Genomic DNA, 57,531 nt, shown 5'->3' on the forward strand with positions numbered 1-57,531 from the left:
TAATAGACCGAGGGCTTGACCTCTCTTTCTACATGGTGATGATGATGACTTAATTCTCTGCAGTCTTCAGGGTTTTTTACCCTTATTTTTTTTCCGTCTCTACAAAGACGCAGTGGGATCACTGGGATACTATTCCTTTTTCCGTTGTTAAAACTCCGGGTTGCTAATCTGAGGGAATAGGAGCTGATTGCGTCTAATTTTCATCAATTCCGCAATAGGTGCATGGCAAAGCTCCCTCCCTACTCCCTCCGCTTCGCTGCGCCCACGATTTACCGTATAATCATTCAAAAGCTACTATGACGGCGTTGCGATCGCCTCGACGACCGTAAGGCTACCGATCTATTTCGGAATTCCCATAAGCTTGAGCTTGTGTCCTTGTAAAATCGCACAACTATCAGCAACTCTAAGCTAAAGCTATTAAAAATATTAAAGTTTTATAATATTAAAGTTTTGAGAAAGTTTTGAGGCGGTCGTCACAAGGGTAACTTTTTTCAAGATTATAGCCTCCTGTTTTACAGTCCTTAAACATTGCTTCGATACCACTGCGACATTTAAACGCTGTTACAGCTTGTTTCAATTTGGCGATATTGGTGAGTCAATACCAGTCTTCATCTTCGCCACTATTTCGATATTTTCGTTGCCCATAACCAGCGACATCAAAACAGCCCAATCCTTGCTGCTGATTTTAACTCCTGTCACATAAAAGCTCGTACCTGCGACTAAACCACCCTCACTCAACCGCTTAAATTCTTCTCCTTCTTCTTGAATATAGCGTCCCTGTTTTACTCTCAAAACACACCTTATGTTCTTTTCACACAGCCCACTTGCCAGCTTAACGATCGCAAATTCAGGCGTTTCCTAAAAGGACCATTTTATATTTTTTTAGCAGACCAAGAATGCTGCAGATTAAGCTTTGTTGTTCTCGGATGTTGCTACAGCCACAGCGAAGGCAATATCTGCTAGTACAACGGTCAAGCTCTCTTGTTCCCAATCAGGCTAATCATCAACAGATTTTTATCTCGCCACGGCGTTCTATCAATGGCGACCTTCAACTCTTGTTTCTTTTTAAATTGACTTCTCCAGATATATTTAAGCACAGGAAACCAAAGCTTTTCAATCTTGAGCAGAGGTAGCTTGAGAAATCGTTGAATAGAACGTCGTCCGCTCTCAAACATGATTGGGTATCGCATCAATTTCGCCAATAACTCAATACTCACTTGTTTATGGGTTGGGAGCAGAAAAACTAAAATAGTCACAGTCAAGTATTCGGTGTTTTTGAGCTGCTGTTGGAAACAAATTTGGTATGATTGAGGTAACATTTTTAACTGATGGGGCTTCTTAACAAGACTGACCCCATATTTTTTTACCAAAAATCGGTTCTAGCCCCGTCATCTGTATTGGTTGATATATTTTACCATAAGCTCAGGAGAGCTAGAAACGTTATATATTCCTGCGTCTCGGATTGATATAAAAAAAGAAAATTAATAGTGTAGGTTTTGTTTCTCAACCTAACCTACACTATTAATAATTTGTGTAAGGGGAATGTTTATTCCTAACTCTCATTCTTCACGACACGGAAGTTACGGAAATACGGATAACTGTTGTTTTCCTGATTCCTTCTTCTTTTTTGCTTATTCCTTCTTCTTTCAACCTCCCAATTCCTCGTTACTAATTCCCAAATGACTCGCTTAGCCACAACAATAGAAGCCATACTTTACCTAAAAGGTCAGCCAGTGTCGATCGCAGAAATTGCCGAGATTGCCAAGTGCGATCGAGCCGAAGCCGAAGACGCCATCATCGAACTCATGTCTGACTCGTCCCACCGCGACAGTGCATTAGAAGTCGTCGAAACCCCCACAGGATACAGCCTGCAACTCAGAGAAGAGTTTGCCAGTTTAATGCAAACTTTAATACCTCCAGAATTAGGTGTGGGAGCTTTGCGAACGCTGGCTGCGATCGCCCTCAAAGGCGGCATCGCTCAGCCAGACTTAGTTAACTTGCGAGGTTCAGGCGCTTACCAACAAGTGCAGGAACTTGTAGAGATGGGTTTCGTCCGCAAACGGCGACCGAGTGAGGGGCGGTCATATTGGTTACAAGTTACCGAGAAATTTCATCGGTACTTTCAAGTAGACCAACTGCCAAAACAATTGCAACTTGACTTTCAGGCAAATTTGTACCCAAGCAATGACGAGTAGTTTGAAGTAGAATGTAACCAGCCAGAAATTAAGAATCGCCAAATGGTTTTTCACCCTGACTTTGACACATCCAATGCCCAACAAACCGCAGTCAATCCACTGCTGAAGTACCTCCAACACCAATCCCCGGAGGTTCTAGCCCGCGTCGCCAAGTCTGTGAGCCCCGACATCAGAGAAATAATCTCTCATAACGTTCAAGGACTTGTCGGCGTTTTGCCTTCCGAAAATTTTAACGTCGAAATTACCACGGATCGCGAAAACTTAGCAGGTTTGCTAGCTTCAGCGATGATGACAGGCTATTTTTTGAGGCAAATGGAGCAAAGGATGCACCTAGAAGAAAATTTAGCAAGCACCAGCTCGATTAAACCAAACTCACCCAAAGACAAGTAAAAAAATCAACGGGTTGGGGAAGCAAGAAAGATGAAAGTTGTTCAGAAAAATCCATAATCCTGAATCATGGAGGCACAGGGAATTAAGAAACCGGGCTGTTAACCGGCTATCCCTCGCGCTACACCGAGGATTTTGGTAAAAAAACCCGGTTACTGCTTCTAGGACTATAAAGCATCAGATTCATCTTCCATCCTCCACCCTTGCAACTAATACCAATTTAAAAAAAGAATGCAACTGCTGATAAGCTCCAAATCCTTATGCAGTAAGTCATTCTTAATTATTTAATCGAAAATCGAAAATCGAAAATCGAAAATCGAAAATGGTATTACCCACCGGCGGAGCTACCCGATAGGGGAAAAGCACCCGGACGTACTTTAATATTCTGAACTTGACCCAAACGGTTAATTTCCAGTTCGAGTTCTTTGCCCACAACCGTGTTTTCCACCCGTTCTTGCACGTCACCGGGAGTGTTAACCGCAATTCCGTCAACTTTTTGAATGACATCTCCGGGACGCAAGTCTGCTTTTTGAGCGGGGGAATTTTCCACGACTCGCGCCACGGCTACGCCTTGATCGAGGGTAATTTTATTATTATCGAGCTGTTTGTTGAGTTCTGCCTTGGTGGCGGCAGTCAAGCTGACCATTTGAATGCCGAGATAGGGATGTTCGGCTTTACCTTTGGCGAATAGCTGATCGGAAACTCGTTTGGCGGTTTCGATCGGAATTGCAAATCCCAAGCCTTGAGCGTCCGCGCGGATAGCGGTATTGATGCCAATTACTTCGCCTTGGTCATTCAGCAGCGGGCCACCAGAATTGCCGGGGTTGATGGCAGCATCGGTTTGGATGAAGCGGACTCGCTTGTCGGGGATGCCGACTTGGGAACTCGATCGACCCGTAGCGCTGATAATGCCCACAGTCACGGTATTGTCGAGACCTAAAGGATTGCCGATCGCGATCGCCCACTGTCCCGGTACAATATTGTCCGATCGACCCAAAGCCACCTGCGGCAGTTCCTTAGCATTAATCTTAACCACAGCCACATCCGTCAGCGGATCGACTCCCTGCACCTTACCCTCAAACTCGCGGCCGTCTTTGAGCGTCACCTTAACAGTATCAGTCCCGGAGACAACGTGAGCATTAGTAACGATGCGGCCGTCAGAAGTGAGAATAAACCCGGAACCGGTACCTCTCTTGACTCGTTCTTCCGGCTGTGGCAAATTCTCCCCAAAAAACCGACGAAACAAAGGATTTTTGAATGCTTCCGGCACTTGATTCGCCACCTTGCTTGATGCGTCAATCCGCACTACAGCCGGGCCGACTTTTTCGGCTGCTTCAGCAATAAAATTGGGATTGCTGCGATCGACTGCCCGATTTTCCAGAACTGGAGGAGACGAATAGGGGGGGATTTGCTGGCGTACTACTGGCAAAACCAATCCGGTTTCCAGATTGTTTGAGCCTTGCAGATAGCGATTTCCCAACCATCCCATACCTCCGCCGATTGACAGCAGAGTCACATAAAGGGTCGCTTGCTTAAAAGATAAACTCATTTAATAACTCCCGCTAAATACCTCATCCCCGCAGACAGGTTCCGAATCAAGCATTTTTGTCTTGGCGACGGGAAGGAAGCGGGGCGGGGCGTACCGCTTCCTCAAGAACATAGCTGTTAACAGGCCGGCGCCCATCGGCATTACAGGCAATTTTGCCGGATTTGCCTAGAGCGAATCAAACTAATAATTCTCATCCTAACTTGGCTTAGCCTGGGATTTACACTCTGGGGGGTGGCTAGAGCTTTCAAATATGCAATTTTACAGGATTTTAAAATTGTCAACTGTCCGAAAGGAATACTTTTTTATGTACATAATGACTTTTAAACGCTTATTTCCGCTGATTTTTGCACTAATTTGGTCGATCGCACCCGTTGAGAAAACGGCGGCAAATACCGAAATCCCACCTGCAAATCTTCCTTTAGGTACACCTGTAGAAAACCCCGACCCCGCCCGCGATTGCCCGAGTCCGGCTATGTCTCGGTTGCGTCGCCACACTGTGGCCCAGGGCGAGACAATAGAAAGCATCGCGCGGCAGTACAATGTGATTCCTGCGGCGCTGATCGGGATAAATCCGACGTTGCGGGGCGGTGGAGTATCTGCTGGAAGTGCGATCATCATTCCTCCGTACAGTGGCATCGAGGTAGAAGTGCCTGCAGGCTCGAATTGGCAAAAACTGGCAGAAGCTTACAAAGTGCCCGCAGATTTGCTATTTGAGGCGAACGGGTGCAGGCCGTTGGGGAAAACGGTGTTTGTGCCTGCGGTGAATAGGTCGATCGGGCCTTCTATCAATCCCGATGCAACGCCATCGGTGCAAGGATTTCCGCTGCCTGCCCCAGCAGTAGCAGCTTTGCGTTACGGGCGGCAATTGCATCCGGCGCGGCGCGAATTTTTTTTCCACAGCGGCGTAGATTTTTTGGCGTCGGAGGGTACGCAGGTTTTGGCTGCAGGCGAGGGGACTGTCGCCTTTGCCGGGCCGCAGGGGGATTACGGGAATTTAGTGGTGGTGAACCATGAAGCGGGGAAGCAAACGCGCTACGCTCATTTGAAAGATATTGCGGTCAAAGTCGGTCAAAAAGTGGAGTCTGGAGAAGTTTTGGGAACTGTCGGGACGACGGGAAAACGGGACATTCCGCCATCTCATTTGCATTTTGAAGTTCGGTACAATTCGGGTTTGGGTTGGGTTGCTGAAGACCCGCTGCTTTATTTGCAAGCGACTATTAAAAAATAGGATTGTTAGTGTGCTGGGGGGTGACAACCCGCCCCAAATCCAGACTGGATAAGGATTGATTTGTGTTGTGGTTAAAAAAGATAGGCAGCAGAATTATTACACGATTGCCTATCCCAAAAAATATTTTACCAACATTTTACCAGGCTCAATTACAAAAACAACTGACGCAAACCCCGTTTATTTTACTCACAATCTTTTTGAACCTGATACAATCTGAGAAACAAGTAACGATCGCACTAATCGGGTTTCCATTAATCACTTATTGGTGAACAACTTATTGCCCGATCGCACATTTCTCTCAAATTCGATCGCCCATCAACCAAAAACTCGATCGCCCGTTTCCCAAAAAGTCGATCGCCCATAAACCAAAAATCCGATCGCACATTTCTCTCAAATTCGATCGCCCTGAAACCGAGTGAAAATTTGTCTGCTTTGTGACACAGCCCGCCGGGGGTTGAAACCCCCGTCTCATAGCTAAAGTCGGTTGAAACCGACTGAAAATTCGCATGAAACCGATACACATCAACTAACTCTTCAGTCCTCTTTCAGAGGACTTTCGCTATGAGACAGGGGTTTCAACCCCTGGCGGACTCGGCAACGAACCAACTAGCCCGGACTGCGCGGAAAAACTAAGGGACTAACAAATCAAATTCGATCGCCCATCCACAAAAAACCCGATCGCCCATCAACCAAAAATCTGATCGCCCATCAACCAAAAATCCGATCGCCCTTAAACCAACTCCACATCACACTGAAATTCCAAATGATGACTGTAGGGGCGGTGCCCCCGTGCCCGCCCGACTATATCCATTATCGCCGCCGTGTCAAACCCTCTACAGAACTAACCGTATAGACATTAGGTAAAAAGTCAACATTTGGACCTGAAGCTCCTAGAAGATCGAATGATTGTGGACGATAATTAACAGTATCAAATAGTTCTCCTCCCGCTCCATTCCCAATCGAAACTTCTAATAAATCCTCCCGGCTTGCACTACCCGGCCCTCCTAGCTCTGTGCCGATATTGGTTAAAATGAAATTAAACTCGCCTTGACCTTTTTTATCTTCTGGAATTAGAAAACTGTTAAGTCCAAGACCTTTTTGAGCAGCACCCGTGATATCTATATTTCTGCTATTGTTGTCTGGATTCGAGTATTTGACATTCAGGTTAGCAGTCCCCTGATAAGGGATAGCAGAAGGTTTTACCTCTATTTTTAAGAAGGGAGTGGATGGTGTTGGTGGAGGCGTTACAGGAGTAGTCGAAGGTTCATCGCAGAAGTCTAGCCCCAGATTCTTTCTGAACGTCTTCATTATTTCGCCACTCTTAGCTCCAGTTATATTAGCAACATTGTTGTAAAGCCCAGAGGTAAAGTTATAAGCAGTATCTTTTGCGAAATCCTCTACTTTGCCGAATAGCTCGTTGACATATCCTTCTCCTATTTTTTGGGTTATCCGACGACCCACCGTGCTATTGATTGCAGACCGAACTGCTTGTCGTGTTACCTTTAATGCACCTGCTTGCAGAGGACGAAGAGCGTTAAGTGGTTTAAGTAGTTTGTTGAAAGGAATCTGACCATAGACTGCTTCTGCTAGATCTTTGTCTTCACCATACAGGGCGACGCAAGCAAGGTCTAACACTTTCACACCAAGGGCAAGCGCTCCTAAAACACCACCTACCGATCCTCCTATTAGTGCACTAGCACCTAATGACACTGGAGCTATTGCGAAACCAACTCCTGTAGAGATCGTAGCTGCTAGAGCAAGTCTGTCAGAGACATCATTTTTTTCCAGAATGTTACAGAATTCCTCACCACGTTCACAGGGTGTTTTTTGATTTGATGTGGTTGTCGGCGTGGTTGGTATTTGATTGGGCGTGCCACTTGGGTTGACTACGGTATCGATTGTTTCCTCACGACCGCTGGCATCTTGCTGCTTGAGAATAATCGAGCCGTCATCTTGCCGATCGAAAATTGATTTGCTGGTCGATCCTTGAATTTGACTCTCAATGCGCTTACCGTCAGCACTCATGGTAAGGGTGTGAGCGGGCATACTGCTTTGAGGACCTGGTTGGTAGCGCAACTCACGAGCGCTGATTTCATCACTTGATCGCTTAATATTGACAACATATTGACTGCCATCGCTGCCGTTCAAAATGAAATCATAGGTATTCGGCCCGGTACTGCGGACAACTGGTGCTTCATAGGTAACAGTCTCTCCTGGGAGGGCGGGATTAGCATCCAGATTAACGAAGCGACCGCGTAAATCGTCAGGTGCCGCTCCCTGAACAACTCCCAATACTGAATTGGTGGCAGCAACACGAATAATCGTACTCGATCGATTGTTGGCGACCGTTGGTTGGAGAACTAAATCTGCCTCGGTGAGATCGAGATCGATACCAATGAAATCTTCGCTTTTATTAAAGTCTGTCAGAATGTCTGCCTCGCTCACGACAGACGTAGCCGTATTAGAGCGCAGCACGAAGGCATCGTTTCCAGAGCCACCCGTTAGTGTATCAATGCCAAAATCGCCTATGAGCAGATCGTTACCAGTTTCACCGTTGAGAAGGTCATTCCCAAGACCGCCCCGCAAAACATCGTTACCTTCGTCGCCAAATAGCGTGTCGTCTCCCTGATTGCCATTTAGAGCGTCTACGCCCGTTCCACCGCGCAATATGTCGTTGCCCTCGCTACCGCTAATAGCGTCATCGCCTTCGTCGCCCGCGATCGTATCCGCACCGACACCGCCGGAGAGCAAATCGTCACCAGCACGACCGGAGATGAAGTCGTTTCCTGCGTTACCATTCAAAAAGTCTTGTGCGGCAGAGCCTTCTAGGGTATCGTTACCCCCCAGGCCGAGGATACCTTGGATATACTGACCTGACAGATCGGGTGTCGCCGTAAACAGGTCGCCACTCTCAGATAAGCGAAAAGCCCGACCATCGCTGACTTGAGAAGCCGATCGCCCGATATCCCCATCAACACTACCGGAGATAAAGTCCTTTCCCGTGTTACCATTCAAAAAGTCTGGCGCGATCGAACTTTCTAGCGTATCGTTGCTTCCCAAGCTAAAGATATTCTGGATATTCTGAGCATTCGATACCGTCTCTTGAGTGGTGGCTTTTTTCGAGCCACAGCCGCAATCCGCTTGATTCTTGGCGCTGCTACCGTTCAATATGTCATCGTTCTTGTCCAGCAAAGCTAAATTGTCAGGCATATACTGTTGCTTTGTGTTGGTGATTTAAGAAATCTACCTCACCTGTCTCATCTATGTCATGGCTGAAAAAGCCCGAAAAAGACTGAAAAAGCCCGAAGTTTCCTTAACTTTATATTTCTTCACTTAACCCATGCAGCCCAACGACGATCGCCCGTTGCAAGCCGTCCCTGACGATAACGAATTGCTGAAATTGGTCGATGGTCTAATATTTGAAAAAACAGGTAAACATCTCAACACGCTACAGCAGTTAGTGTTGCAGGGAATGTATGATGGCAAAACCTACGAAGCGATCGCCCGCGACACCCGCTACACTACAAAATATGTCCGAGAAGTCGGCTACAAGCTACTCAAAAGTCTCTCCGCAGTGATGAATGAAGAGATGCAAAAAGGCAATCTCAAAGCTGCGATCGATCGCAGAAATATTAGCAATACCTCAAACTTCGGCAGAGATTATATTCAATACGTCGAATACGTCCACACCCTCAATCTCAACCCCTGTCCTTCTTTGCCTAGCAAATCTAACAACGAATACGCCACTGAATCCAGCAGATTCACAACTCAGATCGAACGGCTCGAAATTGATGTAGCTGATGTCGTTTGTAAGTTGCACAGTCAAGGTATCGAACCCTGCAAAATCGCTCAGTTGCTTGGTCTGCCAGATGTGACGATAGAAACAATATTGCGTGAATTATCATAGCTAAGATGCGAGATATTTGTAGGGTGCGTCGCTGGGAGATTTTCTAGTTGATTTAGAGATTGTCGATCGCGACTAACCCTAGGATATAAAGTAAAATATAATTAATTATCTCGAAGTTCTTTTTCTTGCAAAAGTTGGGTAGCCCAAACCCGATCTTCTTCCGATAGAGACGGTACGGGTTCTCGCTCGTAATCGATCCGATAATCATAGCCAGCGCGATCGTAAACACCTGCAAATAATTCTGGTAAGTTAACAATAGGTTCTACATCTTCCTCGCGCAAGGGAAGCGGAAATATAGGTAGAGAATCGCGAAGATTAAAAGCATAAAGTTCGGCAAACGGACGGCGATTACTGGGACTGACCAAAACCCGATAATCGCTTTGAATAGAATTATTAAGAATGGGCATAGATTCCCATTTTCGTAGTAAATCGATTTCGACTAAATTGGTTAAACTACCTAAAATACTCTGGCGTTTTTTCAGATAAGTAATTCTTCCTTCTCCACTACGTTTGTTGACAGGAGAAAGAATCTCAATTGCAGTGACAACTTGTTTCGTTGCCATTTCTCGCACTTCCAAGTAAGTCTGTTTAATTTTTTCAGGAGCAGGCACTTTAACAGTAGTCGGAAGTGTTATACTTACAGTGGCAACTGAACCTGTAGGAATATTCGGGTTATTAGATTGACGCTTAATCGCGACATCGGGGATACCTACTAAAAGGGAGTCGCTGTTACTGTCATTTGGATCGGTAATTTCATAGATTCGTTTGTCGATTGCAACCTCATATTTAGGCCGAATTTGAGGCATGATGGTATCAGCGATCGCGATAATCAATCGATTGTGAGTTTCCTGCCAGAAATCGGGGTGTTCTAAGTAGGGGTCCATTCCAGGAAAAGGTGAAGGCATAGGACTGTTCTCCGATGTATTGACTCTCAAATCATTTTAGCATTTTAAATTTTGTAGGGTGCGTCGCTGCGAGATTTTCGAGTGTCCCTCAAAAGTAGGGACACGGCAATGCCGTGTCCCTCCAAAAGCAATGCCGTGTCCCTACAAGAGCGACGCACCCTACGGTATCTACAACAATGTCGTAAATATCAACTACAAAACAGCCGCCACAGTAGCCATCAGCAACCCTTGAAACAATTTGACCCCATCAGTTTCGCCCAACATCGGATCGGAAGCCCTCTCAGGATGCGGCATCATTCCTAATACATTGCCTTGGCGATTGCAAATACCGGCAATATTATTTAACGAACCGTTGGGATTCCCAGCATCGCTAATTTTGCCCGCCTCTGTGCAGTAGCGAAACAGCACTTGCTCGTGCTCTTCTAGTTCTGCTAATGTATCCGCATCAGCATAATAATTGCCTTCACCGTGGGCGATCGGCAAATCGATGATTTCACCCGTAGTATAAGCCGCAGTCCAACGAGTATTACCGCGTTCGACTTTCAAAGAAGCGCGATCGCAAATAAAATTCAATCCCGCATTCCGCACCAGAGCACCGGGCAACAAACCAGCTTCAGTCAACACCTGAAAACCGTTGCAGATGCCTAATACAAGCTTTCCTTGTTTAGCGTGTTCCGCCGTAGCCCGCATCGCCGGAGAAAAACGGGCGATCGCGCCGCACCGCAAATAATCTCCGTAACTGAAACCACCGGGAATTACAATGATATCAATATCCGAAATATCGGTATCTTCGTGCCAAATCATGCGAGTTGGTTGGTGCAGTAACCCTTGAGTCACCCACACCACATCGCGATCGCAATTTGAACCCGGAAAAACAATAACTCCAAATTTCATAAGCTCAAGGAAGAAGGAAGAAGGAAGAAGGAAGAGGGAAGAAGGAAGAAGGAAGAAGGAAGAAGGAAGAGGGAAGAAGGAAGAGGGAAGAGGTGTAAACTTAAGACTGAAATCTTATGTTTCTCTCGCTTGTATCTAAGTCTCGATCCCCCTAAATCCCCCTTAAGAAGGGGGACTTTGAGTGTTCCGAATCCCCGCTTTTTAACGAAGACTGTGAATGCTCTTGTCCCCGCTTTTTAGCAAAGACTTTCAGAACCCTCTTGTCCCCCCCTTATTAAGGGGGGTTAGGGGGGATCGAAGAGCTACGGGCGATCGAATTTAGGCCGCCGCTGTCTCCACAGCAACAGGAATTTCAGTCAAATCAAAGCGATAATTTTCAATCACTGGATTGGCCAAAAGTTGGTCGCAAACGCGATCGAGTTGTTCGCGGGCCTGGGACTCACCAGCAGCAGTCAGCGTCAATTCAACGTATTTCCCGATTCGCACACGCTCAACATTGTCGTATCCCATGTGTTGCAAACCAGACTGTACGGCAGTGCCGGCGGGATCTAAAACAGAAGGGCGGAGGGTAACATAGATTTGGGCAAGATATTTCTGAGTCACGGGAATGTTGCGGTAGGTGATGTGAAAGTTAGCCCCATTGTATTCTACAACCGAGCTGCGCGCCGATCGCCATTTGGTTCGCCCAAGTAAGATAGCCTAGAAACAGGGACAGATGTGATTCCAGCAGATTACACAAAAAAATTATGAGAACCAACCGCACCCGCAGTCAGGAGCGTATTTTACACTTGCTCAAGCACTTGAATCGATCGCTCTCAGCGCAAGATATCTACTTAGAACTGCGTAACAGCGACCAAAGCATGGGCCTAGCAACCGTTTACCGTTCCCTCGACGGTTTAAAGCGAGAGGGGTTCGTTCACGTCAGAACTCTCGCTAGTGGCGAGTCTCTCTACGGTGCCGCCCACCAAGACCAACACCACCTAACTTGTCTGGAATGTGGCGCGTCCATTACGATCGACGAATGCCCCGTCCACCACTTAGAAAGCCAACTACAACAATCTCATTCTTTCAAGATTTATTATCACACTTTGGAGTTTTTTGGATTGTGCGATCGATGTACTTTGGCTCAAGAATCTTAGGATCGCGAATTAAATAACTTACAATTTTAATTGTTATTGTGGGATGGGCGTCCCGCCCGTCCACTCATGACGGGCGGGACGCCCATCCCACTTTCAAGAGTGGAAGTTATTTAATTCTCATTCCTTAGAGAAGTTATTAGTCATGAGTGATATCAATTCCGGTTGCACGAGCGAAATGATTGTTGACTGTTGATTGCTGAGTGTTGACCGAAAGCATCCAGGATACCCGCCACGTGATTCATTCCGAAAGCAGACTCAGGACCGGTGAAATAAAAAACCTGTATCCGATAAAGGAGCCCCCGAATTTATCGGTGGGGTCAATGCTTCAATTCTTTAATCTAAAATCTAAAATCTAAAATCGATTGACTGGGTGTTAAACCGCCGAGGCTGGTTTTGTTTGTGTAGGGACAGATTTCAACCTGTTGTTTTATTAACTAGCTCAAGGATGCAAAAACTCTAAATGGTCTCCTGGAATCGATCGCAATTTTGCAGCCGAGCCTTGCATTTTCAACCTACCCCGTTCTAACATGATAATCCAATCGGCGCGATCGATCACTCGCGGCCTGTGACTGATAAAAATCGTCGTTTTCCCGTGCCGATACATCAACAACTGTTCTAAAACTTCCGCTTCGCTTGCGGGGTCAAGCCCTGCGGTAGATTCGTCTAAAATCAATACGGGTGGGTTGTTGAGAATGGCGCGGGCGATCGCCAATCTCTGTCTTTGTCCGCCAGAAATATTCGCTCCAAACTCCCCTAAAACAGTTTGATATTTATCCGGCAATTGGCTAATAAATTCATCCGCGCCCGCAATTTTACACGCTTTCACAATCTGTTCAAAGCTGATATCTGGACTGCCCAATCGAAAATTTTCTAGAATCGAACGGCTCCAAAAATGCGCTTCTTGGGGAACCAATACTACCTGCTGTCTGAGACTGTCAAGAGACAAATCCTGCAAGTTGTAACCGCCTATTCTAATATTACCAGCTTGCAGCGGGTACAGACCAGCAATTACTTTGGCTAGCGTACTTTTTCCGCAGCCGGAATGGCCGATTAAAGCAATTGCTTGACCGCCGGGAAATGTGACAGAAAAATTTTCCAGCAAATCAAGTCTGCCGGGGTAGTGAAAATTAACACTCTTGCAAACAATACCGTCGCGGTCTTGAATAGTTACAAAAGGTTTATTCGTATTGTCTTTAGTTTCCGGTTCAGCATCGATCACTTCCGACAGCCTTTGAGTTGCTGTCTGCACGCGAGTCATTTCATCAGTAAATCCTACTAGCGAATTTACCCAATTAGTAACGTTTTGATTCATACTAATAAACGCTAGCAACTGACCGATACTCAATACCTTGTCAATCACTAAACCGCTACCAAGCCACAGCAGAGTAATGCTGCCAGCAGAGGCAACAAAACTCGAAAATATATTGTTGAGAATGCCAATTTGTGTAGTGCGGAAAGTCAGCTTTGCTAAGCGACCGAAGCGGGTTTGAAATTCTTCCCAAAGTTGCTGGCCGCTGCTAGTAGTTTTGACCGTCAGCGCGCCTTTAAAAGTTTCTACTAAAACGCCTTGAGTTTCGGCTTCCAACACCAATAAACTGCGCGTTTTTTGCTGCAATGCGGGCAGAAATACCACTGTAGAGGCAGTCATTAACAGAGCTATAGCTGTAGCGGCTAACGTCAGCTCCTTGCTGTAAAATAACATAAAAATAAAAGAAACTACAGCTATAAAAAATTGACTAGGCAAGCTGATAGCGACTTGAGAAACTAATTTATTGATTTCTTGGATATCTTGTAATCTACTGACAATTTCGCCACTGCGTCTAGTTTCGTAAAAACTCAAAGGCAATCGCAGGAATTTGCGCGCGAATTCCATCACCAATCCCAATTCTAAACGCTGGGAAAACTGAGCAATTAAGTTCGATTGTACCAATCCTAAACTGCTGCTAAAAAGGTTCATAACTATAACTGCGATCGCCACGCTTGCCAGGAGTTGTCTGTCTCCCCGCACCAGGATGTCGTCGGTGAGCATTTGAACTAGAAAAGGCGAAGAAATTGACAGCAAACCCAACACTGCATTTAGCAAAAATGCTTCCATTAAAAGCGGGCGATAAATCCCAATCCGGCGCATCCATTTTTCTAAAGAATTGGCGGGCGGTTGACCCTCTGCTGCTGCAAAAAACCGCTCAGCATCGGGTTCTACTAGCAAGCACAGCCAATCTGTCCAAGCTGCTGCTAATTCTGCTTTAGAAACATAGCGCATACCGACGGCTGGATCGCCGATCGCATATTGGTTGCCCTGTTTTCCGTACAAAACAACCCAGTGAGAGCCGCTCCAGTGAATAATCATCGGTAGAGGGGCATCATCGAGCTTGTCTAAAATTGCAGCGGCTGCTCGCACCGATCGAGCATTAAAGCCGATCGCCTCAGCACCTTGTTTCAAGCCAAGTAAACTCGTCCCTTTTTGGTCGGTGCCCGCACATTCTCGCAAGCGGCTAATAGTAAAATTTTGTCCGTAAAATTTCGCGATCGAAGCCAAACAAGCCGCCCCGCAATCTTCTTCGCTCTGCTGGAGAACAACCTGATATTTCTTAAACCTGTTAACTTGTCCGAATAATGGCACTTTGCCGATCAAAGGGATGTTCTTTAACATTTTGCAAAATGAATAATGGTAGAGCATAAAGAAGATTACTCATCACCAACTACCCAATCAGCAAAAAGCACCCATAAAGTTATGGGTGCTTTCTCGATTCCACAGTTATAAATCTGAATTGACTAGCACTAAACTTTAGTAGTAGGCGTAGCGGACTACTCTTCTGTATGAACCGTCGTAATTCCGGCGGTACACGACCCAACTGCGCCGCTGCCGGTGACAATTGTATCGATTGGCATAATAGTGACCGCCGTTGACGCTAGCTGATTCTTCAGATGTAAGTTCAGCAAACAGTGAATTGTCCTTTGTTTCTTTCATGATTGGACTCCGTTTAACTTAATAAAATTGAAGGAAAACTAGAAATATTATTTAATTTCTAGACCCTAGTGTAAATACTGAGTAATACTTCTTGTGGTTCTGTACGACCTCCGGAATACTACTGATAAAATTTCAAAATTTACTCGATCGCACAACTTGACTCAGCTATCTAAACCACTAGGGTTGGGTAAGGGCGATCGCGGCTCGGATCGTACAGATAAAACTGCCTAGGCGGTGGCAGGAAAAACAGCATATTCAGGCCATAGCTGCTGCTGTTATCCGTCTCGCTGTTGTTATTAGCGCTACTAACACCGCTGGTAATGCAGCCACCGTTGACAGTAGCAGATTCTCCATCGGTTAGTTCGATGAAGAGTGAACCTTGTTGGTTTTCTGGCATAAATAACTCCTATTGATACCTATGTACTTACTTACTACCTACGCATACAGTAAAAACCCGGTAACAGCGCCAAAAGTTATGGCGGAAACGCCGTATTTTCATGACCGCGAATTTCTTCATGTGATACCCGCCACGTGATTTATCCGTGCAATCAATCCCAAATCGAAAATCCTCAAGAAAGAGCATTTATCTCGCGCAAGTCAATCCAAAATCTAAAATCTAAAATCTAAAATCGAATGACAGTAGCCCGCTGGCTTCACTCCTCTTGATATTTGGCGAACTTTGTGGGTGGGAACGGCAAAGCTGTGCGGATTTTTACCTTTACCCTGTGAATTTTGATTTAGACTTCTAAACCTATTCTTGGTTTCCGGAAAGGTGAGAGTAAAAGTGACAAAAGAAATCAGCGATCTCTCCCTCTTCCCCAACTCAAAACTCCAAACTCCAAACTATTCCCCTCTCCCCCTTGCCGCCATGTCTCTGACTCCCGAAGCCACACCCGCTGAAACCTTTGATAACGACCAGTTTTTGCCCCCTGTCAGCCGCTGGACGACTTTGGGGGGCATTTTGATGGTGGCGACCTTTGGCGGGGCGATCGCCCTTGCTAGCGTCACCAAATACAGCGCTACAGTCAAAGCAGACGCGATCGTCCGTCCAGCCGGAGAAGTGCGCGTCGTGCAAGCCGCCACCGAAGGAACCGTCGAAAGCATTGCTGTCAGCGAGAATCAGAGAGTACAAGAAGGAGATGCGATCGCAGTTGTAGATGCTTCGCGTTTGGGCGCTCAACAACAGCAGTTACAAGAAATAATTAATCAGTCTCAAACCACAGCACAGCAAATCAACCAGCAACTTCGCGACTTAGAAAATCAAATTTTGGCCAGCGCCCAATTTAAAAGCATCCAAAGTGAAACTTCCGCCCAACAGGAATTAATCGAATCCGCTTTAGTAAAAATCGCCACACCGCTGCCGGATGTCGCCGAGAGACTGGGCCGAAGTCGGCGGGTTTTGCTCGTCAAGCGATCGTCCATTCAACAACAATTAATTCAAGCTAAAAAAGAACTAAATCAAATTGAGTTAAAACTCGAAAATAGCGTGATCCGCACGCCCACGGATGGTACAATTCTCAGATTGGAAGTACGAAATACTGGTCAAACCGTACAAGCCGGCAGTGCGATCGCCCAAATCGTCCCCAGCGACGTACCCCTGGTAGTCAAAGCCAAGGTGACATCCCAAGACATCGCCCGCATCCAAATCGGCCAACCCGTACAGATCAGGATTTCGGCTTTGCCTTTCCCCGATTACGGCACATTAAAAGGAACTGTCAGCGAAATCGCCCCAGATGCGATCGCCCCTCAAAATCCCACTAATAATTTAGGTACAGCTTATTACGAAGTGGCAATTAAGCCCGAACAAACTTATTTAACAAAACTCAAATCCGCCAAGGGCCAATTCTTCGGCAACCCCCAGGCTAATGTCCCCCGCCAGTATTCGATTCAATCGGGAATGGAAGGCAGAGCCGATATTATTACCGGCGAAGAAACTATTCTGACATTTGTTTTGCGGAAAGCAAGGTTGCTGACAGATTGGTAATTAGTCAGTTGTCAGTTGTCAGTCGTCAGTTGTTAGTTGTCAGTCAACAGTCAGCAGTCAGCAGTCAGCAGTCAACCGCCAGAAAATTAGTGGCTCTGAAATTGAAATAACGTGTCAATATAGAAATGTGAGTTCAATTCTATTCTTTCCTCATGGGCAAACAGCGCGTTCTTTCAGGAGTTCAGCCAACCGGCAATCTTCACCTCGGCAATTATCTCGGTGCCATTCGCAACTGGGTAGAAAATCAAAGTCAGTACGAAAATTACTTCTGCGTAGTCGATTTGCACGCCATTACCGCACCGCACAATCCAGCAACTCTAGCCTCCGACACTTACACGATCGCCGCACTCTATTTAGCTTGCGGCATCGATTTAGAATATTCTACTATTTTCGTGCAATCCCACGTCACGGCGCACACAGAACTAGCATGGCTGCTCAACTGTATTACGCCGATTAACTGGCTCGAAGATATGATTCAGTTTAAAGAAAAAGCAGTTAAACAAGGCGAAAATGTCAACGCTGGTTTGCTAAATTATCCGGTGTTAATGGCAGCAGACATTTTGCTTTACGATGCCGACAAAGTGCCAGTGGGAGAAGACCAAAAACAGCATTTGGAACTCACCCGCGATATTGTCATCAGATTAAATCACCAATTCGGCACACCCGAAAAGCCCGTATTGAAACTTCCCGAACCCTTAATTCGGACTGACGGTGCGAGGGTGATGAGTTTGACAGATGGCACGCGCAAAATGTCGAAATCTGACCCTTCCGAACAAAGTCGAATTAATTTATTGGATTCGCCAGATGCGATCGCCAAAAAAATCAAGCGCTGCAAAACCGATGCCGTGCGCGGTTTGACTTTTGACGACCCCGATCGCCCCGAAGCTAGAAATTTGCTGACACTTTATCTCCTGCTTTCCGGCAAATCTAAAGAAGAAGTAGCAGCGGAGTGTGAAAACATGGGTTGGGGAGATTTTAAACCCTTGCTGACAGAGACGACAATTAATGCCCTCAAACCAATTCAGGATAAATACAAGGAAATAATGGACGATCGGGGATATTTAGAGTCTGTACTACGTCGTGGAAGAGAACAAGCAGAAGCTATTGCTAATCAAACTCTAACTAAGGTTAAGACAGCTTTCGGTTATTCTTTACCTGTTTAGTGGTTTGTGGTTAGTTGTTATTGGTTACTGGTTAAGAATAACAACTGCCAACTGTCAACTAACAACTGTCAACTGTCAAATAACAAATAACCAATAACAGAAAAATAATCATGAACCGTTTTCGCACAGCCTGCACCACCCCCGGAGAATTTATAATTACCGCCGAAGTGGCCCCGCCAAAAGGTGGCGACATGACTCACACAATTCAAATGGCCCAACGCCTCAAAAACAGAGTGCACGCCATTAATATCACCGACGGGAGTCGCGCAGTGATGCGAATGTGCCCCCTAGCAGTTTCGGCAATTTTAGTGCAGCACGGAATTGAGCCAATTTGTCAAGTTGCTTGTCGCGATCGCAATCAAATTGGTCTGCAAGCCGATCTCATGGGAGCCCACGCTTTAGGCATCCGCAATGTATTAGCACTTACAGGCGATCCCGTCAAAGCGGGCGACCATCCTAAAGCAAAAAGTGTATTCGACTTGGAATCAGTACGACTGTTGCAAGTCATTCAAAAAATGAATGGCGGCAAAGACTGGAATGACAAACCTTTAACAGACGGATTTACCGATTTATTTGTCGGTGCTGCCGTCGATCCGCAATGCCCCAGTTGGTCTGGTTTACAAAGTAGATTTGAGAAAAAAGTAGAGGCTGGAGCACAGTTTTTTCAGAGTCAATTAATAACAGATTTTGAACTTTTAGATAAGTTTATGCACAATATTGCTGCGGGCTGCAACAAGCCAGTTTTAGCAGGAATATTTTTGTTTAAATCAGCTAAAAATGCTGAATTTATTAAAAAATACGTGCCGGGAGTTCACATCCCACAAGAGACGATCGATCGTTTAGCAAAAGCTCCAGAACCCTTGCAGGAAGGCATAAAAATTGCTGCCGAACAAGTCAAGCTAGCGCGGCAGATTTGTCAAGGAGTTCACATGATGGCCGTCAAACGAGAAGATTTAATTCCTCAAATTTTGGATTTGGCGGGAATCGAGCCACTAAGCTAAAATTAACCCACGGGGCGGGTTTGAGCAACCATCAATGTTCTAAAACTAACGATCTCGTAAACCCGCCCACCCCGCTACCATTTTGAACATCAATAAAAAAATCATGCTTCAAACTGTAGACAATCCAACAATTTCTCCTGCGGCCGAACAGCGTTTTACTTGGCGCGGTTTGACATGGCATCAATTCAAAGCAATTCAAGCTAGTTTTGAAGACGTGCCGAATGTACGCTTATTTTATTGTGATGGAGTTCTAGAAATTGTGGGAATCAGTAAACCTCACGAGGCAACTCGATGTCTGATTGCAGCGCTACTGAGCAATTTTTTTCAATTTAATAGAATACAATTTTTTCCGAGTGGCAGTTACAGTCAAATTGTTGAGGGGAAAGTCGAGTATCAGGCAGATTTGTCTTATTGTTTCGGAACAGATAAAGATGTTCCCGATTTGTGTATTGAGGTAGTCATTACTAGCGGTAGTCCGATTAAACTTCAGAAATATCGACTGATGGGAGTCCCGGAAGTCTGGTTTTGGGAAGATGGCACTCTAGAGCTTTACCATCTGCGAGAGGAAGGTTACGATCGCATTGCTAGCAGCGAAATACTGCCGGAGTTAGAGTTGTCTTTGCTGAAGCGCTGTATTTTGTTTGCTTCGCCTTTGGATGCGCTTGAGGAATTTTCTAGAGGAATGGGCGATCGGGAAAATTAATCGACCAACTACTTTTGAAATAGCTCGATCGACTAAACGGTTATTAAATAGGAGCAACTGGCAATGACTGACTCAGAAATACTTAATTCTGATACCATTAAAACACTAAATACTAGCATATCCGAAGTTACAGTTTACACCGATCGCGCTTTGGTGACGCGCCGCGGTACGGTATCTCTGACGGGAAACGAGCGAGAATTGGCGATCGCCTCTGTACCCGCAACCCTCGACACAGAGTCAGTCAGGGCCACGGGTGCGGGTACAGTTGCAGTGCGATTGCTGGGAGTGCGAACCGAAACAGTGTTTAGCAGCGAACCAGTGGGCGATCGCACCGCCGAATTAACCCAACAAATTCAGGAGTTACAAACCCAAAGACGGGGAATTAACGACAAAATAACCGCCAGAAAAATTCAGCTCAAATTTGTGGAAGGTTTGAGCGAAAAAAGCGTCGGATTCTTTTCCAGCAGCATCGCCAAACAGCAGGTAGGTTTAAACGAAACTGGCGAATTGCTCAACTTTTTAGGAACTAATTACCTAAAATACATAAGTGCGATCGCCCAACACGAAAAACAGCAGCGCGAATTAGACAAGCAAATAGAAGCTTTGCAGCAACAGTTGCGCCAAGTACAAACTCCCCATTCTCAGCAAAGCTTTAACATCATTGTTGCCATTGAACCCAGCGGCATCGGCAATTTTGAACTAGAAGTTTCCTATGTAGTCATGCGAGCCCGTTGGACTCCCCTTTACGACTTGCGAGTCAACACTAACAACAACCAAATTAATCTCAATTACCTAGCCGAAGTCAATCAAAATACAGGCGAAGATTGGACGGGAGTAGCGCTGACTTTATCTACAGCAAAACCCGGAATGGGAATGCTACCCCCCAAATTAGAATCCTGGTATATCGATATTCTTCGCTCAAAATCGCCTCCAGCAGAATTTCACAGAGCGGGAATGACAAGAAGTATGGCATCATACGATTCTAAATCAGGTGCAAACGAAGTAGCATTAGCCATGATGACTGAGCCTAGTGTTTCTGCAGCACCCGAACCCATAGAAGCTCAAACCGCCACAGCCCAAATATCGAAAGAAGGCGGCACCGTCTCATTTCAAGTAGGCGGAAATACCAAGATTCCCAGCGACGGCACACCGCACAAAGTTACTATTTTCGGCGAAAATTATCCGTTTAAACCTGAATATATAGCCGTCCCGCGATTAGTCAGTTTTGCCTATTTGCAAGCAGTTGTTGTGAATCCGCTGACAGGTGCAACTCTGCTTCCCGGTAAAGCAAATATCTTTCGCGATAACACTTTTGTCGGCAGTTTGCAGTTAGAAAATGTTTCCCCCGGCCAAGAATATAAACTGAATTTAGGAATAGATGAACGGTTAAAAATAGAGCGGGAATTAGTAGAAAGACAAGTAGATAAAAAACTGATCGGTCAGCAGAGGCGCACGAGTTACGCTTATCGCTTAAATGTGACAAACTTGCAGCAGGTGCAGGTACACCTGACACTACAAGAGCAATTGCCAGTCAGCCGCAATGAACAAATTAAAGTGCGATCGACTCTCACTAATCCGAAGATAGTAGCAGGTGAAATGGGACTGCTAGAATGGATAATGTCTCTGCCGCCGCAAGCAAAGCAAGAGTTATATTACCAGTTTGTTGTCGAACATCCTCCCGACTTAACTGTCACGGGTTTAGATATTTAATATTAAGTAGGTAAAAAGTTGTTTCTAATCAGGACTAAAGTCCTGATTCGTCACCACGTATGAGGACTGAAGTCCCGATAAACTATCAAATTTACCTGTAATTGGTAAACTGCAAAGCCATCGGATAGTCTTCTTGCTTCAAGCGTTGAATCACCAACTGCAACTCATCCTTATCCTTAGCCGAAACCCGCACTGCATCACCTTGAATCGAGCCTTGAATCTTTTTAAACTCATCTCGAATTAATTTAGTGATTTTCTTGGCAATTTCCTGGTCAATCCCTTTTTTCAGTTTGATTTCTTGGCGTACTCTAGTACCACTAGCAGCTTCAATTTTCCCATAATCAAAAATTTTCAGAGACAAATTGCGCTTGGCGGCTTTAGTTTGCAAAACAGTGTGAATTGCGTCGAGAGTAAATTCGCTGTCCGTATTGACAGTAATTGCTTCAGCGCCCAATTCTAGAGTGGTTTTTGTATCTTTCAAATCGTAGCGGCTTTGAATTTCCCGCACAGTTTGGTCAACAGCATTGACTAATTCTTGCCGATCGAACTCGCTGACAATATCAAAGGAATAACTAGCAGCCATAAATTAGTAATTGGTAATGGGGCATTGGGCATTGGGCATTGGGCATTGGGCATTGGCCAAACAGGGCATTGGGCATTAACAACTAACCAATAACCAATAACCAATAACCAATAACCAATAACCAATGACTACTGAAAATTAGCCGTTAACAGCCATTAAACTGAAATAGAATAAAGAAACAGTGCAAGAAGAACTAATCGCAAACATGAGCGATCGCCCCAGTGGCACATTGAGAATATAGAAAACCGAAAACAACAACCGGGCGATCGTAAAAGCGATCGCAGCCCAACCCGCCGGTTCCGAATCTACCCCCGTCACAAAAGCCATCAAAGCCGCCGCTGAAAACAGCATAAACGTCTCAAACGAATTTTGGTGAGCCCAAGTTGCCCGCTGAGCGTAAGCAGGCAACCTCTCAAACATAGCGCGGGGGGCTGCTTGGTCATAGCCTAGCTGCAAGCGGGCGAACGCCACCACCAAAAACGGTGCGTACACCAGCGCAGCCGCAGCAGCAATACAATCAAGCAGAATAACCGACACAGGTAATCCCAACAGCATCATCCGCCTCGCAGTTCAATCAAAATAGAACAGAGTAACCACCTTGCGCTGTTCCTCCGCATCCTGGCAAGTTTTCAGCAAAGTGTGGCTTTCGTGAAAAGCAAAACATATCAGTTGCTGGCAGCGAGAAATAATCTCCTGATTGCACATGGCGCTTGCTTCCGGGAGAGACAAGCTATCATTTTTGGGATTTTCTACCAAATGTATCACTTGTTCGAGTTGGTCGCGAGACTCCCGAGGCTGGCGACTCATGCTTTGTGGCAAAATCACCGTCAGCAGATTAGGATCTGCTCGCATTGCCCCCCGAATTGCGGCTGAATTGGTGCCTGTAGCGCCAGAAGTGATGAGCTGATTGCCTCCCAGAACTATGGCGTAGCTCAGCATCTCAATTAGCTGCTGGTGGGTAATAGGAACGTGGCGAGAACCCAAAAGAGCAATCCGCTTGGAGCCGGTTTGCTGGATCGCCGCAAGTTCTTGTAAAAAATCATCTACTCTGGGTAGCTCAATTGATTGACTCAAAGAATTTATTAAATTAAATAAAACTACGTTGTGGATTTTAGCAGACTCACTAGCCATTGCCGCCAAAAAGAAGTTAAGAATTGCTGATTTACGGGATCAGACTAGAGGAGCGGGAGAGTTGAGGAAGCCAGAGATCAAGGTAGAATTCAAGAAAAATTGAGAATTTAAGAATTTTACCTTTTTATTTATTTAAACAAAAAGTTCTCTCTGCCGAATACCTTCTTCTCTCAGCTCCGGCTCTCTTCTTAATGGACTCGATCGCCCAGGCCCAAGGATGCCATCATGCCATCAAGGTCAAAATGTTCTGCCATTAGCTGAGTAACGCATTCCACCTTGATCGGTTCGTGCAGGCGCACGCTGCCAAAGGTGCTGTCGATAATTTCTACCGTGGTTAAGGTATCCAAATCAACAGACAAAACCGGAATTTCCATTTCTTCTGCCCTGCCAATCACTAGGGGAGAAGGAGGCAAGTGGCCTGTCAAAATTAAGCACTGAGTCGAGCTCTCCAGAGCAGCTAGCTGAATGTCCGTGCGATCGCCCCCCGTCACCACCGCCATATTTCTCGCTTTGCGGAAATACTTCATAGCCGAACTAACATTCATCGCGCCAATTGTCAAGGTTTCCACCATCAAGTCCAAACGGTCTCGACGGCACAGCACATCAGCTTTTAATTGGTGCACCAATTCTTTGACGCTGACACTTCGCAGCAAAGCACTTCTCGGCAGCATTCCCAAAACTGGAATACCCGCAGCCTCCAGAAAAGGCCGCACAGTCGCCGTTACCGATTCGAGTTTGTCCGAGGGAACGTCATTGAGTACCACGCCCAGCAACCGCGAACCCAAACGCTGTTTAGCCGACAGCAAATCGTCTATATACAGATCGATCGGGCGAGCTACCAACAGCACAGAGGCATCAACTGTCTCAGCGATTTGAGCCAAAGACAAGTCAAACAGACTGCCTTCCTCCAAATTAGCTGGGCCTTCTAACAGCGCCAAGTCTCCGCTGGGAGCTTGCAAATATTGCGCTAAAGACTGGCGGTAATCTGTCTTGTCTTCTCCCCGCAAACGCTTGTGAACCGTCTCTTCATCCAAATACAGCAGTGTTGACGGCATCTGACTTTCTGAGAGATTCAGCGTCTCTACGGCGAACCGCACGTCTTCGTCCTCTATCCCAGCTCCGGGCGAGCTCAAACAGGTTCCCAGAGGTTTGCCGTAGGCGACTGCCAGTCCTTTTCCCCGGAGTCCGAGTGCCATCCCTAGGGCGATGGCAGACTTGCCACTGTAAGCTTTTGTGGAACCGATCAGCAAATATTTAGTCAATTTGGGTACGCCTTCAATCCTCAATGTGCACCTGTCTATTTCAATAAATTTAGTTTTTCAACAGTATTTCTGAACTGAGCCTCAATTTAGAAATAATATATTATACTCGATTATACTCGATTTTGTCGCTTTTGGGCAGATTGTTTTTTGGCGAAAATTTTTTATTTACCTGTTCGCAACCATTTTCTTCCCATTCTTTTTACTTGATTTTGGAAAACCAGTTTTTAAATTGTTTGTTTTGCCAGCAGTTTTTGATAATTATTTATCGCTGATATTTTTTTAATCAAAAATTTTAAATTATAAATTTTTAGTCATGTTTCTTGCTATAATTAGATATTAATACCGACTTTTATCAAATAAATATAACAGGGTATAAGTGGGAATTTGACTAGGAATAACCTATTAATAGGGCTTGGTGCAGTTTTTGTTGGGTATATACCAATCCTCGCATCATTTGTGAATTTCTTACCCCCTCCGCTTCGTAAGGGAGGGTTGGGGTGGGGTAAAAAAAATACGACTCCTGCAAGGATTGTTATAATACAGGTATTTTGTAGGAATCAAGCCCGGTGCTTGCCCGATCATTCTTGCATATAATCGACAATCGATATAGCAATCATAAATAATTCATGTAAATTTGTAGGGGTAGTGCTAAGAGTGCCTACCCCCTATCTATCGGGGCAACTGGGCGTGGGATTGCCCCTACAATAATTACGCGAATGATTTAGGGTTGCTATATGTATTATTAGTTATTCATTATTAGTGCGATCGCCCGCGTTAAAGCTGAACACTGGCAATGCGAGCAATAAGCTCCTTATAATCGGGATTCTAGCTTCTAAACACATAAATTGTCGGGCGGCGCGGGCTGGAATTTCGGCAGCCTTTGGGCTGATTGCGATGCTAGGCAGATCGCCGTCAAGGGCTGTAGATTAATTTTCCTTGGGCGGATCTACAGCGCTTTCCTCTCAGCTACCGAGTCGCAAAATTTGAACGAAATCGGACGGCGCGATTCGCCTAACGGCGATAGCTTCGCTCGCGCTTACTCGCACAGCACCCATGTCCGAAATAGACTTTTGGACTTTTACCAGAACAAAGTACAGTAGTTTTCAATTGGATGAAATACAGGTAGCGAACTCTGTATCACGCTCAACTGAAAACTGCGGTAGATTTACTTTAGCAATGGGGATAAGTGCTGACCCCCAAAGGGATTATTGAGAACGATCCAACAACTCACTTACTATTTCCGCTTCTCAAATAAAATTGGCTCCCCAATCATGTAATGTTGCCGTCGTGGCTTTACACTATTGGTGGGTCAGTTATAGCGCCCGTCAATCGATTTGAGATTTGAGATTTGAGATTTTAGATTGAAGAAAGCAAGCCCACTGATAAATCCGGGGGCTGGCGATCGGGATTCTGAGCTTTTTTCTCGATCCCCGAATCAATCCGGGGGCCCCGGATTAAATTGCTTGATTGTCAATTGCGGACTTTCGGGAGTGCGACTATCGATTTTAGATTTTAGATTTGAGATTTTAGATTGAAGAAAGCAAGCCCACTGATAAATCCGGGGGCTGGCGATCGGGAGCGAGGAGCTTTTTTCTCGATCCACGAATCAATCCGGGGGCCCCGGATTAAATTGCTTGATTGTCAATTGCGGACTTTCGGGAGTGCGACTGCGGTGAAAGTTATTCATCCATTCGCATCAGCTTGCGGTAAAACGTTTTAGAAAAATCGACAGTACGAGTTCGCTGAAAAGTCAGGAGAACCTCAATTAAGCAACTAACAAACTCAGAGCTTTGCATAGTCACTTCGTAGCTGAGATCAGCATTGCCGTCAAACAACACCCGACAGCGGGTTAAGTCGATCGGCAGCGACGAGATATTCCAACTAGCGACAAACGGCACGCTCTCCCCGCCGTCAATTTTTCTTGCTCCCTCCAAGGTTTTGAGCTTGTAGAGGCCAATAGCGTGCGGTAAAAACTTACGCCTGGGCTCTTGACAGAAAGGCGCGTAGACTTTCACTTCTTTGTCATCGGCTGGCTTGAGTTGAGGAATAGACATATTTCCACCTCAGACAATTATTACTAACAGATAGTTTAGATCCCCTGAAAAAACTAGCAGATATTCCAGGTCGATCGCAAGCAAAAGTCAAGCTAAATACTCTATGCAGTACCTGTTTACCAGGGCCGTACAATCACCGAACCCGCTGGTTGTCCTCCCGTCCGCTTTCGACAAAAGCCCAGAAACTGATACAGTAGATGCTTATATCTAAAATCAAAAACTATTGGTGGTTGAATCAAGTAACCTATGCAGGAGAGTTCTTGGCCAGAAAACGACGCTCGCAGCGAGCTTAACTTGGACATCTCTGATTTAGCTCAAGAAGAGCTCAAGAGTTTGACCTCGAACTCGAAGCTGAGCAAAGTATTTGCTATATCAGACATTGGCGACAGGGTGTTTGACGCGGAAACAAAAGCAGAGCTCCCGGTGGCGGTGTCTGTGCCGGGAACTCCCTCCTTTCCTCAAAATCTGTACCGGGGAAGGCGCGGAAAAGCTGCCGCAGTGCTGGCTGCGATTTGGGCCGGCACGATCGCCCTGCACTTGATTTCTTGGGGTGCGTGGGTAGTGTGGGGGTTGACGGGACTGCTGTGGATGCAAGCATTTCGAGTTTTGTTTGCCCAGCCCAAGCCCGCACTGCCGCCTCTTGCGGATGAAAGTCGAGAGGATTGGCCCTATGTGTCGCTGCTGGTAGCGGCGAAAAATGAGGAAGCGGTGATTGCCCGATTCGTAGAATCCATCTGCAATGTAGATTATCCGATCGACCGCTACGAAGTTTGGGCGATCGACGATCACAGCAGCGACGCCACGCCGCTAGTATTGGAACAGCTAACCAAAAAGTACCCCCAGCTCAAAGTATTTCGCAGAGGAGCAAATGCCAGCGGCGGCAAGTCGGGAGCACTGAATCAAGTGTTACCGCTGACTCGCGGGGAATTTGTGGGAATATTTGACGCCGACGCGACGGTAACGCCAGACTTGCTGCGCCTGGTACTGCCGGTGTTCGATGCAGAAAAGGTAGGGGCTGTGCAAGTCAGAAAAGCCATCGCCAATGCTTCGGTAAATTTTTGGACTCGCGGCCAAGAAGCAGAAATGGCTCTCGACAGTTTTTTCCAGCAGCAGCGGATTGCGATCGGCGGCATTGGAGAATTGCGCGGTAACGGCCAATTCATGCGCCGCACCGCCTTGGAAGGCTGCGGAGGCTGGAACGAGGAGACGATTACCGACGACCTGGATTTGACGGTGAGGCTGCACCTAGACCGCTGGGACATTGAATTTCTCTCTTTCCCAGCCGTGTCAGAAGAAGGAGTCACTAACGCTCGCGCTCTGTGGCATCAGCGCAATCGCTGGGCAGAAGGTGGCTATCAGCGTTATCTTGACTACTGGCGGCTAATTTTGCGGAACCGCATGGGAACTGGGAAAACTTGGGATTTATTTGGATTTTGGGTATCTCAATATTTCTTACCCACAGTAGCCCTACCCGACTTTGTGATGTCAATTGCGCTGCGCCGGATGCCGATCGCCAGTCCCATAACTTTTATGACCCTTACATTGTCGGTGGTGGGAATGTTTGTCGGTTTGCGCCGCACTCGCAAAGAAACCAAATTTGACGTAAGGCGAGTTTTTCTCACCGGGCTGCAAACGCTGCGGGGTACTGTGTATATGTTCCACTGGCTGCTGGTAGGGACTGTAACGGCTCGGATTGCGGTACGGCCCAAGCGGCTCAAATGGGTCAAAACCGTCCATCAAGGCGCTGTTAATAGCCTCAAGTAAACAATTCGCAGAAATATCTCGGCACAGTATGGCCGAAAGTCCGAAGATTTTGCGAGACAAAAAAACACCAACGCTCGCCAAATATCTCCCTGCCAGATCCTAAGAGTAAAATTTGGCAATTTCGAGAAAAAAACACTTTGAAACAGCTTAGGTAATAGGTAATCGGCGAGCGGTAATAGCGAATAAGTAATCGGCCATACAAAAGTCTAAAATTAAAAGATAAAAGCGAGAATTTTTAACTTTTAACTTGACAAAAAACCAATTACTATCTATTAATTATGAATTGCCAATTAGGACGAATTGCTTGTTGCCAACTACCCGTCACCCGTAATTGATAAATGGATTTGTTAGAGTACCAAGCTAAATCATTATTTCGCCAGATGGCAATTCCGATTTTGCCGTCGCAGCGGATTGACAATCCCGCTGACCTCAAAGGACTGAAAATTCCTTACCCCGTTGTACTCAAATCGCAAGTGCGGGCTGGGGGACGGGGCAGGGCCGGCGGTATCAAGTTTGTAGAAAATACGATCGATGCAGTAGCAGCAGCCCAAACAATTTTTAATTTGCCGATCGAGGATGAATATCCCCAAGTCCTGCTGGCAGAAGCAAAGTACAACGCCGACCAAGAATTGTACTTAGCGGTACTCCTAGACCCCGTAGCGCGACGCCCGGTGCTTCTGGGGTCGAGCCAAGGAGGTATGGATGTCGAAGGGTCGATCGACCAAATGCAGCAAGTTGCCGTAGATCAAGAATTTTCCCCATTCTACGCGAGGCGTCTCACGCTGAAAATGGGATTGCAGGGAGACTTGATTCAATCGGTGAGCACTATTGTCGAAAAAATGTACCGACTGTTTGTCGAAAAAGATTTAGATTTAGTAGAAATCAATCCTCTCGGCATCAGTCCAAGGGGAGAGGTAATGGCTTTAGACGGTAAAGTCACCGCCAACGACGATGCCTTGGGACGACATCCAGATTTGGCAGCACTCTCGGAGAAGAAGCTCTTGGGCGGGTTGGCACGGGAAAGAAGAAGTCCCCATGCTGGGGGCGATCGCTCCCATTCCCAGTCCAAGGTTCAGCAGTCGCCGGAGTTTGACCCCAAATCTAAATCCCCAATCTCGAATTCCGAATCCCTGCAATTAATCGAACTAGACGGGAATATTGCGATTTTGTGCAACGGAGTGGGCCTGACAATGGCAACTCTAGATGCTGTAACCCACCAAGGAGGAAAACCAGCTAATTTTGTGAATATTGGTTCCCTAGACCGCTACTATGCAGCAAATGCCCTGCGCGATCGCGTGGAGTTGGGTCTGGAGTTAGTCGCTCAGGATAAAAGCGTTAAGGTGATACTTGTAAATATTTTGGGCAGCGCCTCCAAGACTGAGGAAATAATCGCTGCAGTAGCCGGCTATTTGGAACGGAAAGCTCGCGCTAACCGCCACATCCAAGTTGTGCTGCGACTGGTAGAGATCGATGCTGATGCTGTTAAAAAGCGTTTGGGACAGTTGCCGGTGCAGCTAGCTAGCACTTTGGATGAGGCTGCGGCCGCTTCTGTATCCTCCGCCAAGTAGGGGCAGTCGATCGGCAAAAAATGAGATTTCTTTACAGATGAAGGCCTTCTGCTTTTTACAGATCGAGTGTCAAGTGGGAAAAAGTCAATCACCCGGCGCTGCTCGGAGTACCGAGACAGCGCGGGCACAGAAATTGCCTAGTTGACCAGTCTAAGTGGTTCGCCCACTACGTTTAAGGTAAGTGTTGAAGTACCTACCGGAGGATGCGTGCTAGTCTTCCGCTCTAGAACTTAAAAGTTAAACAGGTGTAAGGGTTAAGCCAGTGCTTTTAAGATAGTTACCGACCTTAAACATTGACGAAGCAAACATTACCCCGTAAGGGAGGACTTAAATGTCTAATTTGGTTTTTGTACTTGATACCAAAAAACGACCGCTCAATCCAATCCGCCCAGGATTGGCACGTAAATTGCTAACTATTGGCAAAGCTGCTGTCTTCAAAAGGTATCCATTTACGCTAATTTTGAAAGTAGAGGTAACAGTACCGCAAAAACCAATCACTCTCAAAATAGATCCTGGCTCTCGAACTACTGGAATTGCGTTAATACAAGGAGAAAACGTAATCTTTGGTGCAGAGCTAACACACCGAGGACAAGCTATTAAAGCCAGCCTTGAATCTCGCCTTTCATTGCGTAGAGTCAGGAGAAATCGCCATACCCGCTATCGTCGGGCTAGATTCTCAAACAGGACTCGCCCTAAAGGTTGGCTAGCCCCAAGTTTGCAGCACCGCGTCGAAACAACACTGACATGGGTGACTAGATTGATGAAACTCGCCCCCATTGCTTCTATTGCTCAAGAGCTTGTCCGATTTGACTTACAGCAATTAGAAAACCCAGAAATTTCTGGAATCGAGTACCAACAAGGCGTTTTGCATGGCTATGATATCCGCGAGTATTTGTTGAACAAATGGGAGAGAAAATGCGCTTACTGTGGTGAAATAAATACACCATTACAAGTCGAGCACATTCATCCCAAAGCCAAAGGCGGAGCTAATCGCATTTCTAATCTTTGCCTTGCTTGCGATGCTTGCAACAAAAAGAAAGGTACTCAAGATGTTGAGCAATTCTTGTCTAAAAAGCCAGAGATTTTGAAGCGGATTCTATCTCAAGCAAAACGTCCGTTAAAAGACGCAGCAGCCGTCAATTCGACTCGTTGGACATTATTTAATCGACTCCGTACAACTGGCTTGCCTGTTTCTACAGGTAGTGGTGGCTTAACGAAGTTCAACCGCATTCAATTAAATTTACCTAAAACTCATTGGCTAGATGCAGCTTGTGTCGGAAAGGTTGAGTCATTGAAGATTTTAACAAGCAAGCCACTATCGATCAAAGCAACTGGTCACGGGACACGTCAAATGTGCCGCACTGGCAAATTCGGCTTTCCATCTCGCTATGTTCCCCGGTTTAAGTTTGTTAAAGGTTTTCAAACGGGAGATATTGTCAAAGCGATTGTAACCTCTGGCAAGAAAATTGGTACATACGTTGGACGTGTTGCCGTAAGAACCAGTGGCTCATTCAATATTTCCGCCGAGCGAATTAGTGTCAGGGATTAGCCACAAGTATTGTTCAGTTATTCACAGAAAAGATGGTTATTCGTATGCAGCATAAACCTTGCCCCCCTTTTCCTCTCGCCGCTGACCTGGGTACAGGTACAGCGGGAGTCTCCAAGGGGGAAGAAAGATGAATTTAACTCCTGAAAGCAAAGTCCTAGTACAGGGCATTACAGAATCTCCCGCGTCCACCCGCGCCGCCCTGATGATGAAAGCATACGGCACGAATGTAGTCGCCGGTGTTAGTCCCGGTCGGGGGGGGCAGGAAGTGGAGGGAATTCCGATTTTTGATTTGGTAGAACAAGCAGTGGCGGCAGTGGGTCAGGTTGACACTGCGGTAATTTTGGTAGACGCTTACTCCGTGCTGGATGCTGCTCTAGAAGCGATCGCCGGAGGAATTCGGCAAATCGCGATCGTCACAGGGGGAGTGCCTCCTCTGGATATGGTGCACTTAGTCAGAAAAGCAGAAGCCACCGAAACTTTGGTAATCGGGCCCAACAGTCCGGGGATTATTGTGCCCGACAAACTGCTGCTGGGAACTCACCCCAAGGAATTTTACACTCCCGGCCCGGTGGGAGTAATCAGCCGCAGCAGCACTTTGACTTACGAAGTTGCCCTAGAACTGACGGAGGCCCGGTTGGGACAGTCGATGGCGGTTTGTATTGGCTGCGACGCGATTGTCGGTTCTTCTTTTATGCAGTGGCTGCAAATTTTGGACGAAGACGACAGTACGGAAGCGATAGTTTTGGTGGGGGAAGTTGGCGGGTGGAGTGAACAAGCTGCTGCTTCTTACATCGCTTCGGCGATCGACAAACCCGTGGTTGCTTATCTAGCCGGCCGCTACGCTCCCAAGGGGCCGTCTTTGGGCCACGCCGGCATCCTGATCAGTTCTCGCGCTGCTGCCCAGAAAGCCTTTGGAGTTTCGGCCCCAAACAAAATGGCTGCCTTTGAAGAGGCGGACATACCTGTGGCGGCTCGACCTTCCGAGATTCCTAAGTTGCTCAAAAAATTGCTCAAGAAAAATTGATTGCTTTGGGAGTTTTCACACAAGTCCTAACCCTCTTGGGGGTTGGGATCAGGGTAGGGCGGGGGCGGGTTTGGTCTCATATCATTTCCGGTTAAACCGGAATGATGGTTGACTGTTGACTGTTGACTGTTGACTCGATTTTATGATTCTGATGCAACCGGAAACGATATCAAAAGTGTCTGCAGAATGCCACAACAGCCGCTTCAACCCGCCTTTAGGACACATTTATGATTTTTTTACCAAAGCCCTCTGACCGGCATCACAGGCTGCGGTTGGGGTGCTGGCAATGGCGCGGCGCGGCGCGGCGCTGGAGGCGGAGTTGTTGGCTGCACGCTGGGGCGAGGTTCGATCGGCCTTTCGGTGGGATTTGTTTCAGTTGTGCGAGTTGTCGATCGCGTCACATCTTCAAGCAGGCTTCGCAGAGTTCCAGCTATACTCTGAACTTTCCCAACAGCGGTGCGAAGGCTGGCAACATCTACGTAAACCTCCTTGAGAGGATACTTTTTCAGGATTTCTAGCAGCGATACCTTACCGTCATCCCCGGATGCCAGGATCACCGCTGCCCGCAAAGCTTTCCCGCTTTCTGTGCGGCGCTGAGTCCGAATTGCTTGACCGATGTCGTCAGTGATCTTTTCTCCTGGGGTGCTGTAAACTACCCTCGCCAGATTAGCAGGCTTTAAACCAATTTCTAAACCCATGAACCCCCGCAGTAATTGCGCGTCCATTTTGGAGAACCGGATAATTTGTTGGAGGGTTGGCGTCGTCGTGCCGTTTTTAGCAAATTCTTCTAAGTCGCTGACATTGATGGCTTGTCTGATCGGGCCAAATGTGAGGACTACTTTTTCGGCCCCTAATGCTCTACTGCTGCTAGATAATATGCTCCCGCTTGCTCCTAAAACTAGGGCAATGCCGATCGATACAAATTTTGTTAATTTCATATTCACCGCAACATTAAAATTATTTTTTCGAGATTTGTACATTTTTGTACATTGTACAGTATAGATGCAGCAGTTATATTCTACAAGGTCGCCAGTCTAATTTGTGCCCGCGTCACACCGACAATCTCGACCGAGACTTTTTCTTATCTTGACTTTAAGAATAAGTAACGATCGTCAATTAAATCATTTCCCTTTTTTCTTGTGGGATGGGCCTAAGAGCCCGCCCAGAAAGGACGGGCTCTTAGGCCCATCCCACAACAGTCATGAAAAGTGGATTTTATTTAATTCTCATCCCTAACCATATCTGCCGACCTATTTTTGATTCTCTTCATTCTGCCTTCTACCTTTTACATCAGAGTGCCTTCTACATCAGAGTGCCTTCAGCCTTCTACATAAGTGCCTTTTAGAAATTATGTTGAAAACCAAGCGCAAATCCAAGAAATCCAAACACAAGCACAGCGAAAAAACCACAGCGCTCAGCAAAAAAGAAGTAACTGCACAAAAACGCAAAATTTCCCAAAAGCGCAATGAAGTGGTGCAGGCGATCGCCATAAGCTGCTTAATCACCGTTGCTCTCAGCATTCCCCTGTTTTTCGTAGCCGGCCCTAAGATTGCTATTGCAGGAGGCGCAGCCGCAGCCATCTTGCTGCTTTCCTACAAATACCCCCGTCAAGCTTTGTGGACTTTTCTAATTTACCTGCCTTTCAGCGGTACAATTACCTACGCAATTGGCGGCGGGAATGCTGCATTTCAAGTAGCCAAAGATGCTTTCTACATACCAGCTCTCATCGCCCTAATTCAAAGCTGCAAAAAGAAACAGTTGCCCCTGTTCATTCCCAAACAAATGCTTTCTACCTTCAGCATCCTGTTGATGATGGCAATGCTGACTTTAATTTTTGTCAACGGGGAGATGCAGCTCAACCCTAGGGGGGGCGACAAACCAATTCTGCAAGGAATTCTCGGCTTAAAAGTATTGATAGGTTATATACCGCTGATTGCTTGTACCTATTATCTGCTCCGCACTAAGAAGGATTTGGTGTTTTTTAGTCGAATGCACATCGTTTTGGCGATCGTTTGCTGCCTTCTCGGTTTGATTCAGTACCTGTTGCTGCAAAGTGGAAAGTGTGCGGGAACCAGAGGCATGATCGGAGCAGAATTATATAAAGCAACGCTGGAAGCTAGATGTTTTGTCGGCGGTTCTTTAGTGTTCAGTCCAGAAGTCAAGTTTGTCCGCTTGCCGGGAACTTTTGTCGCGCCTTGGCAGTGGGCGTGGTTTTTAATTTCTAATGCTTTTTTAACCTTTGCCTCTGCCTTTTGCGATCCTTCATTCTGGTGGCGCGTTATCGGTTTATTTGGCATGGCATTAGTATTTGCCAATGCAGTTATTTCCGGTCAAAGAGCTGCTTTAGTTATGGTTCCAGTTGCTACAGCAATCCTGCTAGTTCTCACCGGTCAATTAGTTAATTTAAAACGATTTATTCCCATTGGTGCAGGACTGGCGATTCTGCTATTTGTCGGTGCAGCTATTAACCCGGGAATTATCGAGCAGCGGTGGGATAGTTTTGTTAGTCGCTGGAATGCTGCACCGCCCCAACAGTTTCTCTTTAATCAGTTCGAGCAGAGCAACAATTTTATCATTGATAGACCTCTGGGCAGAGGTGTGGGACGAGCAACTAATTCAACGCGAATATTTGGTGCAACGCAGCTAATTGAAACTTTTCAACCTAAGTTGATATACGAACTAGGTTATCCGGGAATGATTAGTTTTCAGATGATGCTTTTACACTTAGCTTTTCTAACTTTTAGAGCTTACCGATCTGTCAAGGACAAAAGTTTGCGGAGTTACGGAGCTAGTTTTTGGGTGTTTGTTGCCTTTATTACGATCAATACTCAATACTATCCGCTGGATGTAGATCCAGTGTCGGTGTATTATTGGGTTTTAGCTGGAGCGATTTTAAAGTTGCCCAAAATTGATAAACAGGTACAGGATGAAAAACAGCAGGAAGTTGAGTCAAATGAATTGCAAGTTCACCAGCCATTAAAGGAGAAAAAAATTCTTTCATCTTCCCCAATTTGAGAATTATTCTGAGTGTTGAGTTTGGTGGATTTTTTCTTGTTAAGTAACCCGCTTTCGCTGCGGGGGAATGCCAATATAGCCCGCCCTGCTGGGTTTATCTGTGCTAAAACTCACCCCTACAGCATATTGTTGCTCTTAAGTTTACTGCGGTTGCCAAACCGGATTGCTAGGATACAAATCTTTGTCATTTGTCAATTTATTCAATCCTGAACCGTCCAGGTTAATTACATACAAGTGGCTTTTTTCGCCTTCGGTTTCATTATATATAAAAGCAATTTGATTGCTGTCAGAATACCAAGCTAATTCTGAAATTTTTGACGGTTTTAGCCTGGTGGCTAGTTGATTTAGCTGGTTGCCGTCAGCATTGATTGTGTAGAGTTTTTGATTGTTGAACTCTCCGGCGACGAAAGCAATAAATTTGCCATCCGGCGACCACGAAATTTCGTCGTAGTTTCTGGGTTTTTGGGTGAGGTTCTTGGCTGTCCCCCGGTTAATGTCGATCAGGTAAATATCTTGCTGTTCGCCTGATAAATCGCCGAGTTTATTGTAATAGTAAGCAATTCGGCTGCTGTCTGGCGACCAAAATAATTTGACGTTGTAAACCTGATGTTGCGGGTTGTTTGTCAAATTTTTGAGGTTGGTTCCATCGGCATTAATTGTGTAAATTTGCTGTTTCGGATAAGCGCCGAACAGGAAAGCAATTTTTGTGCGATCGGGCGACCAAAAAAGTTGACTGCCGCCGGATATATATTCGCCGGGACTTTTAGTTAGTTTGGTCATTACCGAACCGTCGGCATTCATTTTGTAGATATTTTTATCCTTGACAAATGCTACTTGCTGACCGTCCGGCGAAAGGTAAAATTCTGATGAAATTTCTGTTTTAGGCGGCTCTCCTCCTACTTCCAAATTCCTAACTAATTTAGTTCCTTGGATGCCAGAAGTGTCGCTTGTATAAAGTGATTGACTGCCGGGAGTATCAGAGGTAAACCCGTCGCAAGAACGGGCAAAAATAAATTTCTGGCTGTTGGAAAACCAAGCTATTTCAAAATTAGGTGCTTTGCAACCACCCTCAGCAAACTGTTTAGTTAGTCGAGAACCGTCAGCATTGACTGTATAGATGTCGCTGTATCCGCCAACGAAAGCCAGTCGCTGGCCGTTGGGCGACCACACGAGGGGACTGTTAACATCTATATTAGGTGTAAGTTCGCGGCGACCGGAACTGGTAGCATTGAGGGCAAATAAACTGTTTCTGGGCTCGCTGCCCCGCATCTGGAGGGCGGTAAACGCTAGTATCCTTGGTTTTTGGGCTGCGGTTGGGGGAGGGCTGTGAAGGCTCAAAAACAAGCTGATTAAGACTGTTAGGGAGATGAGGGCGATCGCACTTATCGGCCATAATTTATGGAAGCTGAAAAGTTGCAGAATTTGCCACAAGCTTTTCAGGGGCGGCCAAGATTCCCAACCCCTAGTCCCCACACTCAACTGAAAATCTTGTGGAACAAGCTTTTGTGGAACGGGCATCTTGCCTGTTCCATATCGCAGAGGGAAATGCAAGTTAAAACGCATTTTATCGATTCCTCTGCTAATTTTCAAAGTGTTTGTCGGTCTATATGCCGCGACAGCCTCAAACTCTGTTTAATTCTGCCAATAATTAGCTCAAACATTTTTTTGCGGGACGGATTCTTGCTGCTGGGTGGCATCCCTAACTCGCAACACATTAAGTTCAAGTCAGTTGCACTCATGGCCAACAACTTTTGCCTCACCTCTTCTTCATTACCATTCTTAGCTTGTAAACGCAGTTCTTCATAAACTTCTAGAACATTAGCCGCCGATAAATTAGCAGGTTTATTAACATCAGCACCCCTAGGGATATCCGAAGCTTTTGAGCCAGCAGACATCACTCCCCGCTTGACTTGAGTCTCAAGCCGGGTTAATTTTCGAGCAACGTCCCGCAAGATTTCCTTAAGTTCGCCAATTTCCTCAACTAACCCCCCGCTTTCTTGTTCGGAAGCAGCCAAACTTTCTTTTTTACTCATTTCAGATACTCCTCACACTCGCGCCAGAGTTTTTCAAATTCTCTAACTAATTCTCGCGGCAGTTCTCCCTCATTAATCGCCCGTTTTAGCCCGACGCTTTCCCGAATCGTCGATTCTAAAAATCTAACTTCTATGTTATTATCTTTGGATATCTCATCGCAAAGTCTCTTTACTTCTCTCATGTAAAACTGAACTTCATTTGTCAGCAATCCTCCATAGGTTTTAGCTTTATTCATAAAGACTGCTATCTTGGGAAACGGATAAGGCTCAATCCGTTTCTGAAGCGAGTTTAAAACTAAACTCAATCCCCTAGAACCAAAATAATCGGGATTGACGGGAATTAATATTAAGTCGCAGCAAGAGAGTACGCTGTAGGTGAGGAGACTGAAGGAAGGCGAACAGTCAAAAAGCATCAAGTCGTATTTGGGGAGATTGGCAGAGTTGGCGATTTTGCCGATGAATCGGCGGATGAAGTCTTTAACACTTTTCCCCTCAAATCCATCGATATCCAACCAATACAATTCTTCAACTGAAGGGACAAAATGCAACTGTTCGTCAATCTGATAAATGGTGTCGAAACCAACGGGAAATTTAAAATTCTGTCCGGCTTTTTTAAAGACTTCTAGGGCGTCGTAAATTGTAAGTCTATGCTTGAGAGATTTTTCGTACCACTTACCAAATTTGTCATCTAAATGACCTGTATTTTCGTTAAGTCCGATCGCCTCTGTGAGCGACATTTGCGGATCTAAGTCTAACATCAAGACTTCTAAGTCGGTTCCTTGGGATATAATATTTCCCAGACTCCAAGTGACGGTAGTCTTTCCGACACCGCCTTTGAAGTTGATTACGGCTATTGATTTAGGACTCATGGCTGGCTTTGTTTGGATTTTGCTCAAATATAAATTAAAACATATTGTGGCGGTTAGTCGATCGCGCGATCGGCCACTAGCGGAGCCCTCGAAGAGGATCGTAGGCCCGATGTGTCAATTCAGATGAAAAGAAAAGTGCGATCGAGAAATTAATAATAAAATAAACATCAAATTATGTCAAATAACCGGCAAGTAAATATTTACAGAGATAGATGCACAAATAAATCGGAATGCGTAAGCTGAAATTGCAGAATCATCAGACAAGGTATGACGCGAGAAGTTACAGATTCAGAAGGGATTGTTTGGAGTTGCCAAGAGGCATATTCTGGTCTTTATGACAAGCCCCTGAACCGCGAAAAAGCTCAAGTAAAAGGCTCGGATGATGCTTATTGGGTTGTCTGCACTCCGGCTGGCGGCGCAAAGTCCGTGCGGCTTCAGCTACAGGGCGATTGGGAAAATTCCTGTTCCGATGAGGCATTGCTAAGCTCGATCGAAACACAGCAGCAGGAAGATGGATGATAGTTCGATCGCTACTTTGAAACACGACTTACGCTTATCAACCGGGTTTTTCTGAATAGTCGATCGATGTAGGTTGGGTCCAACGCCAACTTGAAGTCTTTTTTGTGCAAGCGCGTTGCGGAGGGTTTATTCTTTAACCCAACCTACGTATATGATATGCGATAGATCGGGCGCGATCGAAGTTTTATTAAAGTAACATCAAGCACACAGCAGCAATCCTTCTCTATAAAGAGGCAATTACGCGGAAGTATTCCTAGAGTTGTCTAAAGTCGATCGCTCCCAAAAGTCGAATTTGCGACAGAAGATTTATGAAAATTCACCATTTAAATTGCGGGTGTATGTGTCCGATTGGCGGGGCGCTGTTTGATGGCTTCAGATGGAGTCTGACGGCGCACCTCGTTTGCCACTGTTTGCTAGTCGAAAAAATCGAGGACTTGTTCTCGCGGATATCGGCTTCGGAATCCGAAATATCGAGTCGCCTTATTCGCGTCTGATTCCGTTTTTTATTAATTTAAATCGCATTCAGTTCGATCGCAAATACACCGCAGTCGATCGAATCCAACAACTCGGATTTCCCCCCCGAAACGTGCGCCACATCGCGATCGCCCACCTCGATTTCGATCGCGCACTCCGGCGGCAAGCGAGGATTTCCCAAAAGCGACGGTGCACGTAAAGCAGTTCCTAATGGAGGGCGCGCAACACCGCTTCCGCTTCATCGGGCGGGGGCGCTACCGCGCGCAACAGTGGGAGGATTCAAAATTTTTTTAGCGACGCACCATACCACTTCTAACGGGGATGAATAGCTTTCGCTTAAAACAATAGAAAATTTTCGATCGCTGCCTCGATCGCCGGCAATTTCTACCCGAGTTTGTGCCCGAGTAATTTTTTTATCGCAATTGTTCCCTATCTTAGATTATACCAATTTAAAAAAAAATGCAACAGTATTCTCGTCTTTTCCCTTTGCAATGGATGGTTAGGGGATCGAAAAGTGTTGCATAAGTTTAGAGAAATAGTTTTATAATAAAAAACAAGACAACAATAAGAGGTATCGAGAGCATGGTGACAAATATTGGAGGATTGCCAGTCAGAGAAGATGTTATCGTGACAATTGCTGGCACTGTATCGGGTTTCCGTGAAGATGAATTTTTACTCCGAGATAATACCGGCGAAATTTTGGTCGCACCGAGGAACGGAAACCAGGTGAATTTAAATATCGGCGATCGAGTAACTGTCGTTGGCGATCGCGACGATCTAGAAGATTTTGATGCTATTAGCATTACCCGTACCGACTCGCCACCACCCGTACAAAACTTGCCGCCGAATTCTGCGAACAATCAACCGCCAGCATCAAATACTCCTCCGATATCAGCTAATTTGAACAACAATTCCCTGCAAAATATTGGAGGATTGCCAGTTAGAGAAGATGTCATCGTGACAATTGCTGGCACTGTATCGGGTTTCCGTGAAGATGAATTTTTACTCCGAGATAATACCGGCGAAATTTTGGTCGCACCGAGGAACGGAAACCAGGTGAATTTAAATATCGGCGATCGAGTAACTGTCGTTGGCGATCGCGACGATCTAGAAGATTTTGATGCTATTAGCATTACCCGTACCGACTCGCCACCACCCGTACAAAACTTGCCTCCGAATTCTGCGAACAATATCATTGGCAGCGAGGGTAACGATAACTTATTCGGTGGAGAAAGTAATGATATCCTCACGGGAAAGCGCGGCCAAGATCGGCTATTTGGCAATCTAGGAAACGATACCATTTTCGGAGGAAAAGGCTCAGATACTTTGGATGGAGGAGGAGGAAACGATATCCTCAGAGGGGATATGGGACAAGATTTTCTCACGGGAGGAGCCGGGAATGATATCTTTGTCTTGTCATCCGCAAGTGCTGCCGCTAATTTAGATATTGCCGATCGCATTGTTGATTTTGAAACAGGTATTGACCGCATTCAACTTAGTCCGGGGTTAACTTTTGCTGACCTCAGTTTAGAAATAATTGACGGAGGTACTGTGATTCGATCGAATCGAGTCAATCTAATTTTGGGAATTGTTGATAACGTCACTCCTGGGATGCTTAGTGCCAATGATTTTTTTGCCTAAATCCTAAAATAAGTCAACGGGTCAGAGAACAAAAAAACCGAGTTTCTGCTTCTGACCCCGATCTTGTAATAAATGAATTGTGGATAATAGATGACTGAAATTTTGCCTTGGGGTCAACTCTTCGCGACGGATGCCGCAGGATTTATCATCAATGATTGCCATGCCGATAAAATACTGCCGCCTTGGAAAGCTTTAGTAGAAGAACTGAAACAAGCTTGTCTGAAAGTTTGGTCAAATCGCTTGCAGGGGCTTTATTTGCGCGGTTCTGTACCTCGCGGTTTGGCAATTCGGCTGGTTTCCGATTTAGACAGTTTTGCTATTTTGTCCGGCGAAATCACCGACAAAGATATTACTTTGTCTCGGAAGATTGGCCATCGACTCAATCAGCGTTACCTATTTTGTAAAAAAGTAGAAATTCAGCTATTAGATTTGTCAAATATCCAGCAACCTGATTCGATTTGGCAAACAGTTATCCAGACAGCCAGCTTGAAAATAGCCGGAGATATCAAATTCAACTTTCCCAAATTTAAGCCGGGAAATTCCCCGATCGACTATGCTGTTACTTGGGAAGCAGATTTAGCCAAAACTCTGGATATTTTACAAAAGTTATCCCCCGATCGGTTGAATTTTTCGGCTCAAGTAAAAAAACAATGTGCCTGGATTGCGAGGCGCGCGATCCGAACGGGGTTTGAGTTGGTTATGGAACAAGACCAAAGCTATACCGTAGATTTATATTATTGCTACGAAAGGTTTTCTGCTTATTTTCCCCAGCAACAGAGTGCGATGAAAAAGACTGTAGAATTAGCCCTAGAACCTAGTCAAAATCGCCCGGGTTTAATCGTATTTTTCCGGGAATTTGGCGGTTGGTTAGTTTCTCAAGTTCGCCAGGAATTTTACTCTTCAATAGAGGCCGAAGCTTCTACCAGTAAAATCCCCTGAGTCACTAACCGAGTTAAAAGCGGAATGACTTCTGTTTCTACATCCAGGGAGGGACACAAGTCTGCTAAATCTAGCAGGCTAAATCCTTCTGGCTGAAATAGTTTGGCTGTTAAATCCGCAGGAATTCCTTTGATATTCGCTTGTTTGGAGGCGATGGTAATTTTAGTTTCGTTTTCCCCCCTGGGTAAAATTTGAACCGGATGTAAGTTGGAACAAATAAACCGGGTTTCCAGTCCTCGATCGAAAATATTGCTGCCCAGTTGATAGGGAAAAGAAAATGGCAGCGGTGGGCGATCGCTGTAGTCTAAATAATCGAGATAGCGATCGATCGACTCCGGGGATTGCAGCCAGGAAATCAGGCGATCGCGCAACTTTTCTAAATCAGGTTGAACTGCTGCAACATCCCCTTGACGGATCGGCGGTAAACTTGACCGCCATTCTGAATTTTGCCGCAATTCTTCTCCCAGCCAATTCAACCAATCTAACCCGGTTTGACAATCAATTCCTAAACTTAAATGCAGGGAAGGAGAAGATTCATCACTTGACGGATTAGTACGGGCGATCGCATAATGCCAATGTCCCCTAGGAATATATAAAACATCTCCCGGTTTGAGGGTACATTGGAGATAAGGGGGTTCATCGGGAGGAATTTGTTGTGCCGATCGCATTGCAGAAACAGGAGAGGCGATCGTCTCTGGAAAAATCCACCATTCTTTCTCGCCCTCTATTTGCAAAACCAGCACTTCATGGGTATCGTAATGACAATTAAATCCCTTTTGGGAACGGGGCGAACAATAAAGATTAATCTGACTTCGATAACCTATTTCTTGACGGATATGGGCGGCAAATTCCCCTAATTCTGGAACCCGACTGTGTACGCTATTAATAATTAAGGTTGCTCCTTGCTGAAGCATTTCCAGCCATCGCTCCGCTTTGGCTGATGGTAGAGATTCTCCATCCAGGGAAAACCGCAAATCGGGATAATTAATTTCCTGGTAGTTCAACAAATTATTCAGCTTTTTCCAATCAAATAAATGCTGGAATTTAGCCGAATTGTTACCTGGGATAAATACAGCTTGCTTTGTCCAAAATTCTTGAAAAAATTTATCTACGGAATGGGGATGCAGCAGAACTTGTAAAAGTTTCATAAATTATATCCCGCCGTGCAAATAATAATTTGTGAGTTGTTTCCAGGTAGGTCAATTCATCGAACTGAGAACATTTGACCGCAGAATTCATGCTTTGAAAAATATGGGATGCTTCCAGAAGAAGATCCCATATAAAAAAAGTTTTGTCCTGTATTTGATGGCAGATTTTATGCCTGCCGGGCTTGACGGCCTTGACGACCTCGATCGTAATCCTGACCTCGATCGTAATCCTGACCTCGATCGTAACCTGCATCAGCAACTAACATTAAGTAATCTGAGGAGTCTGAGTCGTTGGTTGCGAGGTTAACAACTTCTATTTCTATGCGAGAATTTGCGGTATTATCTTGTGAATAAGCACTCAAAGCTCCTTGAACTGGAGCGATTAAGAACAAGCTAGCTTTGGTACTTAAAAGACAAGCCAAGAGTAAATTGGAAGATTTGAGGTATGACATAACCTGGTAAGGATTTAAAAGGCATATTTTACGGTAGTATATGACAATTTTTAGAAAAAGTCAATCGATTTTAGATTTTAGATTTTAGATTTTAGATTTACTTGCGCGAGATAAATGCTCTTTCTTGAGGATTTTAGATTTTGGATTTTGGATTGATTCCACGGATAAATCACGTGGCGAGTACCACCTTTGAAATTATTGGTCAATGAAGGGAAAAACCCGGTTTCTGGCTACCCCACGACAAGCAAAGAAACGGGGTTTTTCGCAGATTTTACGAGGTGTGACGAGTATTCAAGGGAAAACCCCGGTTTCTGATTGCGCGAGAAGCAAAGAAACGGGGTTTTTCGCAGATTTTACGAGGTGCGGCGAAATATTCAAGGGAAAAACCCGGTTTCTGGCCACCCCGCAAATCTAAGAAACCGGGTTTTTCGCAGATTCTACGAGGTGCGGCGAGTATGCTCGAAAAAACCCGGTTTCTGGGCCCCCCGCGAGAAGCAAAGAAACCGGGTTTTTGGGAGTTTCTACGAGGTGCGGCGAAGTATTCAAGGGAAAAACCCGGTTTCTGGCCACCCGCGATTTGAGATAAAATATAGACAAGCCCTCAACATAACGAACAATGACTCTAGCTAACTATCAACTTTCCCTAAACTTTGAACAAATCTTAGCCCTAGTCAAACAACTGCCTTATCCAGAAAAATTGCAGTTATGTCAATAGCTGGAAAAAGAAGTATTAAACAGTAAATTAACTGTTCTTACAGAAGCCCTAGAAGATATAGGGATGGAAAATGCTATCCAAGAAGGCGAAAATACTGAAACAGTCAGTCGCTATCGAATCTTCCAAATTCTCAAACAACAAGCATGAATCTTGAATTTAAAAATAGTTTTGAAAAGGATTTGCTTAAGATTCTTGATGCAGACTTATTTCAAAGAATTCATGAAGCTATCGAAGAAGTTGAGAATGCAGAAAAATTTATAGAAACATAATTATTCAAAATATAGTAAAGCACTGATTAAAACATTCGTGTCTAGTACAAATCTACTCGTCATTATTATCTGCTAAAAGCTCTTGTAAAATTTCTGGTGTTAAGCCTCGCTGCGCGGCTCTGTCAGAAATTTCTGCCATAACCTGGGTTAAAGTTTTGTTGTGTAAATTTTGTCTAAAAAACAATTGAATAATCGAACTTAACTCTTGCTGAGTCTTAAGACTGGCTTCTTCAAACGCTGTCTTAATATTGTCATCAACTTGAATCGTAATTATTGCCATAGACCTTAAAAACAGTTAACAGTTGAGAGTGAGATTTTTAGGATGGGGATTTACACCCCACCCTAGAATGGTTTTACCGTTTGACCAACTTCTTAGAAACCTTCCGCAAGCGAATTGATTGTGGCGTTACTTCCACCAATTCATCCTGACCGATGTACTCCAAAGCGCGCTCCAAACTCATATCGACTGGTGCTTGCAATTGCGCCAATTCTTCACCGCCAGATGCGCGGTGGTTTGTCAACTGCTTCGACTTACAGATATTCAGCTCCATGTCATCATCTCGGTTGTTTTCTCCGATAATCATCCCTCTGTAAACCTTGGTTCCGGGGGTAATGAAAAACACGCCGCGGTCTTCAGCATTTTTCAGTGAATAAGTAGTTGCAACTCCTTCTTCAAAGGAAATCAATACTCCGTTGCGACGGGCGACAATTTCTCCACCGAGGGGGCGATAGTCGAGGAAGCTGTGGTTCATAATTCCAGCGCCGCGAGTCAAGCGCATAAACTCGCCTCGGAATCCAATCAAACCGCGAGCGGGGACCGAAAATTCGATTTGGGTGCGACCGGTGCTGCTGACGTGCATATCTTGCATTTCAGCTTTCCGCTGACCGAGGCGTTCGATGCAGCCGCCGACTGCTTCTTCGGGTACGTCTAACACCAAACATTCAAAGGGTTCGCAGGGACGACCGCCGACTTCGCGGAAGATTACTTGGGGCTGGGATACTTGAAATTCGTATCCTTCGCGACGCATATTTTCGATCAGGATTCCGAGGTGGAGTTCGCCACGGCCGGATACGAGAAATTTGTCGGGAGAGTCGGTTTCTTCGACGCGCAAGGCGACGTTAGTTTGGAGTTCTCGCATTAGCCGATCGCGAATTTGCCGAGATGTCACAAAACTTCCTTCTTGACCGCAGAACGGCGAATCGTTCACGGAGAAAGTCATCTGCAAAGTTGGTTCGTCTACCTTGATTAAAGGCAGCGCTTGCGGGTCGTTCGGACAGGTAATTGTTTCGCCAATATAGGCATCAGCAAAACCGGCAACGGCGACAAGATTACCAGCAGAAGATTCTGGGATATCAATCCGCTTCAGGCCTTCAAAGCCCATCAATTTGGTAATTTTTGATTTGACAAGCGCGCCGCTTTCTGTGATTAAGACTGCTTGTTGACCGATTCTAATCGTGCCGTTGTGGATGCGGCCGATGACGATACGACCGACGTATTCTGAGTAATCTAATGTGGTTACTTGCAGTTGTAGTGGCTTGTTGGGGTCGCCTACGGGGGGTGGTACGTGGTCGAGGATTTCTTCAAACAGGGGCTTCATATCTACCCCTTCGTCTTCGAGGTGTTTTTTGGCGTAACCGCTTAAGCCGGAACCGAAGAGGTAGGGAAATTCGCACTGATCGTCGTCAGCACCTAGTTCGAGGAACAGATCCAAAACTTTATCGACGGCTTTGTGGGGGTCTGCTCGCTCGCGATCGATCTTATTCACAAAGACGATCGGGCGCAGTCCTTTTTCTAGGGCTTTTTTGAGCACGAAGCGGGTTTGCGGCATCGGGCCTTCGTTGGCGTCTACGATCAGCAGACAGCCGTCAACCATGCCGAGAACTCGTTCGACTTCTCCGCCGAAGTCCGCGTGTCCGGGGGTATCGACGATGTTGATCAGGGTTTCTCCGTACCTGACGGCGGTGTTTTTGGAAAGGATGGTAATGCCGCGTTCGCGCTCGATGTCGTTGGAGTCCATGACGCAATCTGGGATTTCTTCCCCTTCGCGGAAGATCCCGGACTGTCTGAGGAGAGCGTCCACAAGGGTGGTTTTGCCGTGATCGACGTGAGCAATGATGGCGACGTTGCGAATGGGAAGACTCATAATGCGTCTGGAACGTTAAACGGATCGAACTAAAGATTTCTTAATAATTGTAGCGCATGGAGTCAAGGGGCGATCGGGCAATCTGCGGGATTGGCCTCTTGCCTGACTTACTGAGACCCGCATTTTTATAATTTGAGTTATAATAAGCACCAGTGTCTGCGAATCGCGATCGCGGTAGCTCAGCAGCGCTATAGAGCTTATACGCTGACATGTAAAGCATTTAACTTCAGCTAAGCAGGGTCTTTGTATCCAGGAGTTTAAAAAGTGGTAACAATTATAACCAGAGCAGACGATTCGCGGTTTCAACAAGGGCAAATCACCTATCAAGGCAGATATTTAGATGAAATAGTAGCGTTGTTCCCTAATTTCCCAGCTATCACTCTTGACTCTATTGAAGATGTAATAGGTATTTATTGGAAAAAAGAGGAGAATATTCGGAAAGCTAAACAACTCAGAGTAAGTTCGTTTTATCGAACAGACACGCAAGTAATCATTCGGTTTTCTGTTGTAGCTGATTTAAATATTACGTCGGGGGATTTTTACAAACGTCTTCGGGGGCAAATGATCGGGGCAGGAGCGCTCGAACAAGGTGCTTATTTACCTTTCTGCTGTGTGCTGGATAACGACCAAATGAGAGCTGTAATGAAACCACCTAATTCTGGGGATTCAACTCTAACAAATGAAATTAACTTGTTGAAAAATCGCAGTGATTGGGGCGGTATATATAACAAGTTTTCCCCCCTGGATCGTCTCAGCCAGCACCCCCTATGGACAGATGCCGAAATCTTGAGCGAAGTCGGATTTGCCTGTGGGAAGTTAGCCGAGGTTTCGGTAGAAGATATTCCTCGAAAAGAGCCAGAAAAGACTGAATTTTTAAATCGCAAGAGTAAGTATCGCAGTGAAGCGGAAATGCTGCGCCTGCGGTGTGTCGAATTACTGCCGAACAATCCTACTTATTTAGCAAATTTAGCATATTTACACTATCAGAATGCGATGGAACTAAAAACACCTAGAAATAGGCGTGATGGAAAACTTCGACAAGAGGCAGAGCGAGCAATTAAATATTACGATATGGCAATTTCCCTAGCTCCTAATCGCATCAAAGACCACTACCGAAAGGGATATTTACTTGCAGAAGTCCTACCTAACACCTATTGGAAAGAGCGAAATTTAGAACTTGCAAAACAAAAACGTCTAGAAGGAATTGAATCTTTCGAGAAAGCTCTCCAAATTTGGGAATCACTAGATCCTACCAATCCACAGCAAAACCGAGAGCGCAGCCGTTGTCGCAAAGAATATATCAAGTCGCTATACAGCCTCGGCTCTGCCTACTATCAAATGATTGTCAATGAGTGGGACAAAGCAGTTTTTGCATTGAGATTGCGTCACAATATTCGTGAGGAAGATTGTATTACTTACGTTCCCAAAGATTTAGAAAATGCTAACAATGCGTGGCGATATTTTTATAAATGTTGGGAATGTGACAGGCCGGAGGGTGAATCTGCCACAACTGCAATAAATGGTGTTTGTGAGGGTGTTGAGAAGTTGTATTCTCTCGGCAAAACGGCATTTGTTCAATACTGGATTTTGAGCGGTTACGGTCAGTCAGACAAACCCGAAGCTATTGATTATCGCGACCAAGCGGAAAAGTATTTAGTTCAGTCGCTCAACTTGCCTCGTTCTCAGGAAAAGCAAAGGCAAAAAAAAGATTATATCGCTGAACGGCTGGCAAGACTTTACATCACCAAAGAAGAGTATGCAAAGGCTATTCAAATCATTGAAAAGTACCGAGAGCGTAAATTAGACTCCTATGTAATTCATACTTTATCTCTGGGACTAATATTGTTAGGTAGATCGGAGCAAGCAGAAAAAGAATTACAAGCAGCGCTAAATGACAAAGGAAATGTAGATCAAAAAACTTCTAAGTTTTTAATGGGTTGCTCTTTTTTGGGCGCGGGTAAATTCGACCGGGCAAATCAAGTATTTCAGGAACTAAAACAGGAAAAAGAAAAAGATATATTTCTAATTGGAGAAGCATTTGCTGTGGCGAAGTTGAACAGAACAGCAGATGCGATCGAGTGTCTGAGGCAAGCTAATGAAATGAATCCTTGGCGGCTCTCTGTAGGTAAAAGTTTGGAGCAATTGTCAAAGGGAAAGGTTCGCGCCGTGAAGCCCTCTAGATCGCAAAGGGCATTAGATGTGGAAAGCTGTAGGGACGTAGATGTGCACGATTCCGATGGCGAGGGATTAGAGTATTATAGAGCGGTAATGCAGGATGTTTTCGGCTACGATCCAGACGAAACCGACGAGACTTTTGAACAATATTTGGATACTCATGGATATTAGTAGATTCAATTTCCTTAACTCCGTCAAGACTTGTAGTCATTAGAATACAGGGGTCGATAAAATGCCTAAAAGTGTCCCTTACCATCCGTTTAAAATTAAAACTCTCAAAGACCCCAATTTTTCTGCTGGCTACCTCACAGAGATATTTGAGGAAGAATCAGGAGATTTGGAATTAGGAATCATGCTCAAAGCACTTCGAGATGTATTTGAGGCTCTTGGGGAACCAATTATGTCAGATGAGTAGGCCTCATTGCATCTGGAAAAATTAGCTGTTTTGCTGTCGCATCATGGAAGCGTGACAATTTATGCTTTGGCTAATTGGCTGAAGGTTTTGGGATTGAAGTTAACAGTTGCGGTTGATGAAGGGGAGAAAGGGGAAGACGAAGGTTCGGTTAGTGATGTTGCAGAATTAGCTGAGGTTAGTAAGGTTTGATTTTGGGAGCTCGCTCTTTTTATTAACCGGAGATGAACGCACATTAACGCGCTATGGGAGAGGATAATGCGATCGCCCCTTCTCAAAAAGCCGCTAAACACTCTTTCGCTACACAATAAATATTCCGCAGCCACTTTACCTGCGATGCTAACAACCCTTGCTTAATCTTACCTACTAATTTGCCCCAGTTGTAGAGTTCTTCCACACTACGAGACTGGCGAAATTTCCCCTCATAAAAATCTACCCAAAATCTCGGTGCTTGATGTTGGCTGCTTCTCCAGCGTTTCCGCCACCGAATGCAATCTTGCAGCGTCGGCGGTTCGACTCCTAAAATTGGTGGCATATCTCCGTAGCTGACAAACCGACTGATCCCAACTCCCACAACGTGGATGACGTAAGCCCAGCAGCGAATCTCGCGGATCTGTTCGGGCTTGACTTTCAAGACTTTGGCCACTGCTTCTTTGGTTACAAAGCGAGAGAGTGGATTTATTTGCTTGGCTTCTGAGTTTTGTTTTGGTATCATGGTTGGTGACTCGGTGACTCCGACTTGTTTGGGGTGACTGCGACTTGTTTGGGGTGAATCCGACTTGATTTGGGGTGAATCCTACTTTTTGTTGGTGAATCCTACTTTTTGTTGGTGAATTCCAATTTGTCGGTCATTTGAATAAATAGCTGTTCGCTCTTCAGTTTTCGAGGCCGGGGGGCGATCGCTATTTATGATGTAAATAGTTTAAGACCAATACTGGTCTATTGTCAATAAATGGGATTGATTAAGTTGCGGATTCGAGAGCTGGCTGCCGAGAAGGGTTGGACTTTGACAGAGGTTTCTGAGCGATCGGGAGTTCACTACAGCACGCTTAAGAATTATGCTCGTTCGCCCGGGTTAGCAACGGTTGACGTTACTCATTTGCAAAAATTAGCTCGAACTTTTGACCTGTTGATTGAAGACTTGTTTGAGGTCGTGGAAGAATAGGTTGGCACCGGCGTTTCCTCAGTCGGGGATTTAACGTTTATGTATATAAAACATTATAGGTGAGATTTCACCCTCATGTCAAGAGGCGAATTAATAAAATTGCGAATTAGAGAGTTGGCGGCTAGGGAAGGTTGGACGCTCAAAGAAGTAGCCGATCGCTCTGGAGTATCCTACAATACTGTTAAAAGTTATGCCCGATCGCCCGGTATGGCAATGGCTGACATCGGTGCTCTGCTAAAATTGGCGCGGACGTTTGATGTGTCGATCGAAGAATTGTTGGATTTTGTCGAACAACAGTAACAAATTACACTTAAAATAAACCAGCGCCACCAACGCCAACCAGTTCGACATCGCAGGGACGATCGACTGTGGGCCCAAGCAACAGATGCGAGAGTTGGCGGATGGGACGGGGCGAAGTGTGAAAGAGATGATATATTCTCAGCGGCAATTGTAGCTGTTCGATCGCCCATATCGATCTACAATTTGTAACGTTGAGCCTTATTGAAGTGCAGGAGTGGAGCTGGCTTGGATAACGCTAGTCTGTCAAGAAAACCCCCGCAAGCCTCGGAGCTTGTCGCCGACGAAATTCCAGAAGCAGTGCGAGATCACCCATACCCAGAAGCAGGGCAGAGTCAGTCTAAGAAAAAAGGGCTGATTTGGAAACTGCTAGGGTTGGCCGCCTTAGCCTTTGGGGTCAGCATCTGGCTGCACCTCAACTTTAACTTGTTCCCAGCCACCAGTCAGGCAGAGCAAACTCAACAAGACTCAGCGCCCACCAGTTCCGCGTCTCCGTCTGTCCCGAGTCCAGCTACCACCCCAAAAGTCCCCGCACTCCCAGAAAACCTGCTGGGACACTTGCCGTACCCAGAAGCACCAGCCAAAGACTTGGTAAGCGTCACCTCCGACGGTAGCGTCAAACTCCGCACCTCAGCAGCAGCAAAATATCAGGAAATGGTCAACGCCGCCGCAGCATCAGGCATCTATTTCGCTCCCATATCCGGCTTTCGCTCGCTGCAAGACCAACAGCACGTATTTTTTGATGTGAAAGCCGAACGCAGGCAAAACGCCAGCAAGCGAGCCGAAGTCAGCGCCCCTCCAGGTTACAGCGAACACCACACCGGTTATGCGATCGACATCGGCGACGGCAGCGCCCCGGAACACAACCTCAGCCCCAGTTTTGAAAATACCGAAGCATTCAAGTGGTTAGAAGCCAACGCCGTCGCCTTCAGCTTTGAAATGTCCTTCCCCAGAAACAATCGCCAAGGCGTCAGTTACGAGCCTTGGCACTGGCGGTTTGTGGGCGACAAGCAAAGCCTCGAAACTTTCTACAAAGCTCATTCGATGAAAAAGTAGAAGGAAGAAGGAAGAAGGAAGTTCGGCAACGGATTCGCTTGCGCGAGATGTAACGGATGTAACGGATGTCCGTCAGAAGAAGGAAGAAGGAAGAAGGAAGAAGGAAGATTTTCCACATCTCCCACTGCCCCACTCTCCCACTGCCCCACTATCCTACTCTCCCATTCCCCTACTCCTCCACTCCTCCACTCCCCCCCACTCCGTTGAGCCAAACTCGTGATTGCAATCTATCCAGGCAGCTTTGACCCCATTACCTTCGGTCACGCAGACATTATCGAGCGGGGATCTAAACTGTTCGATCGGGTAATTGTTACCGTAGTCAGAAACCCCAGCAAAACCCCTCTCTTCACCGTAGAGGAACGGATCGAGCAGATCCGGCGCTCTACCCAACACTTGCCAAATGTAGAAGTAGACAGTTTTGAGGGTTTGACAGTAAACTATGCTAAGATTCGACAAGCCAAAGTGCTGCTGCGGGGGCTCCGGGTATTAACAGATTTTGAAATGGAACTCCAGATGGCCCACACCAATAAAACCCTTCTGGGTGAAATTGAAACAGTTTTTTTGGCAACTTCTAACGAGTACAGCTTTTTAAGTAGTAGTGTAGTTAAAGAAATAGCCAAGTTTGGTGGCTCCGTAGATCATCTTGTTCCGAAACACGTCGCCCTAGATATTTACAAATGTTACGCCAGCAGGAACCAACTCGCATCGAACCCGACATTACCGGACGCGGCACTGAGAACGAATCACCTCAGAACACAGCCACCTTCGGAGATCCCACCCGAACCGCAGGAGTAGACATCCAGCGGGAATTGAATCGGCTTGAGGAAATTGTTCTCGACAGCCCGCGAATTCCTATGACCAGACGCACTCTGGTGGATGAAGAACAGTTGCTCGATCAGTTAGACTTGGTGAGGCTAAATTTGCCGATCGCCTTTCAGGAAGCCGAGACGATCATCCGGCACAAGGACGACTTGCTTCAAGAGGCGGAACTTTACGCTCAGGAAGTGATAGAAGCAGCAGAACAGAGAGCAGCAGAAATTTTAAACGATATGGGCCTGCTTCAGCAGGCGAAGATAGAGGCAGATCAGTTGCGGCAGCAAGTTTTGCTCGACTGCGAGGCAATTCAGCAGGCGACGCTGGCGGAAGTCGAACAAATTCGCTACCAGGCTCAAGAGGAATTGGAAGAGATGAGAGTCAGGGCGATGGCTGAATGCGAGGAAATTCAAAACGGAGCCGATGATTATGCCGACCAAGTGCTCGATAATATCGAGCACAAGTTGAGCGATATGCTGCGCGTGATCCGCAACGGGCGCGATCAGTTGGATAGTGTTTCTGCGTCCCACATTCATCACAACAACGGTTAGCCCACAGTGAACTCATTGCTTGAACATTTCTAAAAGTCTACCTAATTTAGGTAGATTTTTTTTCGCAGTAGATTTTTTTTCGCAATAGTCTCTATAGCAATCCTCGCATAATTTGTGAATTTCTTACTCCCTCCCCGAAACCGCGGGGAGGGTTGGGATGGGGTAAAAAATTTACGACTCTTTTAGGATTGCTATATAGCACTCCTCGCATCATTTGCATAATTATTGTAGGGGCAATCCCACGCCCGGTTGCCCGATAGATAGGGGGTAGGCACTCTTAGGAATGAGAATTAAATAACTTCCACTCTTGAAAGTGGGATGGGCGGGACGCCCGTCCGTTTTGGACGGGCTATAAGAGCCCATCCCACAATAACAATTAAAATTGTAAGTTATTTAATTCGCGATCCTTAGCACTACCCCAACAAATTTATCTGAATCATTTAGGATTGCTATATGTGTTGTTAGTGTTTTATAAGTTTATTGACGCGGTAAATCCCCTGCTGAAGCTCGGCTTTTTAGTTACGGGGACTTTGTTAGGTTGTTGGGCGATTATTTACCTGTTGCAGAAAGTTTTGCCCAAAAATTACAGCCAGTACATTTTGGGAATTTAATCAAATTTTGTGTTTCAGCGGATGTCTTCATAAAACTGCTTGAGATACCGGGGAGAAACGCCAAAGCCCCACAAAAAACCAATCGCAAGATAGATCGCAATAGCTTTAAATTCGCCCCAACTCGCAACTCGTCGATCGCTACTTTCCACTACCCGATTGACTAACTTAAGTCTCCCGCGTCGCACTAACTTCAAACACAAATCCGCTTCCTCCATAATTGGCAGCGCAGCATCGAAACCCTCGCATTCCCAAAAATCGGTACGGCGACAAAAAATAACTTGGTCGCCAAACAGCAGGCGCAATCCTTGGAAAAATAAATGAGGTCGAAATAACAGCGGCGCGTAATAAGTTTTGAGGTAATTGTGGAGGGAAAAACCCCATTTTGTTTGCTGCGAACCAGCCATCAGGGAGATAAACCCGCCACCGGAAATTTCGGCATCGGACAATGTTTTCTGGATAACTGCTACAATGTCGTCGGGAACTAAAGTATCGGCGTGCAGAAAGCACAGAATTTCACCGGTGGCGACTTGAGCACCTAAGTTCATTTGCAGGGAACGTCCGGCTATACTGCTAGAAATAACGCGGATGCCGGCGGAAAGTGCGATCGCCGTTGTGTCGTCTTGACTGCCGCCGTCTACCACCAACACTTCCCAAGCGGGAGGATTAAGGATGCTGAGTTGGCGGAGGGTGCGTTTCAGACAAGTCGCTTCGTTGAGGGCTGGGATGATAATAGAAACGCGATCCATCGGGTTGAAATTTATGCCAGAGATATTATAATAAAAAACTGTGGCGATTCACAACTAACGAGAACATAGAACTTACGCGCGCGGATTCAGAAACCTGGTGTCGGCCTGCGAACTCGTCAATCGATTTTCGATTTTCGATTGTAGATTTTCGATTGACTTGCGCGAGATAAATGCTCTTTCTTGAGGATTTTCTATTTTCGATTGTGGATTGATTCCACGGGTAAATCACGTGGCGGGTACCACATGAAGAAATTCTTGGTCACGAAACATCCGATTTTCTACAGAAATTGGTTTTTTTGGCGTCAGTCCTATAAAATCACGCAAAAGTGCAATCGCCATCTATATTTTCCACTAATCAGGAATGAAAAAATCGTGCAGAAAACAGAAGTAAAAAATGATTTAGAATTTTACGACGAAAATGCTGATAATTGGTGGGACGAAAAATCTAAAATCTATGCTCTTTACCACCTAAATAAACCCAGATTTGAGTTTTTTGACAGACACGCGACTAATTGGCAAGGGCTGAAAACCTTAGATGTCGGGTGCGGGGGCGGCTTTTCTTGCGAGTTTATGGCCGAGAGAGGTGCTATTGTTTCTGGGATAGATCGATCGGAGAAATGTATTGTAGCCGCTCAAAATCACGCAGTTACCAGCGGTTTTGAGATTGACTACAGGCAAGGTTTTGCCGAAAATATGCCCTACGATGACAATACCTTTGATGTGGTAATTTGCGTGGATGTTCTAGAACACGTTGCTGATTACAAACAAGTTGTGTCTGAGGTTCACAGAATTCTGAAGCCCGGAGGATTGTTCTTTTTTGATACAATTAATCGAACTTTTTCGTCGCAAGTTGTGATGATTGGGCTGATGGAAAATATTTTGCAAGAAATTAGGCGGGGGGTTCACGATTGGGAAAAGTTTATTACGCCGGAGGAACTGTCTGCGGTAATGCGAGATACGGGTTTTGGCAATATTGAAATTAAAGGTTTTGATATGTTTGGAGAAATGGGTTCTGTTTTAGCCCAGATGCACGGTTTTTGGGGGAATTTTACACGCGGAAAGCAGTTGTTTCCTTCCGGGGCAGTTTTCAAACAAGCGGCTCAACTTTTAACAGTTAATTTCGCTAACTATATTGATTACAAAAAGTCTGGGTTGTTTAAAATCCAAATCAATGAGGATACGTCGATTATGTATGTTGGCGTTGGGGCGAAGAATTAGTCGGTTGATTGTTGATTGTTGTCATTAGGGGCGAGTTTGAGACGGATTTGGGCGATCGACAAATCCGGCTATAACCCGCCTCTATTGCATTTTTTAGGGTACGCACGCAGCGGTACACCTTATCCTGTTGAGTGCAATACACATATTCCGTAGGCACTGCGCCGTATCCTTACTGTATTGCGGGCAATTGAGAATTGCTATATTGGCGATCGCACTACAAATATAATTTTAAGACCTAATTGCAAATAATTACTAACTATTTTTTAAGTTAAGCCCTTGCGTCGCGCTGTCTTAGCGTCCACAAACACCGCTCCGTGTGAATTTGGGGCTGCTTGTGCTGAGTTTAAACCTAGTCTGACAGCATTATGTAACAAATCTTAATGGTAGACTCTTGACAATTTATCTAAATTGCATGGTAGCTTATTGAATATTAATTGCAATAAGTGCCGGAAGTTAACAGTACCTGGAGGTCAATCACCGTGACAGCAGCAATAGTTTCCGCATCCGCCGATCGAATCAGCGACGGACAACCCGCCGACAGCCAAAAACTGATGAGTTTGGGTAAAAATTCCGAAATACCTGACCTCGATAACTCCAAAGATGTAACCCTCGCCGTCTTAGAAGGAGGGGGAACTCTCACGGTGTGCGATCGAACAGTCACTTTAAAACCCGGAGTATTTGTGTTTGTACCCGCAGGCATCCCGCGCAGTCTAAAAGTACAAACGACGCTGAATCTGTTACTAATTGACGGAGAAGCAGACCCAGATATGAGCGAGTCAGCTTGGTTGATGAATTTTCAAATTTAACCCAATGAAAAAACAGTGTCCTTGCTGTCTTGACTCCCTGATTTCTCAGGTTTGCCACAATCGCGTCTACTGTTTTTGCATGAATTGCAGGCAGGAAATGCCAAATCCTGACTCAAAAAAAAGAAATCTCAAACCCTGTCAACTTCTACCTTCGGAGTAACAATGTCGAAATCAATTGGTCTTTTCTACGGAACTACAACTGGCAAAACTGAGTCTGTGGCTGAAATGATTCGGGATGAATTTGGTGGCGATATCGTGACTTTGCACGAGATAGGCAGCATTGAAAATGATGATTTTGCTGAATACGAATGTCTGATTATCGCTTGTCCGACTTGGAATATCGGCGAACTGCAAAGCGACTGGGAAGGTTTTTTCCCAGAACTTGATGATATTGATTTTAGCGGCAAAAAGGTGGCTTATTTGGGAACTGGCGACCAAGAGGGCTACCCGGATAATTTTATGGATGCCATGGGGGTTTTGGCTGAGAAAATCACGGAACAGGGCGGCGAAACTGTTGGCTATTGGCCGATAGACGGCTATGATTTTAATGAATCTAAAGCGGTAGTTAATGGCAAATTTTTTGGTCTTGCGATCGATGAAGACAACCAATCCGATCTGACGGAAGCACGGGTAAAATCTTGGGTATCTCAACTCAAGACAGAATTTGCGATCTAGGATTAATGGTGGGCAGGTTTTGCAATTACTCGTTACCAGGATCTGCCTCCAATTTTACTCAGCGATGCAAAGCCTTTGGACATCGGTTCCCAAGAAGAGTCTGGGAACCAGTTAAAATTA

General features: G+C 45.7%; 57 protein-coding genes and 1 pseudogene. 31 read left to right on the forward strand and 27 right to left on the reverse strand.

All coding sequences use genetic code 11. The features are described from left to right. Positions 1-573 precede the first annotated feature (573 nt). Positions 574-792: a hypothetical protein gene (locus QUB39_RS00005; RefSeq protein WP_333055486.1), complete on the reverse strand. Its 219-nt coding sequence runs from the start codon at positions 790-792 to the stop codon at positions 574-576. Positions 793-971: 179 nt separating this feature from the next. Then, positions 972-1,256, reverse strand: a complete 285-nt coding sequence (locus QUB39_RS00010) for a hypothetical protein (protein WP_333257889.1) — start codon at positions 1,254-1,256, stop codon at positions 972-974. 423 nt (positions 1,257-1,679) lie between these two features. On the opposite strand from QUB39_RS00010, the gene scpB reads away from it, so the two are divergent. Continuing rightward, complete coding sequence (gene scpB / locus QUB39_RS00015; RefSeq protein WP_333055484.1) at positions 1,680-2,195, forward strand: SMC-Scp complex subunit ScpB; 516 nt, start codon at positions 1,680-1,682, stop codon at positions 2,193-2,195. A 42-nt stretch (positions 2,196-2,237) separates the two neighbouring features. Beyond that, positions 2,238-2,585 carry a DUF760 domain-containing protein gene (locus tag QUB39_RS00020; protein ID WP_015177249.1) on the forward strand — a complete coding sequence of 116 codons (348 nt, stop codon included), beginning with the start codon at positions 2,238-2,240 and terminating at the stop codon, positions 2,583-2,585. 325 nt (positions 2,586-2,910) lie between these two features. On the opposite strand, the gene QUB39_RS00025 is transcribed toward QUB39_RS00020, so the two are convergent. Further along, positions 2,911-4,131, reverse strand: a complete 1,221-nt coding sequence (locus QUB39_RS00025) for an HhoA/HhoB/HtrA family serine endopeptidase (protein ID WP_333208983.1) — start codon at positions 4,129-4,131, stop codon at positions 2,911-2,913. Between the two features lie 304 nt (positions 4,132-4,435). Between QUB39_RS00025 and QUB39_RS00030 the strand changes: the two genes are divergently transcribed. Further along, positions 4,436-5,359: a M23 family metallopeptidase gene (locus QUB39_RS00030; protein ID WP_333055482.1), complete on the forward strand. Its 924-nt coding sequence runs from the start codon at positions 4,436-4,438 to the stop codon at positions 5,357-5,359. A gap of 298 nt (positions 5,360-5,657) precedes the next feature. On the opposite strand, the gene QUB39_RS00035 is transcribed toward QUB39_RS00030, so the two are convergent. Both QUB39_RS00035 and QUB39_RS00040 read right to left on the reverse strand, forming a co-directional pair. Continuing rightward, positions 5,658-5,831, reverse strand: coding sequence for a hypothetical protein (locus QUB39_RS00035; protein WP_333208985.1), 174 nt, complete (start codon positions 5,829-5,831; stop codon positions 5,658-5,660). Positions 5,832-6,169: 338 nt separating this feature from the next. Next, complete coding sequence (locus QUB39_RS00040) at positions 6,170-8,569, reverse strand: calcium-binding protein (protein WP_333055480.1); 2,400 nt, start codon at positions 8,567-8,569, stop codon at positions 6,170-6,172. Between the two features lie 130 nt (positions 8,570-8,699). Between QUB39_RS00040 and QUB39_RS00045 the strand changes: the two genes are divergently transcribed. Next, on the forward strand, positions 8,700-9,266 hold the full coding sequence (locus tag QUB39_RS00045; protein ID WP_333055479.1) for a hypothetical protein: 567 nt from the start codon (positions 8,700-8,702) through the stop codon (positions 9,264-9,266). A gap of 101 nt (positions 9,267-9,367) precedes the next feature. Here the strand turns inward: QUB39_RS00045 and QUB39_RS00050 are convergent, their stop codons facing one another. From QUB39_RS00050 to purS, 3 genes are all read right to left on the reverse strand, one after another. Further along, on the reverse strand, positions 9,368-10,171 hold the full coding sequence (locus QUB39_RS00050) for a DUF4058 family protein (RefSeq protein WP_333055478.1): 804 nt from the start codon (positions 10,169-10,171) through the stop codon (positions 9,368-9,370). Positions 10,172-10,363: 192 nt separating this feature from the next. Next, positions 10,364-11,065 (reverse strand): phosphoribosylformylglycinamidine synthase subunit PurQ, encoded by a 702-nt coding sequence (gene purQ, locus QUB39_RS00055; RefSeq protein ID WP_333055477.1) that lies wholly within the window; start codon positions 11,063-11,065, stop codon positions 10,364-10,366. A gap of 318 nt (positions 11,066-11,383) precedes the next feature. After that, positions 11,384-11,668: a phosphoribosylformylglycinamidine synthase subunit PurS gene (gene purS / locus QUB39_RS00060; RefSeq protein ID WP_333055476.1), complete on the reverse strand. Its 285-nt coding sequence runs from the start codon at positions 11,666-11,668 to the stop codon at positions 11,384-11,386. A gap of 143 nt (positions 11,669-11,811) precedes the next feature. Between purS and QUB39_RS00065 the strand changes: the two genes are divergently transcribed. Further along, a complete protein-coding gene (locus QUB39_RS00065) occupies positions 11,812-12,204 on the forward strand; it encodes a Fur family transcriptional regulator (protein WP_333055475.1) in 393 nt (130 codons plus the stop codon). Between the two features lie 439 nt (positions 12,205-12,643). On the opposite strand, the gene QUB39_RS00070 is transcribed toward QUB39_RS00065, so the two are convergent. The 3 genes from QUB39_RS00070 to QUB39_RS00080 form a co-directional block, all read right to left on the reverse strand. After that, positions 12,644-14,854 carry a peptidase domain-containing ABC transporter gene (locus QUB39_RS00070; protein ID WP_333055474.1) on the reverse strand — a complete coding sequence of 737 codons (2,211 nt, stop codon included), beginning with the start codon at positions 14,852-14,854 and terminating at the stop codon, positions 12,644-12,646. A gap of 135 nt (positions 14,855-14,989) precedes the next feature. Further along, entirely contained in the window at positions 14,990-15,172 is a 183-nt protein-coding gene (locus tag QUB39_RS00075; protein ID WP_333055473.1) for a hypothetical protein, read from the reverse strand. Positions 15,173-15,341: 169 nt separating this feature from the next. Next, entirely contained in the window at positions 15,342-15,569 is a 228-nt protein-coding gene (locus tag QUB39_RS00080) for a secretion protein HlyD (protein ID WP_333055472.1), read from the reverse strand. A gap of 387 nt (positions 15,570-15,956) precedes the next feature. On the opposite strand from QUB39_RS00080, the gene QUB39_RS00085 reads away from it, so the two are divergent. The 5 genes from QUB39_RS00085 (at position 15,957) to QUB39_RS00105 (ending at position 21,733) form a co-directional block, all read left to right on the forward strand. Further along, on the forward strand, positions 15,957-17,156 hold the full coding sequence (locus QUB39_RS00085; protein WP_333208989.1) for an HlyD family efflux transporter periplasmic adaptor subunit: 1,200 nt from the start codon (positions 15,957-15,959) through the stop codon (positions 17,154-17,156). A 152-nt stretch (positions 17,157-17,308) separates the two neighbouring features. Next, positions 17,309-18,319: a tryptophan--tRNA ligase gene (trpS, locus tag QUB39_RS00090; RefSeq protein ID WP_333055470.1), complete on the forward strand. Its 1,011-nt coding sequence runs from the start codon at positions 17,309-17,311 to the stop codon at positions 18,317-18,319. A 110-nt stretch (positions 18,320-18,429) separates the two neighbouring features. Next, a complete protein-coding gene (locus tag QUB39_RS00095; protein ID WP_333055469.1) occupies positions 18,430-19,320 on the forward strand; it encodes a methylenetetrahydrofolate reductase in 891 nt (296 codons plus the stop codon). A 103-nt stretch (positions 19,321-19,423) separates the two neighbouring features. Beyond that, positions 19,424-20,023, forward strand: coding sequence for a Uma2 family endonuclease (locus QUB39_RS00100; RefSeq protein WP_333055468.1), 600 nt, complete (start codon positions 19,424-19,426; stop codon positions 20,021-20,023). A gap of 63 nt (positions 20,024-20,086) precedes the next feature. Beyond that, on the forward strand, positions 20,087-21,733 hold the full coding sequence (locus QUB39_RS00105; RefSeq protein ID WP_333208992.1) for a mucoidy inhibitor MuiA family protein: 1,647 nt from the start codon (positions 20,087-20,089) through the stop codon (positions 21,731-21,733). Between the two features lie 91 nt (positions 21,734-21,824). On the opposite strand, the gene QUB39_RS00110 is transcribed toward QUB39_RS00105, so the two are convergent. The 5 genes from QUB39_RS00110 to ebsA all read right to left on the reverse strand — a co-directional run bounded on the left by QUB39_RS00110 (position 21,825) and on the right by ebsA (position 26,763). Beyond that, positions 21,825-22,316, reverse strand: a complete 492-nt coding sequence (locus tag QUB39_RS00110) for a YajQ family cyclic di-GMP-binding protein (RefSeq protein WP_333208994.1) — start codon at positions 22,314-22,316, stop codon at positions 21,825-21,827. A gap of 138 nt (positions 22,317-22,454) precedes the next feature. Further along, positions 22,455-22,871 (reverse strand): MAPEG family protein, encoded by a 417-nt coding sequence (locus tag QUB39_RS00115; RefSeq protein ID WP_333055489.1) that lies wholly within the window; start codon positions 22,869-22,871, stop codon positions 22,455-22,457. Between the two features lie 15 nt (positions 22,872-22,886). Beyond that, positions 22,887-23,390: a DNA recombination-mediator protein A gene (locus tag QUB39_RS00120; protein ID WP_190744281.1), complete on the reverse strand. Its 504-nt coding sequence runs from the start codon at positions 23,388-23,390 to the stop codon at positions 22,887-22,889. Positions 23,391-23,635: 245 nt separating this feature from the next. Next, positions 23,636-24,733, reverse strand: coding sequence for a phosphotransacetylase family protein (locus QUB39_RS00125; RefSeq protein ID WP_333055465.1), 1,098 nt, complete (start codon positions 24,731-24,733; stop codon positions 23,636-23,638). 1,655 nt (positions 24,734-26,388) lie between these two features. Further along, positions 26,389-26,763 carry a type IV pilus biogenesis protein EbsA gene (gene ebsA, locus QUB39_RS00130; protein ID WP_333208996.1) on the reverse strand — a complete coding sequence of 125 codons (375 nt, stop codon included), beginning with the start codon at positions 26,761-26,763 and terminating at the stop codon, positions 26,389-26,391. Between the two features lie 246 nt (positions 26,764-27,009). Between ebsA and QUB39_RS00135 the strand changes: the two genes are divergently transcribed. The 4 genes and pseudogenes from QUB39_RS00135 (at position 27,010) to QUB39_RS00150 (ending at position 32,668) form a co-directional block, all read left to right on the forward strand. Then, entirely contained in the window at positions 27,010-28,527 is a 1,518-nt protein-coding gene (locus tag QUB39_RS00135) for a glycosyltransferase family 2 protein (protein ID WP_333055464.1), read from the forward strand. 338 nt (positions 28,528-28,865) lie between these two features. Further along, positions 28,866-30,095, forward strand: a complete 1,230-nt coding sequence (locus tag QUB39_RS00140; RefSeq protein WP_333055463.1) for a succinate--CoA ligase subunit beta — start codon at positions 28,866-28,868, stop codon at positions 30,093-30,095. Positions 30,096-30,426: 331 nt separating this feature from the next. Continuing rightward, positions 30,427-31,699 (forward strand): annotated as a pseudogene (gene iscB, locus QUB39_RS00145) (RNA-guided endonuclease IscB). Positions 31,700-31,771: 72 nt separating this feature from the next. Further along, positions 31,772-32,668, forward strand: coding sequence for a CoA-binding protein (locus tag QUB39_RS00150; protein ID WP_333055462.1), 897 nt, complete (start codon positions 31,772-31,774; stop codon positions 32,666-32,668). Positions 32,669-32,904: 236 nt separating this feature from the next. Here QUB39_RS00150 and QUB39_RS00155 read toward each other — a convergent pair whose 3' ends face one another. After that, positions 32,905-33,606 carry an alpha/beta hydrolase gene (locus QUB39_RS00155; RefSeq protein ID WP_333055461.1) on the reverse strand — a complete coding sequence of 234 codons (702 nt, stop codon included), beginning with the start codon at positions 33,604-33,606 and terminating at the stop codon, positions 32,905-32,907. 412 nt (positions 33,607-34,018) lie between these two features. Here QUB39_RS00155 and hpsL point away from each other — a divergent pair, with 412 nt between their 5' ends. After that, positions 34,019-35,683: a hormogonium polysaccharide biosynthesis protein HpsL gene (hpsL, locus tag QUB39_RS00160; protein ID WP_333208999.1), complete on the forward strand. Its 1,665-nt coding sequence runs from the start codon at positions 34,019-34,021 to the stop codon at positions 35,681-35,683. Between the two features lie 141 nt (positions 35,684-35,824). Here hpsL and QUB39_RS00165 read toward each other — a convergent pair whose 3' ends face one another. From QUB39_RS00165 to QUB39_RS00175, 3 genes are all read right to left on the reverse strand, one after another. Next, on the reverse strand, positions 35,825-37,201 hold the full coding sequence (locus QUB39_RS00165) for a DPP IV N-terminal domain-containing protein (protein ID WP_333209000.1): 1,377 nt from the start codon (positions 37,199-37,201) through the stop codon (positions 35,825-35,827). A gap of 68 nt (positions 37,202-37,269) precedes the next feature. Beyond that, positions 37,270-37,716 (reverse strand): hypothetical protein, encoded by a 447-nt coding sequence (locus tag QUB39_RS00170; RefSeq protein WP_333209002.1) that lies wholly within the window; start codon positions 37,714-37,716, stop codon positions 37,270-37,272. After that, positions 37,713-38,585, reverse strand: coding sequence for a ParA family protein (locus tag QUB39_RS00175; RefSeq protein ID WP_333029965.1), 873 nt, complete (start codon positions 38,583-38,585; stop codon positions 37,713-37,715). The genes QUB39_RS00170 and QUB39_RS00175 overlap by 4 nt, the downstream gene beginning before the upstream one ends. 267 nt (positions 38,586-38,852) lie before the next feature. On the opposite strand from QUB39_RS00175, the gene QUB39_RS00180 reads away from it, so the two are divergent. Further along, entirely contained in the window at positions 38,853-39,104 is a 252-nt protein-coding gene (locus QUB39_RS00180; RefSeq protein WP_333055457.1) for a hypothetical protein, read from the forward strand. 511 nt (positions 39,105-39,615) lie between these two features. Here QUB39_RS00180 and QUB39_RS00185 read toward each other — a convergent pair. Then, positions 39,616-39,759, reverse strand: a complete 144-nt coding sequence (locus tag QUB39_RS00185) for a hypothetical protein (protein ID WP_333209005.1) — start codon at positions 39,757-39,759, stop codon at positions 39,616-39,618. Positions 39,760-40,160: 401 nt separating this feature from the next. On the opposite strand from QUB39_RS00185, the gene QUB39_RS00190 reads away from it, so the two are divergent. Both QUB39_RS00190 and QUB39_RS00195 read left to right on the forward strand, forming a co-directional pair. Then, positions 40,161-41,219: a M10 family metallopeptidase C-terminal domain-containing protein gene (locus QUB39_RS00190; RefSeq protein ID WP_333055455.1), complete on the forward strand. Its 1,059-nt coding sequence runs from the start codon at positions 40,161-40,163 to the stop codon at positions 41,217-41,219. 90 nt (positions 41,220-41,309) lie between these two features. Then, positions 41,310-42,158: a hypothetical protein gene (locus QUB39_RS00195; protein WP_333055454.1), complete on the forward strand. Its 849-nt coding sequence runs from the start codon at positions 41,310-41,312 to the stop codon at positions 42,156-42,158. Here the strand turns inward: QUB39_RS00195 and QUB39_RS00200 are convergent. Both QUB39_RS00200 and QUB39_RS00205 read right to left on the reverse strand, forming a co-directional pair. Beyond that, the gene (locus QUB39_RS00200) at positions 42,113-43,306 is read right to left on the reverse strand and encodes a JmjC domain-containing protein (protein ID WP_333055453.1); all 1,194 of its coding nucleotides are present in this window, start codon (positions 43,304-43,306) and stop codon (positions 42,113-42,115) included. The genes QUB39_RS00195 and QUB39_RS00200 overlap by 46 nt on opposite strands. Before the next feature lie 167 nt (positions 43,307-43,473). Continuing rightward, positions 43,474-43,758 (reverse strand): hypothetical protein, encoded by a 285-nt coding sequence (locus QUB39_RS00205; RefSeq protein ID WP_333055452.1) that lies wholly within the window; start codon positions 43,756-43,758, stop codon positions 43,474-43,476. Positions 43,759-44,616: 858 nt separating this feature from the next. Between QUB39_RS00205 and QUB39_RS00210 the strand changes: the two genes are divergently transcribed. After that, positions 44,617-44,742 carry a hypothetical protein gene (locus QUB39_RS00210; RefSeq protein ID WP_333055451.1) on the forward strand — a complete coding sequence of 42 codons (126 nt, stop codon included), beginning with the start codon at positions 44,617-44,619 and terminating at the stop codon, positions 44,740-44,742. 52 nt (positions 44,743-44,794) lie between these two features. Here the strand turns inward: QUB39_RS00210 and QUB39_RS00215 are convergent, their stop codons facing one another. Further along, positions 44,795-45,022: a hypothetical protein gene (locus QUB39_RS00215; protein ID WP_333055450.1), complete on the reverse strand. Its 228-nt coding sequence runs from the start codon at positions 45,020-45,022 to the stop codon at positions 44,795-44,797. 73 nt (positions 45,023-45,095) lie between these two features. After that, positions 45,096-46,886: a translational GTPase TypA gene (typA, locus tag QUB39_RS00220; protein WP_333209008.1), complete on the reverse strand. Its 1,791-nt coding sequence runs from the start codon at positions 46,884-46,886 to the stop codon at positions 45,096-45,098. 264 nt (positions 46,887-47,150) lie between these two features. Here typA and QUB39_RS00225 point away from each other — a divergent pair, with 264 nt between their 5' ends. The 3 genes from QUB39_RS00225 (at position 47,151) to QUB39_RS00235 (ending at position 49,665) form a co-directional block, all read left to right on the forward strand. Then, a complete protein-coding gene (locus tag QUB39_RS00225; RefSeq protein WP_333209010.1) occupies positions 47,151-49,232 on the forward strand; it encodes a hypothetical protein in 2,082 nt (693 codons plus the stop codon). A 61-nt stretch (positions 49,233-49,293) separates the two neighbouring features. Beyond that, a complete protein-coding gene (locus tag QUB39_RS00230) occupies positions 49,294-49,476 on the forward strand; it encodes a hypothetical protein (RefSeq protein WP_333209012.1) in 183 nt (60 codons plus the stop codon). 6 nt (positions 49,477-49,482) lie between these two features. Beyond that, on the forward strand, positions 49,483-49,665 hold the full coding sequence (locus tag QUB39_RS00235) for a hypothetical protein (protein WP_333209014.1): 183 nt from the start codon (positions 49,483-49,485) through the stop codon (positions 49,663-49,665). A gap of 82 nt (positions 49,666-49,747) precedes the next feature. Here QUB39_RS00235 and QUB39_RS00240 read toward each other — a convergent pair whose 3' ends face one another. Continuing rightward, positions 49,748-50,188 (reverse strand): hypothetical protein, encoded by a 441-nt coding sequence (locus QUB39_RS00240; protein ID WP_333209016.1) that lies wholly within the window; start codon positions 50,186-50,188, stop codon positions 49,748-49,750. Positions 50,189-50,425: 237 nt separating this feature from the next. On the opposite strand from QUB39_RS00240, the gene QUB39_RS00245 reads away from it, so the two are divergent. From QUB39_RS00245 to QUB39_RS00270, 6 genes are all read left to right on the forward strand, one after another. After that, a complete protein-coding gene (locus QUB39_RS00245) occupies positions 50,426-50,638 on the forward strand; it encodes a helix-turn-helix transcriptional regulator (RefSeq protein WP_333209017.1) in 213 nt (70 codons plus the stop codon). Positions 50,639-50,713: 75 nt separating this feature from the next. Further along, a complete protein-coding gene (locus tag QUB39_RS00250) occupies positions 50,714-50,938 on the forward strand; it encodes a helix-turn-helix transcriptional regulator (protein ID WP_333209019.1) in 225 nt (74 codons plus the stop codon). A 225-nt stretch (positions 50,939-51,163) separates the two neighbouring features. Further along, positions 51,164-51,991 (forward strand): M15 family metallopeptidase, encoded by an 828-nt coding sequence (locus QUB39_RS00255; protein ID WP_333055441.1) that lies wholly within the window; start codon positions 51,164-51,166, stop codon positions 51,989-51,991. 216 nt (positions 51,992-52,207) lie between these two features. Continuing rightward, positions 52,208-52,786: a pantetheine-phosphate adenylyltransferase gene (gene coaD / locus QUB39_RS00260; RefSeq protein WP_333055440.1), complete on the forward strand. Its 579-nt coding sequence runs from the start codon at positions 52,208-52,210 to the stop codon at positions 52,784-52,786. Then, entirely contained in the window at positions 52,669-53,355 is a 687-nt protein-coding gene (locus QUB39_RS00265) for a DivIVA domain-containing protein (protein WP_333055439.1), read from the forward strand. The genes coaD and QUB39_RS00265 overlap by 118 nt, the downstream gene beginning before the upstream one ends. 455 nt (positions 53,356-53,810) lie before the next feature. Beyond that, positions 53,811-53,966: a hypothetical protein gene (locus QUB39_RS00270; protein ID WP_333055438.1), complete on the forward strand. Its 156-nt coding sequence runs from the start codon at positions 53,811-53,813 to the stop codon at positions 53,964-53,966. A 14-nt stretch (positions 53,967-53,980) separates the two neighbouring features. Here the strand turns inward: QUB39_RS00270 and QUB39_RS00275 are convergent, their stop codons facing one another. Continuing rightward, a complete protein-coding gene (locus QUB39_RS00275; protein WP_333055437.1) occupies positions 53,981-54,712 on the reverse strand; it encodes a TIGR04283 family arsenosugar biosynthesis glycosyltransferase in 732 nt (243 codons plus the stop codon). A gap of 372 nt (positions 54,713-55,084) precedes the next feature. Between QUB39_RS00275 and ubiG the strand changes: the two genes are divergently transcribed. From ubiG to fldA, 3 genes are all read left to right on the forward strand, one after another. Then, positions 55,085-55,930 (forward strand): bifunctional 2-polyprenyl-6-hydroxyphenol methylase/3-demethylubiquinol 3-O-methyltransferase UbiG, encoded by an 846-nt coding sequence (ubiG, locus tag QUB39_RS00280; protein ID WP_333055436.1) that lies wholly within the window; start codon positions 55,085-55,087, stop codon positions 55,928-55,930. Between the two features lie 479 nt (positions 55,931-56,409). After that, complete coding sequence (locus QUB39_RS00285; protein ID WP_333055435.1) at positions 56,410-56,736, forward strand: cupin domain-containing protein; 327 nt, start codon at positions 56,410-56,412, stop codon at positions 56,734-56,736. Positions 56,737-56,898: 162 nt separating this feature from the next. Further along, complete coding sequence (gene fldA / locus QUB39_RS00290) at positions 56,899-57,411, forward strand: flavodoxin FldA (protein ID WP_333209025.1); 513 nt, start codon at positions 56,899-56,901, stop codon at positions 57,409-57,411. Positions 57,412-57,531: the final 120 nt, after the last annotated feature.

Source organism: Microcoleus sp. AT8-B5 (assembly GCF_036705565.1).
In the GTDB taxonomy this organism is placed as follows: Bacteria; Cyanobacteriota; Cyanobacteriia; order Cyanobacteriales; family Microcoleaceae; genus Microcoleus.

Excerpts from the sequence above, each read along its gene's own strand:
- QUB39_RS00105 (WP_333208992.1), top strand. The coding sequence starts at position 20,087 with ATGACTGACTCAGAAATACTTAATTCTGATACCATTAAAACACTAAAT.
- QUB39_RS00240 (WP_333209016.1), bottom strand. The coding sequence starts at position 50,188 with ATGATACCAAAACAAAACTCAGAAGCCAAGCAAATAAATCCACTCTCT.
- QUB39_RS00035 (WP_333208985.1), bottom strand. The coding sequence starts at position 5,831 with ATGAGACGGGGGTTTCAACCCCCGGCGGGCTGTGTCACAAAGCAGACA.
- hpsL (WP_333208999.1), top strand. The coding sequence starts at position 34,019 with ATGTTGAAAACCAAGCGCAAATCCAAGAAATCCAAACACAAGCACAGC.
- QUB39_RS00050 (WP_333055478.1), bottom strand. The coding sequence starts at position 10,171 with ATGCCTTCACCTTTTCCTGGAATGGACCCCTACTTAGAACACCCCGAT.
- QUB39_RS00045 (WP_333055479.1), top strand. The coding sequence starts at position 8,700 with ATGCAGCCCAACGACGATCGCCCGTTGCAAGCCGTCCCTGACGATAAC.
- QUB39_RS00070 (WP_333055474.1), bottom strand. The coding sequence starts at position 14,854 with ATGTTAAAGAACATCCCTTTGATCGGCAAAGTGCCATTATTCGGACAA.
- scpB (WP_333055484.1), top strand. The coding sequence starts at position 1,680 with ATGACTCGCTTAGCCACAACAATAGAAGCCATACTTTACCTAAAAGGT.
- QUB39_RS00180 (WP_333055457.1), top strand. The coding sequence starts at position 38,853 with ATGACGCGAGAAGTTACAGATTCAGAAGGGATTGTTTGGAGTTGCCAA.
- QUB39_RS00210 (WP_333055451.1), top strand. The coding sequence starts at position 44,617 with ATGAATCTTGAATTTAAAAATAGTTTTGAAAAGGATTTGCTTAAGATT.
- QUB39_RS00025 (WP_333208983.1), bottom strand. The coding sequence starts at position 4,131 with ATGAGTTTATCTTTTAAGCAAGCGACCCTTTATGTGACTCTGCTGTCA.
- QUB39_RS00100 (WP_333055468.1), top strand. The coding sequence starts at position 19,424 with ATGCTTCAAACTGTAGACAATCCAACAATTTCTCCTGCGGCCGAACAG.
- QUB39_RS00020 (WP_015177249.1), top strand. The coding sequence starts at position 2,238 with ATGGTTTTTCACCCTGACTTTGACACATCCAATGCCCAACAAACCGCA.
- fldA (WP_333209025.1), top strand. The coding sequence starts at position 56,899 with ATGTCGAAATCAATTGGTCTTTTCTACGGAACTACAACTGGCAAAACT.
- QUB39_RS00115 (WP_333055489.1), bottom strand. The coding sequence starts at position 22,871 with ATGCTGTTGGGATTACCTGTGTCGGTTATTCTGCTTGATTGTATTGCT.
- QUB39_RS00075 (WP_333055473.1), bottom strand. The coding sequence starts at position 15,172 with ATGAAAGAAACAAAGGACAATTCACTGTTTGCTGAACTTACATCTGAA.
- QUB39_RS00275 (WP_333055437.1), bottom strand. The coding sequence starts at position 54,712 with ATGGATCGCGTTTCTATTATCATCCCAGCCCTCAACGAAGCGACTTGT.
- QUB39_RS00200 (WP_333055453.1), bottom strand. The coding sequence starts at position 43,306 with ATGAAACTTTTACAAGTTCTGCTGCATCCCCATTCCGTAGATAAATTT.
- QUB39_RS00065 (WP_333055475.1), top strand. The coding sequence starts at position 11,812 with ATGAGAACCAACCGCACCCGCAGTCAGGAGCGTATTTTACACTTGCTC.
- QUB39_RS00140 (WP_333055463.1), top strand. The coding sequence starts at position 28,866 with ATGGATTTGTTAGAGTACCAAGCTAAATCATTATTTCGCCAGATGGCA.
- typA (WP_333209008.1), bottom strand. The coding sequence starts at position 46,886 with ATGAGTCTTCCCATTCGCAACGTCGCCATCATTGCTCACGTCGATCAC.
- QUB39_RS00195 (WP_333055454.1), top strand. The coding sequence starts at position 41,310 with ATGACTGAAATTTTGCCTTGGGGTCAACTCTTCGCGACGGATGCCGCA.
- QUB39_RS00250 (WP_333209019.1), top strand. The coding sequence starts at position 50,714 with ATGTCAAGAGGCGAATTAATAAAATTGCGAATTAGAGAGTTGGCGGCT.
- QUB39_RS00205 (WP_333055452.1), bottom strand. The coding sequence starts at position 43,758 with ATGTCATACCTCAAATCTTCCAATTTACTCTTGGCTTGTCTTTTAAGT.
- QUB39_RS00190 (WP_333055455.1), top strand. The coding sequence starts at position 40,161 with ATGGTGACAAATATTGGAGGATTGCCAGTCAGAGAAGATGTTATCGTG.
- QUB39_RS00230 (WP_333209012.1), top strand. The coding sequence starts at position 49,294 with ATGCCTAAAAGTGTCCCTTACCATCCGTTTAAAATTAAAACTCTCAAA.
- QUB39_RS00170 (WP_333209002.1), bottom strand. The coding sequence starts at position 37,716 with ATGAGTAAAAAAGAAAGTTTGGCTGCTTCCGAACAAGAAAGCGGGGGG.
- QUB39_RS00040 (WP_333055480.1), bottom strand. The coding sequence starts at position 8,569 with ATGCCTGACAATTTAGCTTTGCTGGACAAGAACGATGACATATTGAAC.
- QUB39_RS00150 (WP_333055462.1), top strand. The coding sequence starts at position 31,772 with ATGAATTTAACTCCTGAAAGCAAAGTCCTAGTACAGGGCATTACAGAA.
- QUB39_RS00165 (WP_333209000.1), bottom strand. The coding sequence starts at position 37,201 with ATGCCCGTTCCACAAAAGCTTGTTCCACAAGATTTTCAGTTGAGTGTG.
- QUB39_RS00135 (WP_333055464.1), top strand. The coding sequence starts at position 27,010 with ATGCAGGAGAGTTCTTGGCCAGAAAACGACGCTCGCAGCGAGCTTAAC.
- trpS (WP_333055470.1), top strand. The coding sequence starts at position 17,309 with ATGGGCAAACAGCGCGTTCTTTCAGGAGTTCAGCCAACCGGCAATCTT.
- QUB39_RS00215 (WP_333055450.1), bottom strand. The coding sequence starts at position 45,022 with ATGGCAATAATTACGATTCAAGTTGATGACAATATTAAGACAGCGTTT.
- QUB39_RS00030 (WP_333055482.1), top strand. The coding sequence starts at position 4,436 with ATGTACATAATGACTTTTAAACGCTTATTTCCGCTGATTTTTGCACTA.
- QUB39_RS00265 (WP_333055439.1), top strand. The coding sequence starts at position 52,669 with ATGTTACGCCAGCAGGAACCAACTCGCATCGAACCCGACATTACCGGA.
- QUB39_RS00155 (WP_333055461.1), bottom strand. The coding sequence starts at position 33,606 with ATGAAATTAACAAAATTTGTATCGATCGGCATTGCCCTAGTTTTAGGA.
- QUB39_RS00110 (WP_333208994.1), bottom strand. The coding sequence starts at position 22,316 with ATGGCTGCTAGTTATTCCTTTGATATTGTCAGCGAGTTCGATCGGCAA.
- purQ (WP_333055477.1), bottom strand. The coding sequence starts at position 11,065 with ATGAAATTTGGAGTTATTGTTTTTCCGGGTTCAAATTGCGATCGCGAT.
- ebsA (WP_333208996.1), bottom strand. The coding sequence starts at position 26,763 with ATGTCTATTCCTCAACTCAAGCCAGCCGATGACAAAGAAGTGAAAGTC.
- QUB39_RS00095 (WP_333055469.1), top strand. The coding sequence starts at position 18,430 with ATGAACCGTTTTCGCACAGCCTGCACCACCCCCGGAGAATTTATAATT.
- QUB39_RS00080 (WP_333055472.1), bottom strand. The coding sequence starts at position 15,569 with ATGCCAGAAAACCAACAAGGTTCACTCTTCATCGAACTAACCGATGGA.
- QUB39_RS00245 (WP_333209017.1), top strand. The coding sequence starts at position 50,426 with ATGGGATTGATTAAGTTGCGGATTCGAGAGCTGGCTGCCGAGAAGGGT.
- QUB39_RS00175 (WP_333029965.1), bottom strand. The coding sequence starts at position 38,585 with ATGAGTCCTAAATCAATAGCCGTAATCAACTTCAAAGGCGGTGTCGGA.